Source organism: Microcoleus sp. B6-A1 (assembly GCF_036705085.1).
GTDB lineage: Bacteria > Cyanobacteriota > Cyanobacteriia > Cyanobacteriales > Microcoleaceae > Microcoleus.
Window position 1 is genome coordinate 1 of sequence record NZ_JAUBTU010000019.1, and the last position, 57,671, is coordinate 57,671.

Annotated in this window: 47 protein-coding genes (1 of these 47 running past the window's edge); 26 read left to right on the plus strand and 21 right to left on the minus strand. The window is 44.5% G+C overall.

Going from position 1 to position 57,671, the window contains the following annotated elements:
* A partial coding sequence (locus tag QUB11_RS09125; protein WP_333198985.1) for an IS1634 family transposase occupies positions 1–1,151 on the plus strand: 1,151 nt, incomplete at its 5' end.
* Positions 1,152–1,617: 466 nt separating this feature from the next.
* Here the strand turns inward: QUB11_RS09125 and QUB11_RS09130 are convergent.
* Genes QUB11_RS09130 through QUB11_RS09140 form a run of 3 tightly spaced genes read right to left on the minus strand, consistent with a single transcriptional unit; the run spans position 1,618 to position 2,345 of the window.
* The gene (locus tag QUB11_RS09130; protein ID WP_083888111.1) at positions 1,618–1,842 is read right to left on the minus strand and encodes a response regulator transcription factor; all 225 of its coding nucleotides are present in this window, start codon (positions 1,840–1,842) and stop codon (positions 1,618–1,620) included.
* A 29-nt stretch (positions 1,843–1,871) separates the two neighbouring features.
* The gene (locus QUB11_RS09135) at positions 1,872–2,132 is read right to left on the minus strand and encodes a hypothetical protein (RefSeq protein ID WP_333205636.1); all 261 of its coding nucleotides are present in this window, start codon (positions 2,130–2,132) and stop codon (positions 1,872–1,874) included.
* A gap of 3 nt (positions 2,133–2,135) precedes the next feature.
* Positions 2,136–2,345: a hypothetical protein gene (locus tag QUB11_RS09140; protein ID WP_333205635.1), complete on the minus strand. Its 210-nt coding sequence runs from the start codon at positions 2,343–2,345 to the stop codon at positions 2,136–2,138.
* Positions 2,346–2,962: 617 nt separating this feature from the next.
* Here QUB11_RS09140 and QUB11_RS09145 point away from each other — a divergent pair.
* Positions 2,963–3,682 (plus strand): hypothetical protein, encoded by a 720-nt coding sequence (locus QUB11_RS09145; RefSeq protein WP_333205634.1) that lies wholly within the window; start codon positions 2,963–2,965, stop codon positions 3,680–3,682.
* Between the two features lie 775 nt (positions 3,683–4,457).
* Here QUB11_RS09145 and QUB11_RS09150 read toward each other — a convergent pair.
* From QUB11_RS09150 to recA, 3 genes are all read right to left on the minus strand, one after another.
* A complete protein-coding gene (locus QUB11_RS09150) occupies positions 4,458–4,724 on the minus strand; it encodes a Txe/YoeB family addiction module toxin (protein ID WP_333205633.1) in 267 nt (88 codons plus the stop codon).
* Positions 4,717–4,971 (minus strand): type II toxin-antitoxin system Phd/YefM family antitoxin, encoded by a 255-nt coding sequence (locus QUB11_RS09155; RefSeq protein ID WP_242720579.1) that lies wholly within the window; start codon positions 4,969–4,971, stop codon positions 4,717–4,719. Before QUB11_RS09155 ends, QUB11_RS09150 begins: the two co-directional genes overlap by 8 nt.
* Positions 4,972–5,232: 261 nt before the next feature.
* Positions 5,233–6,375, minus strand: coding sequence for a recombinase RecA (gene recA, locus QUB11_RS09160; RefSeq protein ID WP_333205632.1), 1,143 nt, complete (start codon positions 6,373–6,375; stop codon positions 5,233–5,235).
* A gap of 245 nt (positions 6,376–6,620) precedes the next feature.
* Here recA and QUB11_RS09165 point away from each other — a divergent pair, with 245 nt between their 5' ends.
* The 5 genes from QUB11_RS09165 to QUB11_RS09185 all read left to right on the plus strand — a co-directional run bounded on the left by QUB11_RS09165 (position 6,621) and on the right by QUB11_RS09185 (position 12,049).
* Positions 6,621–7,196 carry an IS607 family transposase gene (locus QUB11_RS09165; RefSeq protein ID WP_333205631.1) on the plus strand — a complete coding sequence of 192 codons (576 nt, stop codon included), beginning with the start codon at positions 6,621–6,623 and terminating at the stop codon, positions 7,194–7,196.
* Between the two features lie 97 nt (positions 7,197–7,293).
* On the plus strand, positions 7,294–8,058 hold the full coding sequence (locus tag QUB11_RS09170; RefSeq protein WP_333205630.1) for a transposase: 765 nt from the start codon (positions 7,294–7,296) through the stop codon (positions 8,056–8,058).
* A 15-nt stretch (positions 8,059–8,073) separates the two neighbouring features.
* The gene (locus QUB11_RS09175) at positions 8,074–8,277 is read left to right on the plus strand and encodes a zinc ribbon domain-containing protein (RefSeq protein ID WP_333205637.1); all 204 of its coding nucleotides are present in this window, start codon (positions 8,074–8,076) and stop codon (positions 8,275–8,277) included.
* 153 nt (positions 8,278–8,430) lie between these two features.
* Positions 8,431–10,047 (plus strand): glycosyltransferase family 39 protein, encoded by a 1,617-nt coding sequence (locus QUB11_RS09180; RefSeq protein ID WP_333390306.1) that lies wholly within the window; start codon positions 8,431–8,433, stop codon positions 10,045–10,047.
* 460 nt (positions 10,048–10,507) lie between these two features.
* Positions 10,508–12,049 (plus strand): peptide ligase PGM1-related protein, encoded by a 1,542-nt coding sequence (locus QUB11_RS09185; protein ID WP_333390308.1) that lies wholly within the window; start codon positions 10,508–10,510, stop codon positions 12,047–12,049.
* A gap of 166 nt (positions 12,050–12,215) precedes the next feature.
* Here the strand turns inward: QUB11_RS09185 and lepB are convergent, their stop codons facing one another.
* Positions 12,216–12,824 carry a signal peptidase I gene (gene lepB / locus QUB11_RS09190; RefSeq protein WP_333143576.1) on the minus strand — a complete coding sequence of 203 codons (609 nt, stop codon included), beginning with the start codon at positions 12,822–12,824 and terminating at the stop codon, positions 12,216–12,218.
* Between the two features lie 89 nt (positions 12,825–12,913).
* Between lepB and QUB11_RS09195 the strand changes: the two genes are divergently transcribed.
* From QUB11_RS09195 to QUB11_RS09205, 3 genes are read left to right on the plus strand one after another with little or no spacing between them, the layout of a single operon-like run.
* Positions 12,914–14,236 carry a dihydroorotase gene (locus QUB11_RS09195; protein WP_333390311.1) on the plus strand — a complete coding sequence of 441 codons (1,323 nt, stop codon included), beginning with the start codon at positions 12,914–12,916 and terminating at the stop codon, positions 14,234–14,236.
* Positions 14,237–14,296: 60 nt separating this feature from the next.
* On the plus strand, positions 14,297–14,623 hold the full coding sequence (locus QUB11_RS09200; RefSeq protein ID WP_333159647.1) for a DUF433 domain-containing protein: 327 nt from the start codon (positions 14,297–14,299) through the stop codon (positions 14,621–14,623).
* Between the two features lie 3 nt (positions 14,624–14,626).
* Positions 14,627–14,965, plus strand: coding sequence for a DUF5615 family PIN-like protein (locus tag QUB11_RS09205; RefSeq protein WP_333143573.1), 339 nt, complete (start codon positions 14,627–14,629; stop codon positions 14,963–14,965).
* 80 nt (positions 14,966–15,045) lie between these two features.
* On the opposite strand, the gene tsaE is transcribed toward QUB11_RS09205, so the two are convergent.
* Together tsaE and QUB11_RS09215 are read right to left on the minus strand one after the other, a co-directional pair.
* Complete coding sequence (gene tsaE, locus QUB11_RS09210; RefSeq protein ID WP_333390371.1) at positions 15,046–15,495, minus strand: tRNA (adenosine(37)-N6)-threonylcarbamoyltransferase complex ATPase subunit type 1 TsaE; 450 nt, start codon at positions 15,493–15,495, stop codon at positions 15,046–15,048.
* Between the two features lie 115 nt (positions 15,496–15,610).
* The gene (locus QUB11_RS09215; RefSeq protein ID WP_333289040.1) at positions 15,611–17,011 is read right to left on the minus strand and encodes a gluconeogenesis factor YvcK family protein; all 1,401 of its coding nucleotides are present in this window, start codon (positions 17,009–17,011) and stop codon (positions 15,611–15,613) included.
* 164 nt (positions 17,012–17,175) lie between these two features.
* On the opposite strand from QUB11_RS09215, the gene QUB11_RS09220 reads away from it, so the two are divergent.
* The 8 genes from QUB11_RS09220 to QUB11_RS09255 all read left to right on the plus strand — a co-directional run bounded on the left by QUB11_RS09220 (position 17,176) and on the right by QUB11_RS09255 (position 33,419).
* Entirely contained in the window at positions 17,176–17,958 is a 783-nt protein-coding gene (locus QUB11_RS09220; protein ID WP_333056232.1) for an ATP-binding cassette domain-containing protein, read from the plus strand.
* 93 nt (positions 17,959–18,051) lie between these two features.
* Positions 18,052–19,542, plus strand: coding sequence for an MlaD family protein (locus tag QUB11_RS09225; RefSeq protein ID WP_333205627.1), 1,491 nt, complete (start codon positions 18,052–18,054; stop codon positions 19,540–19,542).
* Positions 19,543–19,686: 144 nt separating this feature from the next.
* The gene (locus QUB11_RS09230) at positions 19,687–20,442 is read left to right on the plus strand and encodes a Uma2 family endonuclease (protein ID WP_333205626.1); all 756 of its coding nucleotides are present in this window, start codon (positions 19,687–19,689) and stop codon (positions 20,440–20,442) included.
* Positions 20,443–20,888: 446 nt separating this feature from the next.
* The gene (locus QUB11_RS09235) at positions 20,889–21,338 is read left to right on the plus strand and encodes a tetratricopeptide repeat protein (protein WP_333256330.1); all 450 of its coding nucleotides are present in this window, start codon (positions 20,889–20,891) and stop codon (positions 21,336–21,338) included.
* A 99-nt stretch (positions 21,339–21,437) separates the two neighbouring features.
* Complete coding sequence (locus tag QUB11_RS09240) at positions 21,438–23,813, plus strand: FkbM family methyltransferase (protein WP_333205624.1); 2,376 nt, start codon at positions 21,438–21,440, stop codon at positions 23,811–23,813.
* Positions 23,814–23,921: 108 nt separating this feature from the next.
* Positions 23,922–28,601, plus strand: coding sequence for an O-linked N-acetylglucosamine transferase family protein (locus tag QUB11_RS09245; RefSeq protein WP_333205623.1), 4,680 nt, complete (start codon positions 23,922–23,924; stop codon positions 28,599–28,601).
* A 645-nt stretch (positions 28,602–29,246) separates the two neighbouring features.
* The gene (locus tag QUB11_RS09250; protein ID WP_333256327.1) at positions 29,247–30,239 is read left to right on the plus strand and encodes a hypothetical protein; all 993 of its coding nucleotides are present in this window, start codon (positions 29,247–29,249) and stop codon (positions 30,237–30,239) included.
* A gap of 39 nt (positions 30,240–30,278) precedes the next feature.
* The gene (locus tag QUB11_RS09255) at positions 30,279–33,419 is read left to right on the plus strand and encodes a tetratricopeptide repeat protein (RefSeq protein WP_333205621.1); all 3,141 of its coding nucleotides are present in this window, start codon (positions 30,279–30,281) and stop codon (positions 33,417–33,419) included.
* Between the two features lie 4 nt (positions 33,420–33,423).
* Here QUB11_RS09255 and QUB11_RS09260 read toward each other — a convergent pair whose 3' ends face one another.
* From QUB11_RS09260 to QUB11_RS09280, 5 genes are all read right to left on the minus strand, one after another.
* The gene (locus QUB11_RS09260) at positions 33,424–35,661 is read right to left on the minus strand and encodes an O-linked N-acetylglucosamine transferase family protein (RefSeq protein WP_333205620.1); all 2,238 of its coding nucleotides are present in this window, start codon (positions 35,659–35,661) and stop codon (positions 33,424–33,426) included.
* 118 nt (positions 35,662–35,779) lie between these two features.
* Positions 35,780–36,301 carry a type IV pilin-like G/H family protein gene (locus tag QUB11_RS09265; protein WP_333205619.1) on the minus strand — a complete coding sequence of 174 codons (522 nt, stop codon included), beginning with the start codon at positions 36,299–36,301 and terminating at the stop codon, positions 35,780–35,782.
* Positions 36,302–36,415: 114 nt separating this feature from the next.
* The gene (locus tag QUB11_RS09270) at positions 36,416–37,735 is read right to left on the minus strand and encodes a methyltransferase domain-containing protein (protein WP_333205618.1); all 1,320 of its coding nucleotides are present in this window, start codon (positions 37,733–37,735) and stop codon (positions 36,416–36,418) included.
* A 106-nt stretch (positions 37,736–37,841) separates the two neighbouring features.
* The gene (locus QUB11_RS09275; RefSeq protein ID WP_333256324.1) at positions 37,842–38,429 is read right to left on the minus strand and encodes a Uma2 family endonuclease; all 588 of its coding nucleotides are present in this window, start codon (positions 38,427–38,429) and stop codon (positions 37,842–37,844) included.
* A gap of 232 nt (positions 38,430–38,661) precedes the next feature.
* Positions 38,662–39,267: a Uma2 family endonuclease gene (locus QUB11_RS09280; RefSeq protein ID WP_333205616.1), complete on the minus strand. Its 606-nt coding sequence runs from the start codon at positions 39,265–39,267 to the stop codon at positions 38,662–38,664.
* 187 nt (positions 39,268–39,454) lie between these two features.
* On the opposite strand from QUB11_RS09280, the gene QUB11_RS09285 reads away from it, so the two are divergent.
* Positions 39,455–39,664 carry a hypothetical protein gene (locus QUB11_RS09285; RefSeq protein ID WP_333108208.1) on the plus strand — a complete coding sequence of 70 codons (210 nt, stop codon included), beginning with the start codon at positions 39,455–39,457 and terminating at the stop codon, positions 39,662–39,664.
* Between the two features lie 11 nt (positions 39,665–39,675).
* Here the strand turns inward: QUB11_RS09285 and QUB11_RS09290 are convergent, their stop codons facing one another.
* Positions 39,676–40,257: a Uma2 family endonuclease gene (locus tag QUB11_RS09290; protein ID WP_333256321.1), complete on the minus strand. Its 582-nt coding sequence runs from the start codon at positions 40,255–40,257 to the stop codon at positions 39,676–39,678.
* Between the two features lie 141 nt (positions 40,258–40,398).
* On the opposite strand from QUB11_RS09290, the gene QUB11_RS09295 reads away from it, so the two are divergent.
* The 3 genes from QUB11_RS09295 (at position 40,399) to QUB11_RS09305 (ending at position 42,665) form a co-directional block, all read left to right on the plus strand.
* On the plus strand, positions 40,399–40,587 hold the full coding sequence (locus QUB11_RS09295) for a hypothetical protein (RefSeq protein ID WP_332984302.1): 189 nt from the start codon (positions 40,399–40,401) through the stop codon (positions 40,585–40,587).
* A gap of 108 nt (positions 40,588–40,695) precedes the next feature.
* Positions 40,696–41,313 carry a Uma2 family endonuclease gene (locus QUB11_RS09300; RefSeq protein ID WP_333205614.1) on the plus strand — a complete coding sequence of 206 codons (618 nt, stop codon included), beginning with the start codon at positions 40,696–40,698 and terminating at the stop codon, positions 41,311–41,313.
* Positions 41,314–41,492: 179 nt separating this feature from the next.
* The gene (locus tag QUB11_RS09305; protein WP_333205613.1) at positions 41,493–42,665 is read left to right on the plus strand and encodes an AI-2E family transporter; all 1,173 of its coding nucleotides are present in this window, start codon (positions 41,493–41,495) and stop codon (positions 42,663–42,665) included.
* A 97-nt stretch (positions 42,666–42,762) separates the two neighbouring features.
* Here the strand turns inward: QUB11_RS09305 and QUB11_RS09310 are convergent, their stop codons facing one another.
* Positions 42,763–43,413 carry a Uma2 family endonuclease gene (locus QUB11_RS09310; RefSeq protein WP_333205612.1) on the minus strand — a complete coding sequence of 217 codons (651 nt, stop codon included), beginning with the start codon at positions 43,411–43,413 and terminating at the stop codon, positions 42,763–42,765.
* 307 nt (positions 43,414–43,720) lie between these two features.
* Between QUB11_RS09310 and QUB11_RS09315 the strand changes: the two genes are divergently transcribed.
* Complete coding sequence (locus QUB11_RS09315) at positions 43,721–44,896, plus strand: homocysteine biosynthesis protein (protein WP_333205611.1); 1,176 nt, start codon at positions 43,721–43,723, stop codon at positions 44,894–44,896.
* A gap of 85 nt (positions 44,897–44,981) precedes the next feature.
* Here the strand turns inward: QUB11_RS09315 and QUB11_RS09320 are convergent, their stop codons facing one another.
* Complete coding sequence (locus QUB11_RS09320) at positions 44,982–46,229, minus strand: hypothetical protein (RefSeq protein ID WP_333390314.1); 1,248 nt, start codon at positions 46,227–46,229, stop codon at positions 44,982–44,984.
* 583 nt (positions 46,230–46,812) lie between these two features.
* Here QUB11_RS09320 and QUB11_RS09325 point away from each other — a divergent pair.
* Positions 46,813–47,721, plus strand: a complete 909-nt coding sequence (locus tag QUB11_RS09325; protein ID WP_333390316.1) for a tetratricopeptide repeat protein — start codon at positions 46,813–46,815, stop codon at positions 47,719–47,721.
* A gap of 205 nt (positions 47,722–47,926) precedes the next feature.
* Here QUB11_RS09325 and QUB11_RS09330 read toward each other — a convergent pair whose 3' ends face one another.
* The 3 genes from QUB11_RS09330 to QUB11_RS09340 all read right to left on the minus strand — a co-directional run bounded on the left by QUB11_RS09330 (position 47,927) and on the right by QUB11_RS09340 (position 54,365).
* Positions 47,927–51,967 carry an AAA domain-containing protein gene (locus QUB11_RS09330; RefSeq protein WP_333390319.1) on the minus strand — a complete coding sequence of 1,347 codons (4,041 nt, stop codon included), beginning with the start codon at positions 51,965–51,967 and terminating at the stop codon, positions 47,927–47,929.
* A 226-nt stretch (positions 51,968–52,193) separates the two neighbouring features.
* Positions 52,194–53,921, minus strand: coding sequence for a succinate dehydrogenase/fumarate reductase flavoprotein subunit (locus QUB11_RS09335; RefSeq protein ID WP_333390322.1), 1,728 nt, complete (start codon positions 53,919–53,921; stop codon positions 52,194–52,196).
* Positions 53,922–54,050: 129 nt separating this feature from the next.
* A complete protein-coding gene (locus tag QUB11_RS09340) occupies positions 54,051–54,365 on the minus strand; it encodes a hypothetical protein (protein WP_333056259.1) in 315 nt (104 codons plus the stop codon).
* A 522-nt stretch (positions 54,366–54,887) separates the two neighbouring features.
* Between QUB11_RS09340 and QUB11_RS09345 the strand changes: the two genes are divergently transcribed.
* Positions 54,888–55,613: a lysophospholipid acyltransferase family protein gene (locus QUB11_RS09345; protein WP_333056260.1), complete on the plus strand. Its 726-nt coding sequence runs from the start codon at positions 54,888–54,890 to the stop codon at positions 55,611–55,613.
* A gap of 99 nt (positions 55,614–55,712) precedes the next feature.
* On the plus strand, positions 55,713–56,534 hold the full coding sequence (locus QUB11_RS09350) for an alpha/beta hydrolase (protein ID WP_333390325.1): 822 nt from the start codon (positions 55,713–55,715) through the stop codon (positions 56,532–56,534).
* A 793-nt stretch (positions 56,535–57,327) separates the two neighbouring features.
* Here the strand turns inward: QUB11_RS09350 and QUB11_RS09355 are convergent.
* Positions 57,328–57,671: the 3' portion of a hypothetical protein gene (locus QUB11_RS09355; protein WP_333245633.1), read on the minus strand. 97 nt of this gene lie beyond the right edge of the window; 344 of the gene's 441 nt are visible here — the last part of the coding sequence; the start codon falls outside the window, past its right edge — the gene reads right to left on this strand; it ends in the stop codon at positions 57,328–57,330.

A 57,671-nucleotide genomic window follows, 5' to 3' on the forward strand; every position in this document is an offset into this window, starting at 1 on the left:
ACGGCTACTCTCGCGACCATCGCCCCGACTTAAAACAGTTCATTTTAGACCTAATTTGTAGTGGAGATGGAGATGTACCACTATTTTTACGAGTAGCTTCAGGAAACGAATCAGATAATTCCATATTCGCCTCAATTTGTCAAGACTTTAAAAAACAATTAAATCTCGACAGTTTAATGGTAGCTGACAGTGCATTATATACCGCTCCCAATTTAGAAATGTTAACCAATTTAAGATGGTTAACTCGTGTACCACTCAGTCTGAAACAAGCACAGCAACTGGTATCTCAATTAAATGAATCAGAATTTCACGGCTCTTCTGTGACGGGATATAGTTGGTCGGAACACAAAAGTAATTATGGTGGAATTACACAAAGATGGTTAGTAGTAGAGAGCAGTTTGCGTCGTGATGCTGACCAACGTAAATTAGCAAAAAACCTCAAAAAAGCTGAAGTTGAATCCCAGAAGAAATTGCGAGAGTTATCAAATATTGAATTCGCTTGTTCAGCGGATGCCTATTCAGCAGCTAATCGTTTATCCAAACAACTAAAATATCATAATTTAACCCAAATTACCAGCAGAGAAGCGACAGCCAAATCAGCTACTAATTTGACTACTTCTCACGAAAAATCTAGCTCTATATTGATATTTAAAGTTCAAGCAAAACTAGAACTAGATGCTAATGTGGTAGCCCGAATAACCCAAGCTAGTGGCAGATTTATCTTAGCTACTAATGTGCTGGATGCAGAGCAATTAAGTCCTGATGAAATGATTGTAAAATATAAGGAACAGCAGTCGGCAGAGAGAGGCTTTGGATTCCTGAAAGACCCCCTATTTTTTACGGATAGCGTATTCCTCAAGTCGCCGGAAAGAATCGAGGCTTTAACTTTGATAATGGGTTTGTGTTTGTTGGTTTATACTTTAGGTCAAAGGTTACTCCGGCAAAACTTGCAACTCACTAATAAAACCGTAAAAAATCAATTGGGCAAAGGAACTAATCGACCTACTTTGCGCTGGATATTCCAAAGTTTTCAATCGATTCATGCCGTTTTTGTTCAAGGAATTCAGCAAGTTTCTAATTTGACATCTGAACGGTTGGCTATATTAAATTTGTTTCCAGTCACCTGTCGGTCTTATTATTTCTTGTTGTGAAATGAAGTTGAATATTGATTGAGAAAACTAACTCACATTTAAATAATTGTTGATTCAGCAATGATGTACAATTGTCATAATGCGGGCGATATATGCTGGGAATTAATAGTTGTTAATGATCTGATTTTTGACGTTTTATGGGTTAAGAAGATTTAATTCATGCCCTCACGTCAATTTTTAGGGATTCCTAACTGGATGATGCGATAGTTGCACAAATTTTTGGGTGTTTTTACTCATTATTATCTCCGATGATTCACTTTTACTTCCTCAATCCGCGTATGTGCCAGTTGGGGGTGCGGAATGTGGGTTAAAACTGTTTATTCCGGGCGAGATCCCTTGCAGCATCCCCCTTAAGAAAGGGGACTGTGAGTAAGTTCTTGTTCCCCCCGACCTAGGGGCGGTGCCAAGAGTGCCCGCCCTAGGCGCCGTGGGGATCGGGCTTAACTGAAGCGTATTGACTTATTGATCAGTCCCAGAGCAAATTTTCTTGGATCAGTAGTGCAATCATCGCAGTTCTGGAACAAACACCGAGTTTGATAAAAATCCGCCTCACGTAAGTAGCAACCGTCCAGTGACTGATATTTAAATTTTTGGCAATACATTTGTTGGGCAGCCCTTGGGCTACTAATTGCGCGATCGCTCTTTCCCGTGGACTCAGGCTAATTTCCGGTTTGTAACTTGTGCTTTGCATACTTTTGCAATGAGGTAACGAGTTAAAATCTAATCAATTAAGGGTAGAATTCCGAGTTCTTCTCGAACTTCAGATAAAGGAGTTTCCCAATCAGATGCAACGTCCCAATTAATTAACCGAGTGGCTAATTTTCCATGTTTTAAGCCTTTGATAATTTGTCCGATCGCGCATTGGCCGCCGATCAGTCCAACTAACACTAAAATCGCACAAGAAGGACGAAATACTTGAGCGCGAGTAAACGCTTGAAGTATAAATTCATCTTCTGTTGAAGCTGAAAGACCCGTCAGCACCGGTTAAACGTCGTGGTTTCGCTGAATCCAGTCTCCCGATGCGATCGGCTCAAAGCCTTGTTCGTCTAGAAACCGCGCCACTGAGCACCCTAATGTTCCTGCTGGCAGTTGGCGCAATTTTGCCAAGTCTATATCAAAATGTCGATCGCTCTCAATTTGAGGATTAATTGTTTGAGCAATCTTTAATATAACTTCTAATTGACCGTCAGCCATAATTTATTCTCCCTTCAACAATGATTTAAGTTTCGAGCAAATTAATTTGTGTTGGTCAAGTTCATTTTTGCGCTGAATCAAGACGACTTTTTTTACCGACTCAGCTTAGAAATCGTACTTTCTGTCAAACCAATCGGCTATCAGGAGCTTTTACATTTCTTTACAAGCATTCTTAGATTTGAAATCTGCTACCTGTAAAAATCGCCCTAGTTTTTCTAATCGCAACTTGACCCACCGGGAAGTACCCGTAAAATCCACAGTATTTAGCGGTGATTGGAACTCCCTTACTTACGTATATAAATTTATTCTGCCGCTAATTATTGGAACCTGCAATGAGTCAGAAGTTGAAGCTTGCAGGCCTCGTGATGCAGGTGCATACAAGTGAAGAGAGTTGAAGTAAGGTGAAGTAAGGTGAAGTTATGCAGAGTTGATGTTTAGGAATTACGCAGTAGTGCCAATCCCCCGTGGTTGCCCAATTTGTAGTGGCAATCATGGGGGGTTGCCCGTATGTCGTTAGAATGTCGCTCAAATGAGTGACACTCATTTGAGCGACTGGTCAAATATCTTCACCAACAGCTACAAATAAAGTAGAGATCCATATCATACAAGGTGGTGCTATGAAAAAGCTTTACATTTTGTTATCCACAGGAGTGGTGTCATTGATGTGGTGCGCTGCTGCTAGCGCTACCACTTATGTTAATCCTAACGGTAAAACTACTTTAAACTTGTCAGAAAAAGGGAACAATCGCAGAGGTTTTTACTTGACGAAAGTAGGTAATCGGGAATTTTTGGGCAATATTCAAATTACCCGTTCCGAAGGAGCCGCAGGCTCTTACTATAACAATGGGACTTTCAAAGACAGTGCCATCGGCCCTGGCCGAAAAATTGTTTGTTCTGGAGATATTGCCATTGTCAGGCGTCAAGTTGGAAGAAGCAGCCAATTGGGAGCCGAAGTTACTTGGAAGGTGAAAGCAGGAGAAAATTGTCCTTCTATTGGCCAGACATTTAAAGTAAATTTAGTCGAAGCTTTACCGCGTCCTAATGTAAGTGGCGACTATACTTCTAGCAACTCTAATACTTGGTTGACTGAAACTGCGGGTTCTGCAACTTGGCCTGCTTGGCGAGTCACGTCGCGAGATGGACAACTCAACTGCCGCAAGACGCCAAACGGAGCAATTCAACAAGTTTACCGCGCGGATAGAGATACAATTGCTGCTGAGCTGAGGGGAGTAAATGCGATTACGATGTCGAACGGTCAACCCTGGTTGCGGACAAGACAAAACTGTTATGTGCGCGCTAATTCTCAATACTTTCAGCCAGTTTCTATGCCTCAATAAGTGCTCGTAAATGGGGAGCATCTCAATGAAAGCAGCCAAGCCCAAAATTGGAGTTTTGAGGCAATAGGCAGAAGGAAGGAGCCAGAAGAAGTATTTTTACAAATATGAGATGCTCCCAGTTCTGCTGTCAGAGCCACGCGGCTTACCCAAAGACATGAATCCAGTTTACAAAGAGTATTTTGAAAACAATTCTGTTGGGATAAGCTGTTGTGGATTTAAATTGTATGTCAAAAAACAATAAAACTCTTGTGGGGAGTAGGGGTTGGGCGTTCCGCCCGCATCGAATATGCAATTTAAATAAAAAGTCCGCGTTATTTTGTGGCTTCACTACTAAACAATCGCTCACTGCATAACAATTGCCCTGCCAAGGAGTACCCTCTCATCCCTGTTTATCCTGCAAAACTTACATAGGGTGACAAAAATTCTGCTCGCCCGTTAAATAGAAACTCGCTATCGTCATTAAATTAAAATTAAACTGCTCAAAGAATCGCCGACTTTTCTGTTAAACAAAAACGCCGCACCATAGCTAATACCAATTTCATAAAGTAGCGCTAGATATTACCCCCCCAACCCCCCCTCCCGCGGGGGGGCTAAGACTTCATCCATAGCACATCTTTAGAAAAATGGTATAAGGATCGCGAATTAAATAACTTACAATTTTAATTGTTATTGTGGGATGGGCGTCCCGCCCGTCCAAAAAAGACGGGCGGGACGCCCATACCACAAACTTGTGGAAGTTATTTAATTCTCATTCCTAAGCAGGCTAAGGAGGATGTCAATCAGAATAGTGGTATCGACAAGAGATAATAGTTAGAGACTCGTCATCCACAGCATAAACTAATCGATTCGTATCATCAATTCGCCGCGACCAAAAACCAGCCAGAGTCTCCCTCAGTGGTTCTGGCTTTCCGATCCCCTCAAACGGCAATCGGATTGTTGCCTCAATTAGCTTGTTAATTCGTTTTAACGTTTTCTTGTCTTGCCCTTGCCAATATAAATAATCGCCCCAAGCCTCATCCGTCCATGCTAACTTTCTAGTCATCCAACAAATTTCGCTCTACCACTTTCCCCTGCTTAAACTGAGCAATAGAACGCTCCAAATGGGCAGCATTGGCGGGAGATTTGAGTAAATGAACTGTTTCCAGCAAACTATTAAAGAACTCTAGCGACATCACCACCGCATCCTCCGCATCCCGTCTCGTGATGATGGTATAGTCCGTATCTTCCACTACTCTGTCTAAAACAGCCTTGAGGTTATTTCTCGCTTCGCTAAAAGAAACAATATTCATGTACTTGACACTTGTACTACTTACTGTACAAGTATAGCAATCGGCAATATATTCGGCAATCCCGAACTCATATCATGTCGGGTCAATTTACTGGTTCTATGGCTGGAGCCTGGGAACTGATACCTAGAGGAAGAGCCTCGTGAGCGAAAATTAAATTCGAGGCTCTAGGTAGCTGTTGAGTGTTAGTTTCGCTCCAGCCTGGTAACGAGTAAACAACCAGTAAACAACCAGTAAAGGAGTAATAATTGAGGACTAAAAAACTTAGATTTCTTCGTCCAAACCATCTACATCATCTACATCATCTACATCATCTACATCATCTACATCATCTACATCATCATCATCTACCTCAATAGGAGCGACAGAATTAGCAGAAACCAGAGCACCAGTCTCAAGTTTCTTTTTAACTAGCTCCTCAATTTCATTTTTGAAATCGATGTTTTTTTCCATGTGCTGGATCACTTTGTCTCGTCCTTGAGCTATGTTCTCTCCGTTGTAGCTATACCAAGAACCTTTTTTCAGAATTACTCCCATTTCGTCGGCCAAGTCAGTCAGACAGCCTAAAGTAGAAATGCCTTTGCCAAATACAATGTCAAATTCGGCAATACGGAAAGGCGGAGCAACTTTATTTTTAGCAACTTTAACTTTCGTGCGGTTGCCGTATTCTTCTGTACCTTTTTTCAAGCTTTGAATGCGCCGAATGTCGAGCCGCACGCTGGCGTAGAATTTGAGTGCGTTGCCGCCGGTTGTTGTTTCCGGGTTGCCGTAAGTTATGCCGATTTTCTGCCGCAATTGGTTGAGGAAGATGACGGTACAGCCAGATTTGCCGATGTTGCCGGTGATTTTCCGTAAAGCTTGACTCATCAAGCGGGCTTGCAAACCCATGTGGGAGTCGCCCATGTCGCCTTCGATTTCGGCGCGGGGGACGAGGGCGGCTACGGAGTCAATTACTACGATATCGACGGCGACGGAACGGACGAGTTGATCGACTATTTCTAGGGCCATTTCGCCGGTATCCGGCTGGGAAACTAAGAGATTTTCAATATCGACGCCTAAAGCTGAGGCGTAGGTGGGATCGAGGGCGTGTTCGGCATCGACGAAGGCTGCGATACCGCCGGATTTTTGGACTTCGGCGATCGCGTGGAGGGCGAGAGTGGTTTTACCGGAACTTTCCGGGCCGTAAATTTCAATGACTCGGCCTTTTGGCAAACCGCCGCCCAAAGCAATGTCCAGTGTCAGGGCTCCGGTGGGAATGGTTTCTACCCTCATGCGAGTGGAGTCTCCCAATCGGACGATCGCCCCTTTGCCAAAGCTGCGCTCGATTTGGGAGAGTACGGAAGTTAGAGCTTTTTGCTTTTCTGAGTTTTCAGTGGAAGTTTTTATAGACGCTTCTTTTTTTGCCATTTGCGGTACGCGGGTAGACCCCTTGCGGAGCTTGTTGATTAACTGTACAACACGTATGTTAGCAGTTATTTTTAGGGTCTGGAGGTTCTGGGAGGATCTGGTGGAAGATTCTTGATTTTGGGGGTGGTTCAGCCTGAGCCAGCTTTTTGAACGCTCTGATATATAAAGTATTCCGCATCCGGCAGAGGGTTGATGCACCGTAAATAATTTGCTTATTTTCATTTATATATGCTACTATCTGCTACATGGCATACGTACCACTCAGAAAAGCAGTCAAATTTCTGGGTTTGCATCCACACACCTTAAGAAAATATGCAGACGAAGGGAAGATTAAAAGCATCAAAAACGAGGCAGGGCAAAGACTCTACGATGTCGAGTCCTACCAGCGCGGTGCAACTAGAACTACCATTGTTTGCTACTGCCGAGTTAGTTCAACCAAACAGCGAGACGAGCTCGCAAGACAAGTTGAATTTATGCAGCAGCAGTACCCAGACGCCGACATCATCCAAGACATCGGCTCAGGAATCAATTTCAAAAGGAAAGGACTGCAAGCCTTATTGGTCAGATTTATGCGCGGCGAACAGCTCACGGTTGTTGTTGCCTGTCGCGACAGATTGTGCCGATTCGGGTTTGAGCTATTCGAGTTCATGGCAGAACAAAACGGTGGAAAAATCGTGGTTCTTGACCGAACTGTTTACAGCCCTGAAACCGAACTCACAAGCGATCTTCTTGCCATCCTTCACGTCTTCAGTTGCAGAATGCACTCCCTGCGAAGTTACAGCAAGAAAATCAAGGAAGATCCGGCTATTCCTAAATCCTGAACAAAAAGCGCTAATCAAGCAGTGGTTTGGTGTAAGTCGTTTTGTTTACAACACGACTATCAAATACCTGCAAGAGCCAGGAACAAAAGCGAATTGGATGACAATCAAAACCGGAATACTAAACAGTTTGCCAGAATGGGCAAAGCCTGTACCTTTCCAAATCAAATCAATTGCCATCAAAGATGCTTATTTGGCAGTTAAAGCAGCTCAAAAGGGATTTAGTAAAAACGGTCAAATCCGTCAGAGCAAATTTCGGAGCAAACAAGACACTAAGCAGTCTATTTATGTGCCGAAATCGGCTATTAAAGACTGCGGTGTCTATCACTCAATTTTAGGCAAATGTCAGCTCAAAGAATCCTTGCCTGCAATTTTTAGTGATGGCCGACTGACGCTGGCTTATGGCGAATATTACCTAATATTTTCTGAAGAAGTGCAACAAGTTAAGACCGATAAACAAGGTCGGCTGGTTGCCTTAGATCCCGGTGTCCGCACGTTCATGACATTTTTCTCCGAAGATTCCTATGGTTGGCTAGGAAATGATTCTAATTTGTACATTCAGAAATTATGTTTCCGGCTGGACAAATTGGTATCAAAGATTTCGGGCGCTTCTAGTCAGCAGAAAAGAAGATTCAAGAAAGCAGCTAGTAGGCTTCGCTGCCAAATCAAGAATTTGGTCAAAGAGTTACATCATAAAACAGCTAAATTCTTAGTTGATAATTTTGATGTGATTCTGTTGCCCACATTCGAGACTTCTCAAATGGTGTCTAAGTCCCGCCGTAAATTAAGAAACAAAACGGTGAGACAAATGTTAACCCTAAGTCATTACGACTTTAAAACTTTCCTGAAGTGGAAAGCTTGGTAAAATTCAAAACTTGTAATTGATTGCAGCGAAGCGTATACGTCAAAGACTGTTTCATGGACGGGCGAAATTGTCCAAAATCTAGGTGGTGCTAAAACTATTAAGTCTCAAGCCACTGGGTTGAAAATGGATCGGGATCTAAATGGTGCTCGTGGGATTTTCCTTCGGGCATTGGTTGATACACCTTTATTAAGAGATTCTCTTAATTTATACATTTGTTAGCATTTGTTAGCAAAAAAGTATCGGTAGAATTATTGTCTGTTGAGGGATGTAGTAGGTATCGATCGCTCCTTGAGTGAGGTTTAAGATGGGCTACAGTTCCAAATTCCGTGAAGCGTAGCTATCCGGGAGGGAATCGCCACAATTAGGACAAGCATGGGATCTACAACACATCAAGACACATCTGTTAATACCAAAAATTCCCGCTGGCTGAGGAACTTATTAGCGATCGGCATTTTACTTGGTATCGGATTTCGGTTTTTTGAGATCGATCGCAAACTGTACTGGCACGACGAAGCTTACACATCAATCCGCGCCGCTGGTTTCACACGCCAAGAAATCGACGACGAACTATTTCAAAACCGGATTTTTCCCGCACCAGAATTACAAAAATATCAGCGGATTAAACCGGGAAGTACAGAAGCAGACACAATTCGTTCTTTAGCACTAGAAGACCCGCAGCATCCGCCTTTATACTTTCTCATGGCTCGTTGGTGGATGCAGCAATTTGGGAGTTCTCTAACAGCATGGCGCAGTTTGCCAGCACTATTGAGTTTGCTGTCGCTGCCTTTGATGTACGCTTTAGCTCAGGAACTTTTCGCCTCGAATTTGGTGGCGTTATTAGCAACAGCACTTTTGGCTTTATCGCCCTTTGACATATTGTTTGCTCAGACAGCAAGGCAGTATAGTTTGCTAACAGCCACAGTTATTGGCAGCAGTTGGCTGCTGCTGAGAGCAGTGCGGTTGCGGGGTTGGCAAGATTGGGTATTTTACTCGCTGGCGATCGCCCTTGGTTTCTACACTCACCCTTTCTTCAGTTTAACACTCATCGGACACGGAGTTTTTATAATTGCTTACTGGCTGTTTGTCAAAAAAACAAAATTGCGAGGTCACGTAACTAATTCCCAATTTTTCTTATCAGTCACAGCAGCTTTAATATTGTATTTTCCGTGGATTTACGTGCTGGCGACCAACCTGGGACGAGCATCAGCTACGACAGATTGGACGCGAGTATCTCCTGGTGGGCTGTATCTTGTCAAATTATGGACGCTCAGCTTTACATCATTATTTTTTGACTTCGACTTAGGCTTTGATAATATCTGGACTTATCTGCTGAGATTGCCCTTTTTACTGTTAATTGCGGCTGCCATTTACCAAATCTGCCGCCGGACTAGCAGTTCAACTTGGCTGTTTATTTTAACATCAATTTTTGTACCTTTTTTGAGCTTGGCGATACCGGATATAATCCTAGGTGGCAAACGTTCCGCCGTCAGCCGCTATCTGATTTCTTGCTTTCCGGGAGTGCAGCTAGCAGTTGCTTACTTGCTCGCCAGTAACGTGAAAACTCAGCAGCGATTTTGGCAAGTCATTTTAGCCCTGGTTTTTACAGCAAGTATAGCATCCTGTACTGTCAGCGCTTTTTCTGATACTTGGTGGAGCAAAGACTTGAGCTATTTTAATGCTGAAGTTGCGAAAATTATTAACAAAGAGGCGATAGCTAACCGATCGATTAAAGATACAATTGTAATTAGCGATCGCGGCAACGATTTTACGAACATGGGAGATTTGCTGTCTCTGAGTTATTTGCTCGACAAAGACGTGCGGCTGATGCTGATGAGCCAGTCGCCAGAAATCGAGATGCTGAACAAATATTCGGCTCCGCTGGTGTTCCGCCCCTCGGAAAAATTGATCTCGGCACTCAAGCAAAATCAACGCCGCTTAGAGCCAATTTTGCAGTATGCCAGACTTTTTCGAGCGCGGCGAGCTTCTTAGAGCAATTCTGAAAAGTAGCTGTAGGGACACTCCAAGAGCCCAAGGCGTGTCAACTTAACGTCAAACCTAGTTATAGATGGCTGTTTGACTATTAAGGCCAGATCCCCCTAGCGAGCGGGCGGGCACTCTTGGCACCGCCCCTAGGTCGGGGAGGACAGGAAGCCTCTTTAAGTCAACCCCTACTCCCCAACAACCAGGGGGATTTAGGGGGATCTGGACTCAGGTAAAAACGAGATTTATCAAGGCTTTCAAGCTTAAGTTGACACCTATGGGCATTGCCGTCTCCGGCGCCGGGATTCGGGACACGGCAAGGCCTAAGTCCCTACTGTTCGTTTTAATAATTGGTATAAGATTTAGAATTGTAGTCAGACAAAAAAACTCTGTCAGTTGTCTCAAGTATTGGGGCTGACACACCCGACATCATCAGCAATAATTATTTGAATACTTAGGATAAAAAGCAATGCAAGAGTTAAATAAATCCTCTTCCGAATCCGCGCAGAAGTTTCGCAATCTTCAGACAGAATTACGCGAGCGTTGGCGAGCGATAGAAGAATTCGACAGCGGAGATTGTGACATTATTATCATTCCTTCTGTCAGCTTAGATCAGCAAGAAATGCGGAAAATTGAGGGTGCTTACCACTACGAAGAGCGACATTTATTTTCATTGATTCGCCTGCGAAATCCCCGCACGCGGTTAATTTACATTACCTCGGAGCCCTTGCACCCGATGATTGTGGATTATTACCTGCAATTGCTGCCGGGAATTCCGTTTTCTCATGCGCGTGATCGGCTTTTGCTGTTCAGTGCTTACGATGCTTCTGCCAAATCCCTCACCCAGAAAATTTTAGAGCGCCCCCGCTTGATGGAGCGCATTCGTCAAGCTGTGCGGCCGAAAAAATCTTATATGGTTTGTTATAACTCGACGCCCTTAGAACGCGAGCTATCTGTTCAATTGGGGATTCCTTTGTGGGCCAGCGATCCCGATCTGTTATACTGGGGAACAAAAAGCGGTAGCAGGCAAATTTTCCAAGAATGTGGCGTGCCTTATCCTGACGGTTCCGAGTTGGTTTGGAATGCGGAAGATTTAGCAGAAGCTGCCGCTCAATTGTGGGAACGGCAGCCACATTTGCAGCGGATCGTAATTAAGTTAAATGAAGGTTTTTCGGGGGAAGGGAATGCAATTTTAGACCTGAAGTCCCTGGCAGGTAAAGCGCCTACAGAAAGAGCGAAGGCAATTGGCGATCACTTCCATAATTTACGCTTTCAATCCAAAGGCGAAACCTGGGACAACTTTAGCAGCCGCATTCCCGAATTAGGGGCAATTGCCGAAGCATTTATCGAAGGAGAAGAAAAGTTCTCCCCCAGCGTTCAAGGCAGAATTATTCCCAGTGGCGAAGTAGAAATCCTCTCCACTCACGACCAGATTTTAGGAGGCCCAGACGGCCAAATTTTCTTGGGTTGCCGATTTCCGGCGGACGAATCTTACCGGCTGGCGTTGCAAGAATTGGGATGGAAAGTCGGGCAAAACTTAGCTAAAAAAGGTGCTTTAGAGAGATTTGGAGTAGATTTTCTCGCTGTAAAGCAATCCGATGGGAAATGGGATCTTCAAGCAATAGAAATTAACTTACGTAAAGGAGGCACAACTCATCCGTTTATGGCTTTGAAACTGTTAACAAACGGTCGGTACGAGCGTACTACCGGATTATTTTACAGCCAGCAGGGCCGTCCGAAATATTATGTGGCTTCGGACAATTTGAAAAAGGAGCGCTATCGGGGATTATTACCGAACGATTTGATGGATATTATTGCTGACAATCAACTGCACTTTGACAGCGGTACTGAGACGGGCAGTGTGTTTCATTTAATGGGTTGTTTGTCGGAGTTTGGCAAATTGGGAGTGACGAGTATTGGCAATTCGCAGCAAGAAGCTGAGGATATGTATAACAAAGTTGTAAAAGTTCTCGATCGCGAAACGTCAGGGGATTTTAGATTTGAGATTTGAGATTTTAGATTTTATCCAGTCAGTCACCTTAGATCCCCGGCTTCTTGAAGAAGTCGGGGATCTAATATCCCTAGCGTTTTGTATAACAACTGGCAAGACGATTAGGATGTTCTTAATCACCCAAATCATTGCTATTATTGAATTGGCCTTCTTGGTTCCGTTAGAGCTAATTTTTAGCGGGATAAAGGGGCGTGGGGTCGATCGAACCTGTGCGGTTGAGCGGCCAAAAACGCACAATTGCCCTACCGATGATATTTTGCTTGGGTACAAAGCCCCAGTAATGACTGTCACAGCTTGCGTTGCGGTTGTCGCCGAGCACCAAGTAAGAATTTTGAGCTACAACTACAGGCCCGTAGGGATACTGCGGAATTTCTTCAATATATTTTTCCTGTAGCGGCTGCTTGTTAATAAAAACTTTTCCCTCTCTGACTTCCACACTGTCCCCCGGCAGTCCGATTACTCGCTTGATATAGGCATCTTTGATCGGTGGCGGCTGTCCCGTGCACAAACTAGCCTGGTCAGGAGGCATAAATACGATAATATCTCCTCGCTGGGGCTCTTGGAATCGATAGCTGACCTTATCTATAATTAATCGATCGTTAATTTGTAAGGTTGGGAGCATTGAGCCGGTGGGAATGTAGCGTGCTTCGGCAACCAGGGTGCGGATACCAAAGGCTAAAAATGCTGCTAAGCCGATCGTCTTAATTCCTTCGATCCAAGGATTTTCGGTGTCTTGCGGAGGTTTTTCGTCGGCTGACTTGTCTAGACGAGTCATAGGGTATTGTAGTGACTGAGCTGGATACGAATTATAAACTTAATAATGCTTCCATGCTAGCACGCTGTTTACTGAATTAAGGATATCTTATGACTACCCAATCAAGTTTGTTAATCCGTCGCGCTCGCATTCTTTTGCCCAATGGTGAGTTTTTGGTAGGAGATGTGCAAATCTGCGATGGCAAAATTGTCCAAGTTGCTGCGGAAATTGTCGAATCGGGCGATCGAGAAATAGATGCCAAAGGCTTAACTCTGTTACCCGGAGTAATTGACCCCCAGGTACACTTCCGGGAACCAGGTTTAGAACACAAGGAAGACTTGTTTACGGCTAGCTGTGCTTGCGCTAAAGGCGGCGTGACCTCGTTTCTGGAAATGCCGAATACGCGACCTTTGACCACAACCCAAGCTGCCTTAGATGATAAACTGCGCCGCGCTTCCGAGAAGTGTTTGGTGAATTACGGCTTTTTTATTGGTGCAACGCCAGAGAATTTGCCGGATTTGTTGACTGCGAATCCAACTCCGGGAATTAAGGTGTTTATGGGTTCGATGCACGGTCAGTTGTTGGTCGATGGAGAAGCAACTTTAGAGGCGATTTTTGCCAAAGGCGATCGACTAATTGCGGTACACGCAGAAGACCAAGCTAGAATCAACCAGCGTCGTCAAGAATTTGCTGGTATTACCGATATTGCAGTTCACTCGCAAATTCAAGACAATCAAGCAGCTTTATTGGCAACTCAACTAGCAGTAAAACTTTCTAATAAATATCAGCGCCGACTGCATATTCTGCACCTTTCAACGGGGGATGAAGCTGAGTTTTTGCGCCAGGAAAAACCGAGTTGGGTGACAGCAGAAGTTACGCCGCAGCATTTGTTGTTAAATACCAGCGCCTATCAAAAAATTGGCAGTTTAGCTCAAATGAATCCGCCTTTGCGCGAGCCCCGCGATAACGAAATACTTTGGCAAGCTTTACTCGACGGCGTAATTGATTTTATCGCCACAGACCATGCGCCACATACCTTAGCAGAAAAAGCTCAAGATTATCCGAATACGCCGTCGGGAATGCCGGGAGTCGAAACTTCTTTGCCTTTGATGCTGACCCAAGCAGTAGAGGGAAAATGTACAGTGGCGCAAGTTGCTAATTGGATGTCGGCGGCCGTTGCTAAGGCTTATAAAATTCCGAACAAAGGGGCGATTGCTCCGGGTTTTGATGCAGATTTAGTCTTAGTTGATTTGGAGAAATACCGCCCGGTGGTGGGCGCAGAGATGGCGAGCAAGTGCGGCTGGAGTTCCTTTGAAGGATGGAATTTAACTGGATGGCCAGTTGTGACTGTTGTGGGAGGAAAAGTTGTTTTTGAGAATGGTAAATTGGATACAAATGTGAGGGGAGAAGCCTTGACATTTGACGCTGAGTAAGCATGAATTTAACTCAAATGTTATAATTGGGTATTCCCGCTCGCAAAGGCGATTTTACCCATGCTTCTCCAAGAACTAGAAACACAACTCCTGGCCTTAACTCCGACTGAGAAAGCTGAAGCCATACGGCTTTTAACCCAAAGTTTAAACAATAGCTGGCCAGGAATTACCAAAACTCCCGACGTGTGTGGTGGCGATGCTTGCATTGCCAAAACTCGCATCCCAGTTTGGCTGCTTGAAAGTTTTCGCCGTGAAGGTTCAAGCGATGCTGAACTTCTACAATTTTATCCCCACCTCAGCGCGGCCGATCTAGTCAATGTTTGGACTTATGCTGATGCACATCTGGAGGAAATCGAAGAAGCAATCTGCAAGAATGAGGAAGCCTGAGTCATGCTGAATTTGTATGCAGACGAACAATTTCCTTTGCCCGTTGTGCAATTGCTGCGCGCTTTTGGTCACAATATCCTGACTGTTCAGGAAGCAGGAAAAGCAGGACTTGGGATTCCAGATCCAGAGGTGCTAGCATTTGCTATAAGCAAAGATAGAGCTGTTTTGACATTAAATCGGTTTGATTTTATCGGGCTGCACAACCGACAGCCAGACCACTCTGGTATTATTGTTTGTACCAAAAATCGGAATGTAGAAATGTTGGCAACACGCATCAATGATGCTATTGCTGGTGAAGAAAGTTTGAGAGGCAAATTGATTCGTGTCAACCGTCCGCAGTAAGTACGCGCTGAGATGTTACACCATTCTCTCTTAACAGGCTGAGTGAGAATGGTGCAACATCTAAATTCGATCGCACTCGCTCAAATTTCCAATTGCCAATCCAATAACTCGCCATTACCAATTACTTCAATTTGCCGCCCGTTATCTAGATAAGTCAAATAAATTTGCCAATAATTTTCGGGTTTGTACTGCAATCTTTCCGCCCATTCGATCGCCACAATTCCCAAATCCATTTCTAACCCGTCCCAATAACTTTCTAAGTGCAAAGCCTCCACTTCTTCGGGTTCTAGTCGATACAAATCTAGATGATACAGCGGAATTCGTCCTCCAAAATACTCGTTAATCAGTGTGAAAGTAGGACTTTCGATCGAGTCTGAGATTCCTAAACCTTCAGCTATACCTTGAACCAAGGTAGTTTTGCCAGCACCCAAGTCTCCTTGTAATAAGATTACAGTGCCGACAGGGAGCGATCGACCTAACGCAAAACCAAACTTGCGCGTAGCTTCAGCATCTGGAAGTGAAAGTATCATATTAGTCATTAGTCATTAGTCATTAGTCATTAGTTACTCGCTTGGGGCTGCTAATAACCAATAACATTAGTCTGCACCGTCAACAGTCAACAGTCAACAGTTAACAGTCAGCAGCTTAAATGTTGTGGGCGCGGCCGTACCAACGCAGCAACATCCCCGCCAACCTTTGCGAATTGTGGCGAATTAAACCCGTATTTTCATCTTCATCCATGACATTGGCGATGACAACTCGCCGCCCCAATTGCGTCACGGCTTCTCGATCGAGCACAACCGGATAAGAATCCTCCTGAGAATAGCGAATCAAAGCCTTTGCAGAAGGGACTTTTCCTTGAACTACTACAGCATCGAACAGCGGCCGGCCACAAGCGCGGTCGATCGCCCGAATGTGGTCTGCAACACTGTATCCGTCAGTTTCCCCCGGCTGAGTCATAATATTGCAAACATAAATGCGGGGAACTTCGCTGTTGGCGATCGCATCAGCAATTTCCGGCACCAACAAATTCGGAATGACACTCGTATAAAGACTCCCCGGCCCAATAATAATAAAATCCGCTTCCCGAAGTGCTTGGGCCACCTTGGGCAACGCCGGAGGATTAGCAGGAGTGCAGCCAATTTTGATGATTTGCCCGTTAGCTTTTGTAATGCTGGACTCCCCCTCAATCCTGCGGCCGTCAGCCAGTTCTGCCCACAAAGAAACGTCGCTCAGAGTAGCCGGCAGCACCTCTCCCCTCACTGCTAAAACTTTAGAACTCGCCGCGATCGCCTGTTCCAAATCTCCAGCAATATCGCTCATCGCCGTCAAAAACAAATTCCCAAAACTGTGACCCACCAAACCGTCACCAGCCCGGAAACGATATTGAAATAACTCAGTCAATAACTTTTCCTCATCTGCCAAAGCAGCCAAACAATTGCGAATGTCTCCCGGTGGCAATACCCCAATTTCCCGCCGCAGTCGCCCGGAAGACCCCCCATCATCCGCCACCGTGACAATAGCAGTGATTTTGGCGCTGTAATCCTTCAATCCCCTGAGCAAGTTAGAAAGGCCCGTACCGCCCCCTATTGCCACAATTTTTGGGCCGCGGTGCAAGCGACGGTGGTTGAGGAGTCGATCGACCAGTTCCTCGTTGCCTTCGGGCATCAGCACTTGGGTAATAGAGTTCAAACTGCGAGTTTGTCCCCACAGAATTAATAAAATCCCGCCAGCAATGATGATCGGGCCCGACACGTAATTGGGAATAACTTCCGCAATCCACGCCAAAAAATTTCTCAATAATTGCAATAAGAAGAAAATGGGAGTCATCCCAGTCCAAATCGCTAAACCCAAAGTGGCAAGTACCACGCCGCTGGCACTAATCAGCAGCCACCGTTTCACTAACAGTCCGGGGGCTAACCACTTAAACCACTGGTGAACTCGCCCGTTCCGCAAAGAAGGGGGGTAAGGATTTCTGGATTGGGCAAAAACCTGCTTGGCTTTAGCCAAGACACGGAGGGCTTTAGGAAGTGAACTAATTGACATGGTTAATTAGTCTTAAGGGTATTGGAACAGCTCGATCTGACAAATTTACAATACAAGAGAGTTTTGATTCTGGCAGTCAATTTAAGTAATTAGTGATTAGTCATGAGTCATGAGTCATTAGGTAGACTGATGACTGATGACTGATAACTTATTGATAACATCCTATGGCTGAGCCACTAATCGAACTCAAGGGGGTAAGTAAGTCCTTCGGCCAGAACCAGATCCTCGATCGAGTCGATCTGAGGATTTATCGGGGAGAGGCCCTGGCAATTATTGGCCCTTCCGGGACGGGGAAATCTACGATTCTGCGGATAATTGCGGGTTTGTTGGCCCCGGATGCCGGTGAGGTTTTTGTTCAGGGACAGCGCAGGGTGGGATGGGTGGACGACGTGGCAGATCCGATCGGAATTGGGATGGTGTTTCAGCAAGCGGCTTTGTTTGATTCGCTGACGGTGGAGGAGAATGTCGGTTTTTTACTTTACCAGCATTCTAAGCTGCCGCGCCGCCGCATTCGGGAATTGGTGGAGGAAAAGTTGGAGATGGTGGGTTTGCCGCGAATTGGCGAACGCTATCCGGCGCAGTTGTCTGGGGGAATGAGGAAGCGGGTAAGTTTTGCCCGCGCTATCATGGCGAATCCTGATAATGACAGGGATAATCCAGAGGTTTTGCTGTACGACGAACCGACGGCGGGTTTAGATCCGATCGCTTCGACGGTAATTGAAGATTTAATCCGCGACTTGCAGGCGGCCCAAGGTGTTTGCAGCACTTATGCGATCGTCACTCACCAAGACAGTACCATCCGCCGCACTGCCGATCGTATCGTGTTTCTGTATCGAGGCAAAGTGCAGTGGGAGGGAACTGTCAATGACATTGCATCGACAGATAATTTACTGATCAGACAATTTTTTAGCGGCAGTGTTACTGGGCCAATTCAAGCGCTTGGATAGTCAGCCAATTTTAGATTTTAGATTTTAGATTTTAGATTGAAATGACCGATGATGAATGACTAATAACCAATGACCAATGACTAAGGAGGTAATATGCGATCGCGAACTGTAAGAGAAGGTTCTGTCGGGTTCTTAATTTTAGTAGGAATCGGTTTATTTGGCGGCTTAGTGCTCTGGCTGCGGGGCGTGCAGCTAGGGAACCGCAGCTACAAATTCGCCGTAGAATTTGCCAGCGCCCAAGGAATGCAAATAGGCACGCCCATCAGGTATCGTGGGGTTGCAGTCGGTAAAATTACCGCCCTCCAACCGGGTTCCAACGGCGTAGACGTGACGCTGGAGATTGCCCCCGGCACTTTAGTGATTCCCAGGGATGTTACGATCGAAGCGAATAAATCGGGTTTAATTGGCGAATCGTCGATCGACATTACCCCCAACTCGATTTTGCCAGAATCATTACTTACCGCCAATCCCGTTAGTGCCAACTGTCCCCCGGAGATTATCTGCCAAAATTCGCGATTAAAAGGTCAAGCTGGAGTCACTATCGACGAACTAATTAAATCCACAGTCCGCCTAGCTAATTTCTACACTGACCCCGCCCTGTTTAACAATCTTAAATCTCTGACCGAGAATACAGCCAACACAGCTAAAGGTGCAGCTAAACTCACTCAAGATTTATCGACTTTAACTAAAACTGCCCAAGCGGAAATAAAAAATTTAAATCAATCTGTAAGGGGAGACATTGGGAGCTTAAATCAATCTGTCAAAACCGAAATAGCAAGTTTAAATCAATCCTTAAAGGGGGAAGCCAGCAGTTTAAATCAATCATTAAAGGGAGAAGCAAGCACCTTAAATCAATCGATCAAGACGGAAATATCAGCCGCCGCCGCTGATGTTTCTAAAGTAGCAGCTACGGCGGACACTTCCACAAAAGCCGTATCTGCCGCTGTAATAACTTCTGCTAATTCAGTAACTCAAGCAGCCAATCAAGTTACATTAACAGCCAACCAACTCAATTCTTTAGTAGCAACCAACCGCGCCAGTTTAGTCTCAACTCTGAATAACATCAATCAAAGCAGTCAGGAACTGCGGGTAGCTGTCAGCAGTTTGAGTCCGACAATTAATCGCATCAACCAAGGACAATTGCTGAACAATTTAGAAGTTTTATCAGCCAATGCTGCCCAAGCTTCTGGTAGTTTGCGAGATTTATCCAGCCAGGTAAACAATCCCGCCACTTTGCTATTATTGCAGCAAACTCTAGATTCTGCACGAGCTACATTTCAAAACGTGCAGAAAATTACTTCCGACGTGGATGATTTGACAGGAGATCCGGCTTTCCGCAACAACATTCGTAGGTTGTTAAACGGATTGGGAGGCTTATTGGGTTCGACAGAACAACTGCGACAGCAAGTTAAAGTGACTCAAACATTAGCTCCCCTTTCTGAGAAAGTAAATGCGAGCAAAACTGCCAGAAATCAATCAGTAGAGCCGGGATTTCCCAGCTTGCAAAAACAGCCAAAATTGCCTGTTATACCTTCTCAAACTGCAAGATCAGCAGAACCAGTGGCTCCCGAAAATACTCCTTAAAACAGGGTATCATTGAATAACCGCAATTATTGCAAGATTCGCGAGTTGCTTTAGTTACTAAGGTGCGGCTTTCGCAGCCGGCATTAAAGTTATTGTCCAAATCCTATTAAGAAAAAACTCTTTCTATCGCAACCAGGAAAACCCATGACGCAAACATTATCGAAACCGGGCGCAACCAAAACCAAGTATACTATAACTTGGGAAAAATTGCCCGACGACTTTAAATTACCCGACGAGCCTGTGGAAAACATCGACCAACCACTTTTAGCCGCGGCCCTCCGAGAAGCCTTGGATCTCGCAGGATTTATCCTAGCTTCAATGCTAATAGCTTCCAATTTTGGACTGTGTGCCAAAGTCAATGACAAAACAGTAGTAAAAGCACCAGATTGGGTGTACGTTCCCTCGGTATTGCCAGCAGAACCAGGAGAAGTTCGTCGCAGTTATACGCCTAATGCTGAGGGAGAAGTCCCCGCAGTAGTAATGGAATTTTTATCGGATACTGACGGCAGTGAATATTCAAATAAACCCACATATCCTTACGGGAAATGGCGGTTTTATGAGCGAATTTTGCAAGTACCAATTTATGTAGTTTTTGAACCGAAATCAGGAGTATTGGAAGTGTACAGACTCTCGACATCGGGAGAATATGAATTGCAAGAACCGGATGCTAATCAGCGATTCTGGATAGAATCAATGGGTTTATTTCTAGGGGTTTGGGAAGGTGAAAAATCTCAGAGAACGGGTTATTGGTTGCGCTGGTGGGATGAGAATGGCAATTTGCTGCTGTGGGGTGCCGAACGGGTGGAACAGGAACGCCAGCGCGCCGAAGAGGAACGCCAGAGGGCCGATCGACTAATGGCATACTTGAGAAGCCAAGGCATGGATCCTGATGGTATTTGAAGGTGTGAAAGGTCGATCAACCTTTCGGCCCTTAATCCAATCCCATTTTGATTGCACAATCGAGTCAGCAAGGGCGTTTGAGATTAAAAATAACCACAATTAAGGAGCGATCTGCAGGACTGCAACAACATTAGAAGAAAAATTAGATCGGCTTTCTGATGAATTAGCCTCAGCACTAGAAGCGGAACGCCAGCGTACTCCTGAACTCACATCTTTGCTACCGCGTTACCGAGCTCGGTTTGGCGAAATGCCAGAGAGTAACGGCTAAAAAGTAAGGGTGCGATCGCCCTTCATCGATCTCGATCGCCCGCGTGTTATTCTCACCTAAATGTCCTTGACAAATATGAGATTTTGTGAACGGCTATAATTGGTTCCAAATTTTAAATGGCGAAGGGCGATCGTTTTGCGATCGAACTTGGGCAATCTAGAGATAGGTGCGAGTGCGAGTGCCTGGAAAACAGCGAGGCCAAGAGTTAGCAATGGAAAGTACACAGAAAAAATCTAGCCCTCGTCCAGTTAATAAGGGCGATCGAATTAAGCAGATTTTTGCGTTAGTATCAATGGTTGGCTTTGGTGGTTCCGCAATTTTTGGTATGGTGAGTCTGTTCGGCAGCGCTTTGAGCAGCCAGCACCAACAAAAACAGGCGACTGCTGCTGTTTCTCAGGAATCTTTGCTGGCGGCGCAGGAACGGGGATATGAGACGGTTTTGCAGCGGGAACCGCAGAATCAGACGGCTCTGGAGGGATTGGCAAATGTGCGGTTGCAGATGAATAATAAGGTGGGGGCGATCGAGCCTTTGGAGAAGTTGGTGAAGCTAAATCCCAGGCGATCGGATTATAAGGTATTGTTGGGGCAGGCGAAGGGGAAGAAGTCGCGGAAAGGGGGGGAGTTCTGATGTATCTTCTCCATTGGCTTCTCTGCAATCTCCCCTACCATCGCAATATCTACCCATATCATCGTTAATTATCATTTTATTTTATCTCAAGGTTATAGCATGGCAATTTTCGTTCCGAGCCTAAAGAAAAGCGGACATTTAGATAATATTCACGTAACAGTATGCCTCGTTGGCTCTCGTAAGATCGCAGACAAAGATGACTATGGGAGTCAGGGGTGGGATATTTTTGCACCTAATCTTACTATCTATGGATTCGATGCTGATGAAGCTGCTTGTCATGAGGCTAACGCCACTATAGAAGCTCGAAAAATAAATTGGACTGAAAAACATATTCCACTAGCCCTGGGAAATTCTGTAGGAACATCCACAATTTATCTTACTAAACACCCAGGTTGCAGTTCACTATATCCTCCCAGCGATTTCTATATTGAGCGGTTTGTCGGAAATTCTCAGCTAATTGAGCTAGTTTCTACTGTGGAAGTTGAGATAACAACTTTAGATTCTTTTTGCCAATCAGAAGCAGTTAACGAGATTGATTTTATACAACTAGACGTTCAGGGGGCAGAGCTTCTGGTTTTAAAAGGAGCTTCTAGTATTTTAAAAAGTAGCACTCTAGCGATTGTAACAGAAGTAGAGTTTACAGAAATATACAAGGGTCAACCTTTGTTTGGGGATGTAGATGTGTACCTGAGAGAACAAGGATTTACACTTTTTGATTTATGTAATATACATCGTGACAGTCGCCGAATGCCTGTAGTGTCACCGGACCACTATGGAGCCTTAGTCTGGTCTGATGCTTTTTATTTTCGGGATCTGATTCGGCAAGACTTGAATACAGAATTAAAGACACCTGAGAAAATACTAAAATTAGCTTGTATCGCTGATGTTATGAACTTTCCTGACTATGCTCTGGAACTTCTAGCGTATTTGACCCTGCAATATGGCGACGATATAAGATATAACTTGGCTGACAATATTATAGAGAGCTTAGCGGAAATTCCCGATCTAGTTAAGGTGGGACTAAGTTCATTGCCTATTATTGCTAAAATTAGAAATTACAGCAGCGGTTACAGTGCCAAGTGTGTGTTAAACGATCAAAGTAATTGGCAACAAAAAGGTAATTCATGCTTGTTTTTAGGAGACTATTCTCAAGCAGCGAGTATTTATGAGCAAGCTATAGAAGCTGAACCAAACATTAAATCCCACTATTGGCATTTGGGGTTGATGCTGCTTTTGCAAGACCAAGAAGCCGAAGCTCTAACAGTCTGGTTCACAGGTATACTTGATGACAATGCCGAACAAATGGAAGAATGCACATCTGAACTAATAGGAGTTATACAAACAGAAGCACAGCGCCGAGAAAGAGTCACCGACTATGCTGTTGCTCGCCTACTCCGGCAACACATCCGGGAAATAGATCCAACCGACCTAAATAATTTGTTAAAGATTGTCGCTCTTTCTATTAATATGAAGAGTTTTACAAATCAAGACCTAATATCCTTGGGAATTGTTGAGTTGTTGCGCTCGGAGTTGTACCCCGTTAATTCCGATTTACTATTACAAGTTCTTCAAAGCATTTTAGATTGTGTACCCTACGAACAATCTACCCTGGAATTTGCAACAGCTTGTCAGCGTTATGCCTCCGATTCTCAAGCATTTGTTAAGGTATTGATGCTAGCGAACCCTAAAATCCCAGATACCCAAAATGTAGACGCTCCCACTCAGAAATATTCATATTTAGAGGAAGAAACTCTTATTGATAAATATTTAAACCAATTAAATATAGAACACAAATACTGTGTCGATATAGCTGCTAGTGATGGGATAACTATGTCAAACACTTATTTTTTATACAAGCAAGGATGGAGTGGGTTAGCAGTAGAATATGATAGCCAACTATTTACAAAATTAGCACTTAAGTATACTGAATTTGAAAAAGTAAACTTAAGTAAGTGCATGGTCACACCTGAAAACGTAGTTTCTCTTATGAAAACACATCAAGTCCCAGAAAACTTTAGTTTTCTCAATCTTGATATAGATGGTTATGATTATTTTGTATTAGACAAAATACTTAGTTCATTTAGACCTTTGTTGATTACCGTAGAAATAAATGAAAAGATCCCACCACCTCTAAAGTTTACTGTTAACTATAGCCCCAATTATGTTTGGAATAACGATCACTTTTTTGGTCAAAGTATTTCACAGTTAAATATTCTGTGCCAACAGTATAACTATGCTATCGTAGAGTTACATTATAATAATGCTTTCTTGATTCCTCAAGAAATCAGTCCAGTAACTTCACTTACACCAGAGGAAGCCTACAGAAGGGGGTATCTCGATAAACCCGACCGGAAAAATAAATTTCCGTGGAATACTGATCTAGAGCAAGTTCACAATTTATCTCCTCAAGAAGCCTTGATTTATATCACTAACTTTTTTTCTAAATATGAAGGACAATTTACCTGCTACATATAATTTTAGTAATTAGGCGTTTAATGAAAACAATTTAAAGTTTTAAGTGGTCAGATGCCTAATCTAAGGAAACGCTAATCCACCAAACAAGGTAAAGACAGGCTGTAAACAATGGAAAATAATATTTCAAACTCGGATATAAATCCCTACGCTATGTTCAAAAAAGTTACTGTTCAACCAGTCAGCTATACAGCCATTCAGTCTGCTGTTGAAGCCATTGAAGGTTTCATGGTTCCAGGGCAAGAAGAGTACCTTTTCAATAAAGTAAAGTCCCTCCCCAATGATGCTGTAATCGTTGAAATAGGATCGTACAAAGGACGTTCCACCGTTGCCATGTCCTATGCCTGCATAGGCACTAATCGAAAAATTTATTGCATAGATACATGGGACGGAAATGATACGGACTTTGCGGACAGAAACTTTTTTGATATATGGCAAGAAAATATAGAAAAAAATGGATTATCTCAATATGTAGTACCATTGCGGGGTTATTCGCATGAAATATTAAGCCAGTGGGAAGGATTAACAGGAGACAAAGCTATTGATTTTATTTTTATTGATGGTTCTCATCAATTTTTAGACGTTTTGAAAGACTATGATCAGTCACTCCCCCTTGTCAAAGATGGGGGATGGATAGCGTTTCACGACGTTGTACCTACTTGGCCTGGTTCGGAACGTGTATGGCACAATATTGCCAAACATCGCTTGCTCAATCATGAGTATTCGTCCACTCTCGCCTGCGGTCAAAAAATTTCTACTGCTTTCTCCCCTACTTCATCACCCGAATTACCGATTCACTTCTTTACTATTGTCCTTAATGGTGAACCATTCATCGAGTATCACATAGAAGTATTCAAACAACTCCCCTATAAATGGCATTGGCATATAGTCGAGGGTGTAGCGGACTTGAAGCATGATACAGCGTGGTCTTTGGGAAATGGCGGACGTATTACCGACGAAATCCACTCCCAGGGACGCAGCAATGACGGCACAGCAGAATACCTAGACGAACTGGCACAGTTATATCCAGAAAATGTCACTGTTTATCGTAAACCAGAGGGTATTTTCTGGGAAGGCAAACGTGAAATGGTTAATGCACCACTACCTAATATTCGCGAGGAGTGTTTGCTGTGGCAAGTGGATGTGGATGAATTGTGGACTGTTGAGCAATTGTGTACTGCCCGATATATGTTCATCAATAATCCTGAAAAAACCGCTGCTTTTTATTGGTGTTGGTATTTTGTCGGAGAGAATCTGGTTATTAGCACTCGCAATTGTTATGCTCAGAACCCAGCACAAGAATGGTTGCGAACTTGGAGGTTCAAGCCTGGTCACGTCTGGGTACGTCATGAACCCCCCATTTTAGCGGAACCTTTACCAGATGGTGAGTTGAGAAATGTGGCAGAGTTCAATGCTTTTCGACACGAAGAAACAGAAAACCTGGGATTAGTTTTCCAGCACTTTGCTTATGTGATACCAGAACAATTGAGATTTAAAGAACAATATTATGGCTATACCAATGCTCTCTCGCAATGGACAGCTTTGCAGCAGCAGACTAAATTTCCAGCTCTATTACGCCAGTATTTAGGCTGGGTGCAGGATGGAACAACCGTTGATACTGCCGAGTCCTGCGGTGTAGTCCCGATCGCCCAAAAAGAATCTAACGGCACCCGGTGGCGATTTGTAGAACCCGATGGATTACAAAGTAGAACTTTAACAACTCAAACACAATCTCCCAGGATTCTGATTGATGGCGTTTTTTTCCAACTTTACAGAACAGGAATAGCTCGTGTCTGGAACTCTTTGCTAGAAGAATGGTCAAAAAATTGTTTTTCTCAACATATTATCATTCTGGACAGGGCTGGAACCGCTCCCAAAATTGTGGGGATTCGATACCTTACTATCCCAGCTTATAACTACGGGACAGCCGACGCCGATCGCCAAATGCTACAGCAAGTCTGTGATGAAGAGGGCGCTGATTTATTTATATCCACCTACTATACGACTCCCCTATCAACCCCTTCCGTATTCATGGCTTATGACATGATACCAGAAGTTTTACAGGCTAATTTGAATGAGCCAATGTGGAGGGAAAAGCATCACGGTATCCGCCATGCCTCCGCCTATATTGCCATCTCGGAAAACACTGCCCAAGATTTAGTAAAAATTTTCCCTAATATAGCTTTAGGATCAGTAAGTGTAGCTCACTGTGGAGTCAAAAGCTCTTTTTCGCCAGCTAGTAAAGAAGAGATTAGTAATTTTAAAAATAAGTATGGCATTTCAAAACCATACTTCATTTCAGTCGGGGGTGGTTCGGACTATAAAAATACTGAATTGTTTTTTCAAGCCTTTGCTCAACTTAGCAGTAAGCAAGGATTTGAGGTTATTTGTACAGGAAGTAGTGTTTTATTAGAATTAGAGTTTAGAGCTTACACGGCCGGGACGGTAGTTCATAAGCTAAACCTTAATGATGAAGAACTTAGAGTGGCTTATTCTGGTGCTATGGCACTGGTTTATCCCTCACAGTATGAAGGGTTTGGATTACCAGTGCTGGAGGCGATGGCTTGCGGTTGCCCAGTCATTACCTGTCCTAATGCTTCTATCCCCGAAGTGGCTGGAGAAGCAGCTTTATATGTAAATGATAAGGATGTTGAAGGATTTGCCCAGACACTTTGCGAGGTACAAAAACCCAAGGTTCGGAACTCATTGATTAGGGGGGGGTTAGAACAAGCTAAAAAGTTTTCTTGGTCAAAGATGGCTAAAATAGTTTCTTCGGTTTTAATGAAGATAGCAATTTCCCTAAAAGATGAAAAGGGGAATAAGTCTGAAGGAGATAACCGGCAAGAATCTATCAAAAAGCTATTGGTGGCAATGCGAGACCAGCCTGCTTATCAGTTATCTTTGCCATCAAGTCTCTCCCAAATCCCTGAGCCATTCCTTAATGAATACATCAGCTTACTATTTAAAAACCCCCCTTTATTTCAGGAGGTTGGGGAAGTAGAGAAATACTACCAACATATACAGCAATGGGTAGATGAGCTACATACCAACATCTTTGCTCAACTTGATGTTGAAGTGTGGCGAGAGGTGGCTATAGCTTTCACCTATTCGGCGAACTTGGTCCTTTACTTTACAAAAGCAAACTTGAAGGAGATATATGTAAAGCGAGCAACAATTATAGAACAGACTTTAAGAAGTAAAGGGCATCAGCTCGATTATAGTTTCCCTGAAAAGCTGCAAGACACAAGTAAGATCAGGTTAGGAATTCTGGCTACTAATTTTAACCCCCAAGCAGAAATATTTGCTACATTACCAGTCTACAAATCCTTGAATAGGGATTTGTTTGAAATTATTATCTATTTTGTCAATGCTACGGGTCATCGGTTTGAACGCTATTGTCTAGGTTGTGCTGATACTGCGGTTCGACTTCCGCAAGATTTGGAGAGCCAAGTACAAACTATCCGTGACGGCGATCTAGATATTCTTTTTATTGCTACTAATGTAACAGCACAAACTAATCGAATTGCTGAGCTAGCTGTTCATAGGCTGGCACGAGTGCAAGTAGTTGGCATGAATTCCCCTGTCAGCACAGGGATGCGTCATGTAGATTACTACATTTCTAGTAAACTGACTGAAGCTGGAAGTAACCCTCAGCAGCATTACAGTGAAACCCTAGTTACTTTAGATGTTCCTGCTCAATGTTTTGACTTTGCGACTGAAGAACAGCTCTTAACAACTATAAATGTCAATAGAGAAATCTTAAATATTCCTCAGAGTGCTGTTATCTATATTTCAGGCGCTAATTTTTATAAAATTATCCCAGAAGTTGAAGAGACTTGGGCTAAAATACTAGCTAGCGTACCCAATTCTGTGCTGGTACTATATCCTTTTAATCCCAACTGGGCTCCTATCTATCCAGTAACAGCTTTTGAGCAACGTATATTGGCTACACTGGCAAGGCACGGTGTAGGGAAAGATAGGTTAATCCTTCTTGACGCAGTGCCTAACCGGGCTGATGTAAAGGAACGCTTAAAAGTTGCAGATATATATTTAGATTCGTATCCTTATGCCGGAATGACATCGCTAATCGATCCACTAGAGGTTGGTTTGCCGACAGTGGTGATGTCAGGACATTATGCGCGTTCTAATATGGGAGCATCATTGCTGCGAGAACTGGAAATGTTTGATTTAATAGTGGATAGCGAAGAAGCTTATGTCAAGTTGGCAGTTGCTCTAGGAACTAATCCAGAATTGCGGTTCCAGAAAAGTAACCTGCTCAACCAAAAAATGCAGAATACCCCTAGATTTCTGGATAGCCGTTCTTACTCTGCCAGGATAGGGTTAGTGTTTCAAGAGATTTTTGCAAAATATCAGGGAAATATTCTTAAAGAAAACTTAAGGTTGAGCGCGCTCAACCTGATTATTTTCCCTGATTGGGGTCAGCCTGAAGAATTACTCTTACAAGAATTAGTAAGTGTCATTAGAGCGATCGCCACTCACCCAGACAAAAGTAAGATGACTTTACTGGTAGACAGTAGCAATGTTTCTGATGATGATGCCAATCTTATTTTGTCGAGCGTTGCCATGAACCTTTTAATGGAAGAAGATTTAGATGTTTCCGATGGACCAGAAATTTCACTGGTTGGACCGTTGAGCAAAATTCAATGGCAAGCTTTGATGTCCCACCTTCAGGGGAAAATCGTATTGAAGCAAGAGAATACAGAGGTGAGTAGACCGACAGGGTTGGAAAAAATTCCCTCCTATCTATTAGAAAGTTTTACTAATATGTAGTCTTAAGCCAAAGGTTTAGTTAGTAAAAATTGCATACCTACTATGAACACTGATATGTTAAAAGCCCAACCCTCTCTCACACCCATTTTAGATAAACCCATATTTTTCTATTGCTGTGAAGGCGTATATTCACCTGTCAGTATATGTCTAGCGGAAGGCTTTAAAGAGCTGGGGATACCATTTTATTCAAACATCAATCATTGGAAGATTGACCCCGATACAGAAGAATATTTATTTTGTTATGACCCAACTGTGACTCATCACGATTGCTCAATAGTAATTTTGGACTTCCGATGGATGATCAACGTGAAATCTTTTCCTGACAATCTATTTCACTCAGAGCAGAAATACATTACTGTCTTGCTAGATGACATGGATGGCTTTACCCTCTGGAATCCACATTTAGAAAATTTCGCTTTCAGATTTAGAACTCACTGCAACAGCAAATCTATATATCCTTCAAACTGTTTAACGTGGGTTTTTGGACTTTCTAACCGCATCCTTAGAGAGACTCTAAAAAATGATAAAGTTGAGAACAGGAAAAGACGTTTAATTGTTAACTTTCGCAACGATCATCGGCAATTGAAATACAACAAATCTCTCCTGAAAATTCGCGAGGGTTATTTATGGATTGACAGTGGAGTCATGACAGTAGATAATCCTCTAAGGCAGATTGCTGGCGAACAATTTTTGCCGTTGATTCAACATATTTTGCCGCCGGATAATACCACTGAGGATTTTGATAAGTCTCCTTCAGACAGTTACCATTACTTACAGTGGAAGCAAACAGGTCAACGCCACTATCCAAGCTACTACAACCATTTGAAGGAATCTACGGCTTGTGCGTGCTTTGGGGGTGCTGTTACCTCTAACCATCTTACAGGAGAACCAATCGTAGAATGGTGGGACAGTTGGCGGTTTTGGGAGTCATTGGCGGCTGGGTGTGTAACGTTCCACGTAGATTTCGATAAGTATGGAGTTCAATTGCCAGTAATGCCTGAAAACTGGCGACACTATATAGGAATCGATCTAGACAATATGCAAGATACTGTCGATCGCATTGCTGATGACCCAGGAATTTTAGAGAAAATCTCTGGGGAAGGCCGCCAGTGGGCAATTGAAAATTACGCTCCCCTTCCTACAGCTTTGCGCTTTCTCGAAATGCTCGGTTGTTACACTCCCCAACTGGAGAAATGCCAGGAAAAGGAAGGCGAGTCAGAAGCCTTGTCGCTCTCGATCAAATTGAGAGAGATTAACCTAATTATTTTCCCCGATTGGTTGCACTCCGAAGAGTCTCTTTGTGTAGAATTGGAACGAGTAATGAGGGCGCTCACCACTCACCCATGCAAAGTTAACATAACTCTCGTCGTACACTACAGTAACGTTTCTGATGAAGATGCCAACCTTGCTTTATCTAGTGTTGCCATGAACCTTTTAATGGAAGAAGATTTAGATGTTTCCGAGGGGCCAGAAATTTCACTGGTTGGACAGTTGAGCGAAATTGAGTGGCAAGCTTTGATGTCGCGCCTTCAGGGGAGAATCATGTTAGAGCATGAGGATACAGAGGCGATCGCATTCTTAGAAGCAGGTAACCTCTCCTCGTATACGATAGATAATGTGAGAAGCATGAAGTATTGAATTGTTGAATCAAGAAGTTCCTGTTGAAAGGTTGAAAATATGGATTATCAAAGATTTTTCGAGCAACTCCCTAGCTTATATGAAAACTGGGAACAAGGTTTAGCATTTCCAAAATCGGCTGACCGTTTTCATAAAATTTTGGACCAAGTTACAGGTATGACAACGGCAAACGTTATGCAATTGCTCAATTTTGCTGTGGAATGCCTGGAGCCAAATGAAGTTTATTGCGAAGTTGGCTGCTTCCAAGGAGCAAGTTTAATTGCTGCACTTCTGGAACACCCAGAACAGATGGCATATGCAGTGGATAACTTCTCTGAATTTGATACTTTTGGAGATAGCCTTGAGAAATTGACCGAAAATTTATCAACCTTCAATTTATCAGAGCAAGTCTTTTTCTGTAATCAAGAATTTGAAGAATTTTTTGGTGAACTCAAAGAAATTGACTCCGAAGAAAAAATTGGTGTATATTTCTATGATGCCGCTCATGACTATAGATCGTCTTTAATGGGATTGCTACTGGTAAAACCTTTCTTGGCGGAGCAAGCACTAATTGTTGTAAGTAATAGTAACTGGGGAGCAGTTGAGCAAGCAAATTGGGATTTTATATCTACTAATTCGTCGCCTTGTCATTTATTGCTAGATATGACAACCAATAAAGACCTTTGTAAGTTGTGGAATGGTTTGCAGATATTTGTTGTTGGGAATGATGGGGCTGTAGCTCCTAAGTATGATTGGGAAAGTTTACAGGTGAGACGCCACCAATCTGTTATTAAATCCATTTACGATATTAACAACGAAGAGCGACAAAAAAATATAAATACTCTACATAATGAAGCAGTAGAGTTGCACTGTTCGGGTACAATAATACCAGATAAAAATAGTAAAGCAGAAAAACAAAAAGATGAAATTATTTATTTAGACTTATTAAATCAAAGTCTTAGCCAAGCCGAAAAGAAATATCAAGAAGTTTTGCGATGGGATGCAAACAATGCAGATGCTTGGCTCCATTTAGGTACTCTTTATTATATGAAAGAGCAATATCAAGATGCGCTCTTATTCATGTTAAAGTCTATAGAGATAGATCCGTTAAAAGCTATCAGGCATTACAATTTGGGGGTGGTATTAGAAAACATTGGCGATAGCTCCCAAGCTATTCGAGCTTATCAAGAGACTATAAAACTCGATCCCCAATATATTCAAGCTTATAATAATTTAGGCAATATATTTTTGGAACTTGGTGACGTTCAACAAGCAGAATCCGTGTATCAGCAGGTAATATTGACTAACCCAAATCATTTTGGTGGCTACCTGAATTTGGGTAACATTCTGATGTCAAGACAGCAAATTGATGAAGCGATTGCAGCGTATGAAACAGCCCTCAATCTTAAACCTCGTGACCCAGATATTCTCCATAATCTGGGAATAGCATTTGAAGCTAAAAATGACAAAGCTCAAGCTTATTCCTACTTTGGTTATACTTTTTACCGCCAGGGTAAATATGAAGAAGCAATTAGTCAGTTTCAAAAGTCTCTAGAGATTCAAGCTGGAGATGTACATTTTTATCTATCCTTGGCTGACTGTTACAAGTCTCTCAATCAATATGAAGAAGCTATAAAAGTTTACCAAAAGAGTGTTAGTCAATATCCAGGCGATCCCAATACTTACTTTAACTGGATCTCAACATTGCAAGAAGCTGGACAAACTCAGGAAGCCATTTCCCTTGCCAGCGAAGCTTCAAAAAGATTTCCCGAACACTTGTTTTTGAAACGTGAAGAGCAACTCATTCTGCCAATTATATACGATCGCCAAGAAGAAATTCACTTTTACCGACAACGCTTTACTCAAGGACTAGAAGATTTAATTAATCAAACTTCTCTCGACACTCTTGAAGCTAGAAAAAATGCTCTTATAGGTATTAGTAAACGTCCCAACTTTTACTTGCAATATCAAGGGAAAAATGACTTAGATTTACTCAAACAGTATGGACAGCTTGTTCACCGAATTATGGCTGTTAACTATCCGGATTGGGTAGTGCCTAAACCAATGCCCAACCTCAACCCAAATAGAAAAATTCGGGTTGGCTATGTTTCTGATTGTATGCGAGCCCACACTGTTGGAAAACTTTCCCTTGGCTGGCTGCGTAATTGCAATCGTCAGCAGTTTGAAGTTTATTGCTATTACATTAATGGCAAAATAGATAAATTTACTCAAAAATTCAAACTATACAGTGATGTTTTTCACCAAATTCCTGGTCATCTAGAAACTATCTCCGAACAAATTATTGCTGATGAATTGCACATTTTGATTTTCATAGACATTGGTATGCACCCTACAATAACGCAATTAGCTGGTCTGCGACTAGCACCAATTCAGTGTACAAGTTGGCTGCATCCTATTACTACAGGTCTTCCAACAATAGATTACTTCTTATCTAGCGAGCTAATGGAACCAGCTCGTGCTGAAGAACATTACTCAGAGAAATTGATTAACTTGCCTAAAATTGGTGTATCTTATGCCAAACCTACTCTCCCCGAACTGACAAAAACTCGTGCTGACTTTCACTTGCTAGATGAGGCAATAGTGTATTTATCTTGTCAATCTCTGTATAAATATCTGCCACAATACGACTATATTTTTGCTGAAATTGCTCTACAGGTTCCCCATGCTCAGTTTGCATTTTTAGGTCATGAAAGTACCCACATTACTGATAAATTTCGGGAACGTCTGCAACAGACTTTTGCTAACTACAATTTGAACAGCGAGAACTATTGTATAATTTTACCGCGTCAAGATATACTGAGTTATTGGCAGCTTAACTTAGTTTCTGACATTTTTTTAGATACATTAAGCTGGTCTGGAGGAAATACAACTTTAGAGGCAATCGCCTGTCACTTACCTATCGTCACTTGTCCTGGTGAGTTTATGCGCGGACGCCACTCTTACGGAATTCTCAAAATGCTAGGGGTAACAGAAACTATTGCGAACACCGAAGCTGAATATATAGAAATTGCCGTGAAACTAGGGCTTGAACCTAACTGGAGAAATAGTATAGTTCAACAAATGATACATCGCCATCCCTATCTCTATGATGATAAAGCTTGTGTAGAAGAACTAGAAAAATTTTACCAGCGCGCTGTGAGTGAATATCAATTCAGCAACGAGGAAATAAACAATAGTTAATTATTTAATGATTACTCTCAAGATACTTCTGCCACATTTCCTCGTAAGCTTTCTCCATCTCTCTTGTAAACCGCTTGCCATTCCACAGGGGTGCTGTTTGTCGCGACTGTCTCAGTTTCCAGGAAATTTGTTGTCGTAAAGCAGCATCTTTACCCAAGCGAATTCCCCACTCTACATATTCATCATCAGTCCAAGCAATTCCCTCGGTCACACCTGCATTCATCATCATCGTGTAACTGTTGCGACTAGAAAACTGCTGTCCTACACGGGTTACTATAGGAACACCCATCCACAGTGTTTCCATTGTTGTTGTAGCTCCGTTATAAGGGTAAGTATCCAAAACTACATCAGCAATACCCAGGTTAGCTCGGTGTTCTGCTTCTGAAGCAACCAGTGATAAAAACCGCAGGCGATCGGCATCTACACCCTCTGAGGTCGCAGTTTCGATAAAAAATTTTTGCAGTGCTTCTTGATCTGTCAAGCCTTTAACTATAAAGTAGCTATTCGGTATGGCTTTAATAATTTGCATTTGCAGTCGTACTGTATCAGGATTGTACTTATATCCTCTCTGGGCCGTAAGATATATAACAGAATCGGTAGGGATATCTAAATGCTCGCGACGCAGGGTTGGCACACCTACCTCAAAACCATCCACAGCTATGTAAGTTTGAGGCAAACGCCAGATTTTTTCTGTGTAGTATTCCTGAGCAGATTCAGGTAAAACATAAGGATCAGCAATAAAGTAATCAACTGCTGGTATTCCCGAAGCATCCCAACCCAGCCAAGTCACTTGAATAGGTGCCGATTTCATTGCCATTATTTCGCAAGTATTGTTCAGAGTTAGGCTATCGAGATCTATTAAAATATCAATTTCATCTGCGTAAATCTGCTCAGCCGTTCCTCCGCTATCTAGTCCTAATTTATAAGCTTTATCAACTTGACTAATATACCATTCTTGCAAGGGGTCGCGGGTGTATTCTGAACCCAGTAAATAAAGATTAATTTCAAAGCGATCGCGGTCATAGTATTGAAATAACCATTTGGCTAGTGAACCGACAGAATGATTGCGAAGGCAATAGGAAAGATAGCCTATCTTTAAACGCCTAGTAGGAGACTCATGTTTGAGGGCAGATTTTGGTCGCTGTCGAAATCGCCCCACTTGCTCCTTAGCATAATTTTCTACATTTAACTGACAAATCTGACCAATTTGAGCACGAATTTTGCTATTCTCTAGAGGATCGTCCTGAAAATATGGGAAGAAAAAGCCAGCACTCAACAAACGAATTGTCGCAGTTGAATCCAGATATTGTGGCTGCTCTTCTATCAAAGATGATAGCAGAGATTTATGCCTTTCAATAATTGAACAAAAATTCTGCCAATAGCCACCAGCGCTCATAAAACCGCGCATTATTAAATGATTGGCATAAACTTTATCGGCTAAATTGGTCATCATAGAATAGCACAATTTAGCCGTTTCTATTCCCTTATCATACTCATAAATATCTTGATAAAGACTAGATAAAGTCCGCAGTAACTCAGTATGATTGGGAACCAAACGCAAGCCTAATTCAGTGAAACGTGTTCCCAGAGTAAATCGCTTTGCAGAGTAGGAAATTTTATAAACAAACTCTATCAAATAATCTATAAAATGTAGAGGGTCTTGGACATAGGGCAGACAAGATGCTGTGAAATCCAAAGATGACGGGTGGAAAGGAGCCTCTTCTAAAATAATTTTCCATACTTGCATCAACAGCTCACAATCTACTGAGAGCGCGGATTCTGACTCGAGCAGGTCAATCACGCCTAAATCGCTCAGTTCATCTCCTGTATATGTCTTCAACAGATTGGAGATTCCTATCAAATGCAACAAGTTGTTAATATTGGTAGGATTAATTTCGCGTATGTGCTGCCGGATTACCAAAGCCAGCCTATAATCTGCCACTTGCAGCCGTTGTCGCTCAGCTTCAGTTTCCAGAACCTCAATCAGTTCCTCTGTCCACTCCTCAATTTCTTCAGGTTCCCCCTCAGCTATTGCTAACAGCCAAGTTGTCTGGGCCTGCTCCTCTTGTCCATTCAATAGTAATATTAATCCTAAGTGCCAGTAGTAGGATTTAATATCTGGAGATGTATAAATAGCCTGTTCGTACAGATTCACTGCCGAAGCATAATTTCCACTTAGCAAATACTCATCAGCTTGATGTTGCCAATCAGGAGCAACAGCCGATAAATCTCGATCAACCATAGGGAAAACCTCTATAAGGTGTTATCTGTAAGACTTATATAATGCAAAGCGGACAGTACACAGGGCACTACCCGCTTTTTGATTATTCTCAACAACCAAGAAGTTGTGTGCCGAGGGATTACTTGGTAACTGCTGTCATACCACTGCCGCATTCAACAGTAGTTCCATTAGCAGTACCAGCAGTAGCCGAAACGCCAGCACTCGTACTCTCACAAAGAACGGACTGTGTACCTTTTGCATCTCCTGATGGTACTAATCCTACAGTTCCGGCATATGCTTTAAGAGCACCATCTTTTGTTGGATCTGCAGAAACATTAGCTCCAGTTGTGGTAATGAGACTCAGGGTGTAGGTATAGTTATTGGTTGAACTTTTCAGACCAATTCCTAACGAAGTCATTTGGTTGGTAAAAGCGTTAGTCTCTGCGTAGTAAGCTTGTTGAGCTTTGTTAATTGAACTAGCGTACTGCTTGCCTTCTGTCTGCTTGGCTTTGTTTGCTTGGCTGAGGAAGGATGGCAAAGCAATAGCCGAAAGAATACCGATAATGATAATAACAACCAGCAGTTCAATCAGGGTGAAACCTTGATCCTGTCTTCTTTTGTTGATGTGTTGCAGGAACTTGGCTTTAAATTCAGTCTTCATAAGTCTTTTCTCCGTGAGGGGTGGGATGCTTGATTTCTAACTCTTATATGTAACTTACCCAGTTATCCGCGCTTTAATATCACCCCCAACTATTTTTTTTTTCAACTTCTGGCTCTAAGGCTCCAAAAGCACATACAGAAAGACTTCCAGCATAATCAACAGTTCCTTGACTTCCTCAAAGGCAGTCTCATCACTAACACACTCTAGGTTAACACTGATCTGCGAGCCGATTTGGAGCCACTGTTCTACTAGGGACACCACAGACTGCGGCCCATGCCAAAGAGGTAGCAAACAAGCCGCCATTTTACTCTCGATCGCCACCGGCGCTAGGGTTGGCACAATAATATAACGGCTAATCTCAAACGGCGTCTGGCTGTCAATGCAATTACTCAAGTCTTCCCTAATCTGGGAAGTCCTCAGTTGAGGGTGCAGGTGTACCCGTGCTTCCCGCCATTGAGCCTGGGTCCATTCCGCAACGGGCACAAAAGCCTGAGTTCGATCGGGATTGCCGCACCAGAAATCAAATAAACGGTGCACGGGATGTAACAAGTCAAATAAATGCAGTCGCTCTTCCAAAGAAGTTTCTGGGAGACTCATCGCCAAAAACGGAGGCAAATCATCTGGATCTTTGAACAAATCCATCAACTCCCACCGACGCCAAGCCACCATACTGATAAACTCTAAATCAGCACCTCTCAACATTGCAAACACTTCAGGAATGGTACAACCTTTATCACCCACGAATAAATAGTTAACCATAATCCATCCCTCATCCTTCACGCGATCAGAGTTCCAGGTAAATGCCTTAAGCGCTACTCCATCTTGTAATGCTTCCATTGTTTCCCGGACTATTTCCACCTCCAATTCTCCGGGACATCCATTCATTAATCCCATTGTTTTGAAAGCAGCTTGAGCGCGAAATACTCCGGCTCTACTATGTAAACTATGAAGGTTTGTGCGGATGATGCCATCTGTCGCCAGAACAGATTTCATCGCTTGCAATCCCGCAACAGGGTCGGGCAAGATATACAGAACTTCGTCAGCATTGATATAGTCAAACTGTAACCCTAAACTTGGTAATTGTTCTATCTTCAAAGCATAAAACTCTGCATTAGCAACCCCATGATACTGTAAACGTTGCTCAGCTAGTTTCACCGATTGTTCTGATAAATCGATGCCTACTATTTTCGCTCCTGGATTGGCTAGAGCTAAAACCAAGGATTTATAACCGGTGCCGCATCCCGCATCTAGGATAACTTTACCTTCTGTATTAATAACTATTCTATTTCTTAAGTAATAAGCAGTTACAAGATTATGAAGGTAGAGCAATTCACTCTGGTCTTTTGGAGATTCTTCCAGCGGGATTCTGGGATAAGGAGTATTGTTAAATTGCTGGCGAATATTTTCTATTAACTCTAAATTTTGGTGATCCATTTTCAATTACACTCAACGCTGGCCAATTACCTTAGTATCTCAGAAAATAGCCGATCGCCCGCCCCGCCGCAACACATACTTGCCATAATAGTCTGAAACCCCCGCCCTAACCAGAAATTCCCCTCCTAAACTCCCTCATCGCTTCCACACTCGAAGCCATCAGCAAGCAGCGACACAGCAAGTTAATATCTAGATCTGGCAAAACCACACTTGAATAAATTTTTTCATAACCCTCAGAACCCAAGCGATACATAGCCAATACACCATCCTCCCAAAACCAGACTTCAGCAACTCCCAATACTCGATAGCGCTGCAATTTTTTGACATTACCGCTAGTGAAGATAACTTCGATACATAAATCTGGGGGAGAATTTGGGGTTATGCGTCGGCCAATAAAGTAAGATTCATCAGCTTGTGCAGACACTACCCCTTCCTTTTCTTGGGTAAAACTTCCCGTAGGTGAAAACTCAATTTCATTTTCGGCGCAGTAGATAGACAGCAGCGTACAAATTGTCCGACTAAAAAATTCGTGTTCTGGGGAAACTGCCAATATTTCTACCTCTCCTTTGTAATAAAACAACCTCGTCCCTGGGGAGTCAGAAAACCCCTGTTCAATTAGCTTGAACTGTTCCCAGCTAATCCCGGACTGAATGAACCGTTGGTCTACTGGCTGTAAGAGTGTCTGTGTCATCATGCGAACCTCAATCAAGTTCTGGGTTTCAAACAACATTCATAAAGCATTAAATACTGTTAACGTTATTTCTGTGATAAGTTTAGATTGCCTTTTTTGCCCAAGGTGCGATCGCTCGATAAGCTGTTCTGCATTTAAATTATTATATTTCAAAAAACAATCCAACTCTTGTTGGGTGGCTTTGAGCAACGCCCGAATATACAATTTAAGTTCGCGGCGACAGCTTACCAGACTTTCAAGTCGGCATAATGTCGTCTAGTCTCAGTTGTAAATTGGGAAACAGGTGAGAAGAAATAGTATCTCCCAAGCGATATTGTTGCTGCTGGTATGCACCATTAACTAACTGGCAGACTGTAAAAGTCGGTTGCTTTGGGTTGCCGATAAATTGCCAACCACCTAAGCCCCGAAAGTCCACAATCCAATATTCTGGGATATTCAAGAAAGCGTATTCTTCCACTTTTCTGGCATAATCATCTTGCCAATTAGTGCTGACCACTTCAGCCACAAGCTTCATTGTACTACCGTTACAAATAACTGGTTCTTTTTGCCAAAGGGGTTCTTGACCGAGTTCTGATTTATCTAAAACAACTACGTCAGGACGCAGCGCTGTAGCTTCAGCATAGAGTGGTTTGATTAGACAATTTTTAGGCACCAACCAGTTGAAGTTATCCCGAAAGATTTCGACATAAATTTTACCCGCAATACTCCCGGCAACAGCTTCGTGAGGGCCAGTAGGTTCCATGTCTCTGAGTTCTCCGTCAATTAGTTCATAGCGTGTATTATCCCCATATTGGGCGATAAACTCCTCAAAGCTAAGTAATTTGGCTGTGGTGTAGGTCATAGATCGTGTTTTAACGGGATGTAATTTAATTGTAAGTTTAGTTAAAATCGGCGCCCTGGCAAAAAAACAAAGGTTTGGTACTTTGCTCTCAATCGGGCCCCTCTCCTAATCTTCTATTACTTCCGGGCTTAGCACAAACTTGCGATAATAATCTCAATGCCTAATTATACAACCCACTACCAGCTCCATGAACACCAACATCAGCCCCATCCTCAAAGTATTCACCCTTTCCGCCGCCCTTTCCCTGGCGATCAAATATGCAGGGCCTAGCTTATCCATACCCTCTACCGACCTCAACGCCCTAATCGCCGTCTTTACCCCCAGTATCATCCTAGCTGCTATCCTCGGCTGGCGATCGCGCCAACCTACTCAAATTAAGTTAAGCATAAAAAAATAGGTGCGATCGCCCTAACCAGAAATTCCCCTCCTAAACTCCCTCATCGCTTCCACACTCGAAGCCATCAGCAAGCAGCGACACAGTAAGTTAATATCTAAATCTGGCAAAACCACACTTGAATAAATTTTTTCATAACCCTCAGAACCCAAGCGATACATAGCCAATACACCATCCTCCCAGAACCAGACTTCAGAAACTCCCAATACTCGATAGCGCTGCAATTTTTTGACAGTACCGCTAGTGAATATAACCTCTACAGATAAATCGGGAGGAGTTCCAGTTGACCTACCAATAAGATATGATTCGTCAGGTTGTGCTGAAGCTTCGCCTTCTGTTTCTAGAGTAAGGCTTCCTGTAGGTTTAAATTCAATATCTTTGATGTCAAAGTAGAGAGCCAAAAGAATAGTGAGGGTGCGACTTATCGCTTCGTGGTCTTCGGAAACTGCCAAGATTTCTACCTCTCCTTTGTAATAAAACAACCTGATGCCAGGGGAGTCAGAAAACCCCTGTTCAATTAGCTTGAACTGTTGCCAGCTAATCCCGGAATGAATGAACCGTTGGTCTAGTGGCTGTAAAAGTGTCTGTGTCATCATGCGAACCTCAATCAAGTTCTGGGTTTAAAACAACATTCATCGCCTCTTTCCTGTTAAAAACTCTAAGGCGCGATCGCAGCCGCAACACAATACTTGCGATAATAATCTCAATGCCTAATTATACAACCCACTACCAGCTCCATGAACACCAACATCAGCCCCATCCTCAAAGTATTCACCCTTTCCGCCGCCCTTTCCCTGGCCATCAAATATGCAGGGCCTAGCTTATCCATACCCTCTACGGATCTCAACGCCCTAATCGCCGTCTTTACCCCCAGTATCATCCTAGCTGCTATCCTCGGCTGGCGATCGCGCCAACAGCAGCAGTAGAAACGCAATCCAAAAGTGCGATCGATCTACACTAGGTATAAAGACTATGTTTTTGCCAAAATCTTAATTCCCCGTACAGCTATCGCAACCAAAGTTGAGGCACTCACCATGATTCAAATCATACCTGAATTAGTAACATTCGATGAATTCATTGACTGGTATCCTGAAAATTCAGAACACCGCTACGAACTACACAATGGAGAAATTGTTGAGAGGCCAAAAGCAACCGGTAAACATTCTAAAGTGGCCGGTTTTACCGCACTGAAAGTCGGAATAGAGATTGAGCGTCTCAATTTGCCCTACTTCATCCCCAAAGAATGCGTCATCAAACCCATGCGCGAGGAATCTGGATATGAACCAGATATTATTGTACTTAACGAACAAACTATTGGAAACGAGCCTCGGTGGGAAAAATCATCAATTATCACAATGGGTTCATCAGTCCCCCTAATCGTCGAGGTAACTAGCACTAATTGGGGTGATGATTATGCCCTAAAGCTTGAGGCTTATGAGTCAATGGGTATTCAAGAATATTGGATTATAGACTATCTAGGATTGGGCGGCAGACGGTTTATTGGCAACCCCAAACAACCCACTTTTTCGGTTTACCAACTAATTGACGGGGAATACCAAGTCAAACTGTTCAGAGGCGGCGAGGGTATTGAGTCCCCAACTTTCCCAGAATTGAAGCTGACAGCGCAGCAGGTGTTCGCAAAAGGGAATTGAGGAGGCTGCTTATGCTAATGTCCGAGTAGGGGTATCTGATTAAAGATGCGATCGCCCGCATCTAAGGTATCTTATAGAGATGCGATTTATCGCTTCCGGGCTGCAGAGCAATTACCAAGCTGCAATTCCCAATACCCTATTCCTCAATCTAAAATCTAAAATCTAAAATCTAAAATCTAATGAAGCTAGGACAGTGGATGGGCTTATTAGCCCTCATCGCATCTTGTTACATCCTGTGGCAAATCAGGCAGGCCCTACTGCTGCTGTTTGCCGCCGTCGTCTTAGCCACAGCCTTAAACAGACTAGCACGCTACTTGCAAAAATTCGGACTCAAAAGATCGATCGCCGTACTCTTATCAGTTAGTTTCCTAGTCCTCATCTTTGTAGGATTATTCCTAATCATTGTACCACCATTTGCCCAACAGTTTCAACAACTTACCCAAAGAGCCCCTCAAGGAATAGCAAAATTAAATGAGTGGATCGATCAGATTGAATCTCGCTTTTCTGGACAAATGGGTCAGCGACTGCCGAATCTTGATATTAACGATATTATCCAACAACTGCAACCTCTATTCAATCAACTCGTCGGCGGTGCAGGAGCCTTTGTAGGTAACACATTAGGTGTTATTCTCAGCTTTTTGCTAGTCATAGTTTTGACATTGATGACATTAGCAGAACCTCTCTCTTACCGCAAAGCATTTATCCAACTTTTCCCCTCTTTTTATCGACGGCGAATCGAGGGGATATTAGATGAATGCGAAATAGCCCTCGGTCGATGGGTAATCGGTGCTTTAATTAGCATGAGCGTCATCACTTTCCTGAGTTTAATTGGTTTGTCAGTATTGCAAGTTCCCCTAGCTCTAGCCCACGGTGTTTTAGCTGGTTTGCTGAACTTAATACCCAATATCGGACCAGGTTTGAGCGTCATTCCCCCAGTGACGATCGCACTTTTAGACTCTCCCTTAAAAGCCGGTTTTGTACTCATCCTCTACTTTCTAATTCAACAATTTGAAAGCAACCTCCTCACCCCTTACGTTATGGCGCAGCAAGTATCGCTACTGCCGGCTGTTACCTTAATAGCTCAAGTATTCTTCGCCACCTTCTTTGGATTTTTAGGCTTACTTCTAGCCCTCCCCCTCACCGTTGTCGCTCAAGTTTGGATTAGGGAAGCCCTAATTAAAGATATTCTAAACCAGTGGACTGCCAGCCCTAAAACCTTAGCAGCAATCGATTCTGCTATTCATGAAGAATATGAATCTATAGAAGTCGCCGAAAGCCGATCCGAAAAGTTGCCAGAAAACAAGCCCGACATCCCAGATCATGTAGAAAAGGACGCTCCTGAAAATCAATAGTTAAGGTTTGTAACGACTTCAGTTCTTATTCATTCCCAGTTATAGGACAGAAGTATTCACTACAAACTTAGGAAATTTGTGGTACGATCACCCTCAACTAACTATCTTCAAGCCTCGCATTTTCTACCGTATCTCTGCCGGCGCTAAAAATCTGTTGAACAGTCAAATTTAAATGCCCAAATGTGGGTGACACAACCCGCTCGTTCCCTCTAAACTGACAGACTTGATACTCACCGTCAACCAAATGGTGAACAGAAAAAGTAGGTTGTTTCGGATTGCCAATATAGCGTCGCCCGCCAAGTCCCAAATAGTCCGCAATCCAGTATTCAGAAATGCCCAAAGCTTCGTAGTCAACCAATTTGTAGCCGTAATCATCCCGCCAATTGGTACTGACAACTTCGACAATTAGCCGGACTGAACTCCCCATTGTAATGATAGATTCCTTTTTCCATCTCGGTTCGCTGTCCGCCCCCTGCCTGTCCAAAACGATCGCATCCGGTTCGTAACCAGATAGCTCATTATCAGCTTTGACAACGCATTCTTTGGGAACGAAGTAGGGCAACCCTAGCCTCTCGATTTCAATCCCTAGCTTCAGGCAGAGGAAGCCGGCTACTTCTGAATGTTCTCCGGTTGCTTTAGGCATCTCAACAATAGCTCCATTGTGCAGTTCGTAACGGTTTACCGAATTTTCAGGATACCACTCAATAAATTTATCGAAGGTGACTGGTTTTAATATCGCTTGAGTCATGGCGATCGCCCTTTATTTGATTTATGATATTGTTATTGTATCCGTTATAATTTACATCTTGCATCATTATCAAGAACAGGCAAGATGCCTGTTCCACGAAGAGTGAATTTTCTTGTGAAACAGGCATCTTGCCTGTTCATAAAAGGCTTATTGAGAATGGTGCAAAATCTCAGTTATAATATATTGCTTTTATCTCAAACAACCAGCTCGATCGACATTCCATCAATCCAAAATCAATCCCAAATCAAAATCACTCCAAAATCAATCAATTCAAAATCTAAAATCCAAAATCTAAAATCTAAAATATATGAGATCGATCGACGAAATCAACGATAAAATCAGCCAGGGCAAAGCCACAGTCTGGACAATCGAAGAACTCAAAACAAGAGTTCAAGAAACCAGCATTACCCAAGCAGCCAAAGAAGTCGATGTGATTACCACCGGCACCTTCGAGCCGATGGAATCCTCCGGTGCAATCATCAACCTCGGCCATACCGACCCGCCGATAAAAATCCGCCAGTGCTGGCTAGACGGCGTTTTAGCCTACTCCGGCTTCGGGGCAGTAGACCTGTACCTGGGAGCCACCCAAGTCGCCGAAGACGGCGAAGAATCCCGCGAACGGGGCGGCGGACACGTCATCGAAGACTTAATAGCCGGCAAACCCGTGCAGTTGCGAGCCTTGGGACAAGTAACAGACTGCTACCCCCGCGCCTCATTTGAAACCACGATTACCCGCGATACAATCAACCAGTTTTATTTATTCAATCCCCGCAACGCATATCAAAACTTTATTGTTGGAGTCAATGGAGGCGATCGCCCGCTGTTCACCTACCTCGGCCCCCTGCAACCAAACCTCGGCAACGCCGTCTACTCGAGCCTTGGAGCCATGTCTCCCCTGCTAAACGACCCCGACCTCCAAATCATTGGCATCGGCACCCGCATCTTCCTAGGAGGCGCTCAGGGCTACATCACCTGGGAAGGAACCCAGCACTTCCCGCTGCAAAAACGCCAGCCCAACCGCACCCCCATCGGCCCAGCCGCCACCCTCGCACTCATCGGCGACGCCAAACAGATGAACTCCAAATGGGTGCGCGGCTGCTACTTCAAAAACTACGGCCCATCCCTGATGCTGGGAGTCGGCATCCCCTTTCCCGTCTTAAACGAAACAGTCGTCGCCCACTGTGCAGTATCCGACAAAAAAATAGTAGCGCCGGTGGTAGATTTCTCTATCCCCCGGCGCGTTCGTCCCACATTCGGTTTAGTCAGCTATGCTCAATTAAAGACTGGCCGCATTCTCATCGAGGGCAAACCTGTGCGGGCCGCCCCCCTTGCGAGTATGTTTCTCTCCCGGCAAGTAGCATTGGAATTGAAGCAGCAAATTGAAGCGGGTCAATTTACCCTCACGGCCCCAGTTGCTCCCCTACCCACCGACAGAGTATTTCTCCCCCAAGATTTGTGGGGCGCCCAAGTGAGGCTCGAATAAAGGATTTTAGATTGGCGATTTAGCGGTTGTAAATTAGTGTTGGACACACTAATCTAAAATCTAAAATCTAAAATCTAAAATTGGTTCATTCCTCGATCGGCTTAGGCTTCTTAACCGGCTTAGGAAGAGGTTCCTTCGGGACAGGCGGTGGTGCTGCGGCTGCGGACTTGATGGTAGGACGCCCTACAGGAGCACCGTCACCCTTCGGCTTAGGAGTAAACGGACGCTTCCCTCCTCCTTTGAAGCCACCGGGCGGCTTGCTGCCAGGGGGGAATTTCCGCTTTTTAATCGGCAGAGCACCAATATTATTAGCCTGCTCAATCATCAGACTCTCAGCTTTCAATTTGACGTGGAAATCCCAAAAAAACCCGATCGCTTTTGTTGCTAAATCTCCCTTGAGTTTCAGTTTAAAAAACTTCATCTTGTCGTCATTCTTGCGGGGAGCTTGCTTGATTTTGACGATGACATACTTTTCTTCGTCTTGGGATTGATAAATCACCTCACCTCTAATCGAAAAATAGCCATCTTCAACATCAGGTTCCGAGGGAGGCAAAGACGCGGTCGAGGCTTCGCCGCTAGCCTCAATCTCCGCTGCTTCCTGATTTTCCTCATCAGAGGACGGTTCGGGAGGTTTCTTGAGCGTTTCCGGCTCCCAAACCCCCATAATCTGGGCGTGCAAGTTCCCGTCTTCTTGCCTGGTGCGGGGATAGACCACCCACAAGTGTTCTTGTTCCAGCTCCAGGTGATTTTTGACTAAACTCATGACTCTACCCAGCAAAACTGCGTCGATGGCAGTTCCGTCGGCAGCTATGAGCATACCCCGGGTGAATTGCTCTTCTGAGGGCGTGTAGCGGCCCCGCACCAAACCAACAGCTCGGTACTGTCTGGGTTCGCTGGGGGGGGGAATAGGATGTTGGCGCATGACGGAGGGTATGTCCTCAGCGGCCTGACTTTCGTTAGCAGCAGGGTCGGCGTTTGCCGGCGGTGCGACTGCTAGGGCTGGAGTATCGCTGACAGGTGTCGAAGACTCTGCTGGCGCCGGGGGAGCAGGAGGATTGCTGGGCTGGTCTTGTGGCTTTGTTTTGTCCTTGTCGGGGGCAGAACTGTAGCGTGGTCGTTGCAGCCTATCCTTGGACGCTGGGGCGTCTGTTGGCGTTGCCGGTTGATTTTGGTCAACAGGCGCAGCCAACGCCGAAGGCACCGAACTTTCGTCTGGTGTCTCAGGAATGGAATCTGTATCTTTAGGCGGATTGACGGCCAGTTCGCTCGGCTGAGCCTTGCGAGTTGAAGTAGATTTGGACGATTTGGAAGACCGGTTGGGAGAGGGGTTCATAAAAACTCCTTGCAGCGGAGACACATCCCTTAAGGGAAATTAGGAATAAACTGAAGAAACTGCTTTAAAAACTACTAGCACCTGACAGGCGGGCTTGCGCCCGGAGGTCTGGTTGTGACCCGTCAACGCCAACTTTCAACGCTACGTGTGCCGATCGGTTCGCTGGCTGCTAAAATCCTTGCGAGCAAGGACTTTGGGAGTTGCTGACCGATCGATCGCCGATCGCGCTGAGTTTGGAGTTGCTGGCTAATAGCATTTAGGATATTCAGCTTGCCTATTTTACTTAATCCAATTACCTAACGGCCTGATCCGCCATATTTTTGGTAATTTTTAGCTTGACCAGACTAAATTGGACAGACACCGCAGTCCTTGGGGCTGCGGGTCCCAGTGTCCAAAATTGTTTAGCTAGCATGGAGTTGTGGGTCTGTTACCATATTAGCTGCAAGTAAAAGGCTGCTTTGTCCGTTGGGACTTTGAAGTTAAAAACATTTACGGTTGCACCGATCGAGCTAAATGGCAGATGCCCCCCGGCAATGCCTTAATTCTTAGAAAATAGTAGATTTTAAGCTGGGATAGTTGAATTATGGAAAAAGCAAACAAGCGTCGTGGGTTGATTACTGTGGTGGTGGTGCTGTCGCTCATCGCTTTTTTGGGATTTTCCCTTGTGCCAATTTTAAACAGTATTCTCCAGGCCAGCCAAGCGCAAAGTCAGTCAACTCCAACGCCTACTCAGACGGCGCAGTCTGGGGAGAAGCAATCAGAGTTGCTGCAAGCTCAGGCGAGGGGATACGAATTGGTTTTGCAGCGGGAACCTGACAACGTAACGGCTTTGCGGGGATTGTTGCAGGTGCGACTGGAGTTGATTGGACAAGGAGTGGGCGACATTAAGGATGCGATCGCTCCTTTGGAAAAGTTGGCTTCGCTGAATCCAGAGACTACTGAATACGGGATTTTGCTGGCTCAGGCTAAGGAACGCACGGGCGATCGCGAAGGGGCTGCTCAGGCTTACAGGTCAATTTTAGCGTCTAGGCCTGGGGAAATTAAGGCTTTGCAGGGGTTGGTGAATTTGCTGCTGGTGCAGCAGCGGCCGGAAGCTGCGATCGGACTGCTGCAAGATACGTTGAAAGCTGCTCCGGCTGCAAATCTGGCGAAACCGGAAAGTGTGGATGTAACTTCAGTGCAGTTGATTTTGGGACAGGTTTATGCTGTGCAGAAGCGCTACGAGGAGGCGATCGCAATTTATGACGAATCTGCTAAGGCTAATCCCAAAGATTTTCGCCCGACTTTAGGAAAGGCGATCGTGCTGAAGGAACAGGGCAAAACAGATGAGGCAAAAACGCTGTTCGATCGAGCTACTGAGTTAGCTCCTCCTAACTATAAAGACCAAATTAATCAGTTAGCTAGTGGCACTCCTTCGCCTTCTCCTGCGGCTACGACGACTCCCGAACCGGCTGCTTCTCCTAGTCCTGAAGGTGCGCTACCGAAACCTTAAGGAAAGTATTAAGTTTTGAGTTATAACTTAAAAAGTTTAAAATTCAAAACTTAATACTTATAACTCAAAACTCTTCGCCAATTACCAATTACAAGCAGCAGCGACATCTTGACGGAAAATGTTGATTCTCCTCAAGGATAAGCTGTTAGAGGACTATGCTTCAAGGCAGTTTTAGTATGATGAGTGCAAAATTTTAACTTCATCCTCACCTAGAAGAACGCAGTCGCTCAATAGCTGCAAAAACTGCTTGATCGATTCGCGCTCCCCGGCGCTTGAACCCCAGCTCTGGCAGCATTACTTTCAAAATTTCCTCATCGGTACGCAGACAACCATCTGATAAGATCCACCGAATTAGCGACATCAGTTCAGCCTGAGTATAATCGTCAATTTTGGCTCGTTTTGGAACATTGGGTCGCCTTCCCCGCAATGCTGTAGGAGACTTTATTTCTGGAGTGAGTGATGGGGATGTAAAAGGTTGGGGAGTTTGTGGAACTGGCTTGGTCGGTTTATTCTTCTGTGCATCTACCTGGTTAGCATACTTAACAGCAGCTTCGTAAGCATCCACAGCGCGTTGTATCTCCTTCTCCCGCCGCATGAACCAGTCAGTTGACCAAATGCGGTGAAAGCGCCAGCCGAGTGCTTCCAGTTGTTGCTGTCGCAGTCGATCGCGATCGCGTGCGGTTGGTAGAGAATGGTAACTCGCCCCATCACACTCAATTGCCAGCACAAATCGCCCGGGCTGCTGCGGATGTTGCGCCACCATATCAATTCGATAGCTCGAAACTCCCCACTGAGGCAGAAGCGAGATGCCCTTACCTGTTAGTGCATCATAGATATCCTTTTCAAAGGGATTGAGTTGCACGCCTGACTGTTGGGTTTCGCCAAGAATCTTGCCCTCACTCGCGGCATACTGAATGTAAAGTCGCAACAGTTCCACACCTCGCGATGACGACCGATTCGGGTCCATATCGTGGTGGTCAAATGACGAAACCAGAGTCATACGCTGCCTTGCCCGCGTAACTGCAACATTGAGACGGCGTTCCCCTCCCTGGGTCAGCAAGGGGCCAAATCGATACACCAGCCTGCCCGAACGGTCTTTGCCATAGCCTACAGACAACAGGATTGCATCCCGCTCATCCCCTTGAACCCGTTCGAGGTTTTTGACAAAAAAGCGTTCCGGACGACTCTCCTCAAAGAAACCTCCTAATTCAGGACGTTCCCCAAGTGCTGCATCGAGGGCTGCTTCAATGCGCTGTGCGTGTTTGATGCCCATTGTAATTACGCCAAGCGTTTCGTTAGGTTGTTCAGTGGCGTGTTGGAGCACTAACTCAACTACTCGCTGGACTTCCCTGGCAGCGCTTTCTTCCTGACCGTCCTGACCGGGAATACACGACACAAGAACGTGAGAGATAGATGCTAAACCACCAGGACTGGGAAATGTAATCAGGCGATCGTTGTAAATGTGGCGGTTGGAGAAGGCAATTAACGCTTCATCTCGACTTCGATAGTGCCACAAAAGCTCCCAGGTTTCCAGGAAAGAGGACATCAAATCGAGCAGACTCTCCAACCCTTCAACGGGGGATGGAGATTCGGCTTCCTCTTCCTCATCCAGACCCCCTGCAAAAAATGTTGTCGGTGGGAGTTGGTATTTATCCCCGGCGACAACTGCCCTTTCCGCCCGCAGTAATGCCGGAACTGCATCCTCTGGCAATACCTGACTGGCTTCATCGAAAATGACAACATCGAAATAGCGACGGTCAGCGTCGAGTAACTGGCTCACCGAGAGGGGACTAGCCATCCAGCAGGGACTAATGCTGGTTAAAACATCGGGAGCTTCTGCCAAAAGCTTACGCAGTGGCAGATGTCGGGCTTTTTTAGCCGCTTCGCGCCGTACCAACGCTTCTTGTTCTGGATAGGCATTCATTGCAGCGATCACCCGTTCCGCATGGGCGCGTCGGACTCGATTGGAAGAGATATTCACTCTTTCCTGGTCTAGGGCGCGAAATTCTTCAATCAACTGCTCATGAGTTTCTCTATGGAAGACTGTTAAGGCTGAATCTTGGGCACGCGCCTGGTCGAGACAGGAGGCAAACCAGGCATACTTGAATTGCTTCGACCATAGGGAGGGATCAGATTTTAGCCGTCTGAATTCCGCAATAATTGACGACGCACCACACTGTTCAATTGCGCGCTCAATTTCTTTGAGACGCGCCACCAGTAGCGGTATGTTGAGGTCTGCTGCCAGCTCATTAAAAAGTTCTTTTAAATTTTGGAGCGGTAACTGACTTAGATTACCTTGCCCCAAATCGGCTTCAATACGATTTAGGTCTGTAATGAGCGCTTTCAGGTTGTCTCGTGCTGCACTCAAAGACGTGACTTGGCACGGAACAGAAGCCGAACGCGACAGCCATCGCCAACGACTCAACTGTTCCGATGCTTTGGTTACTTCCTGAAATAATTGCCCATTTGAGGTTTCTCCAGCTTTTCGTAGTTTCTTAAGAGTAGATAAGGCATTTTTGAAGTTGCTATCAAAGAGCCATGCCAAGTTCTCTGCGATGAAACCGTTTTTTAATGGTGACAGCGCATTGACTTGCTTTTCTAGGTCTTGTTTAAAAATATCTTCCGAATAGAGAAAGAGGGTTTTTTCAACATCTTCGATAAGTGTGATTAGCTGCTCGGCTTCGTTAAGGTTAGTAGGTGGCTCTAGCTTGGTAGTAAAAATGAGCGTTTCTAGGCACTCATAAAATGCTGGTAAATGATCTCTAGCAATCTTCCGCACTACATCTGATGCCAGCAACGCAGCGTTTCCCGACAATAACTTCACTTTCATCCAAGGGGAGGGATGGTCGCCAAGAAAGAGACTGGTTAATTCTCCACTACTTATTTCTGCCAGGAGTTGCTCTACAGTGTCAGCCTTTTCTGCACTGAGTCGATTAAGTTCGACACCGCGAAAGCGGATATTGATCCGCTCCGATTCAGAAAATTGCAACAAAAGCTCAGCCTGAATCTCGTAGACACTCTTAACTGATGGTTCGCGCTTATCGTGCAGCCGTGCTACATGGTCATTGAGCCGCTTCCTTCGATCGACAAAGCGTTGGTGGAGATTGCCGGTGTCTGCTGGGGAAATATTGCGTACCAGTGTCAAGCTTTCTGCTACTTGCTGTAATACCTCTCGCCGCGAGATAGCTGCACCGTGTAGATCGAGCAATAAATGCCCCAGTCCTTTTTGCTCTAATCGAGTTTTCACCACTTCCAAAGCGGCACGCTTTTCAGCAACAAACAGGATGCGCTGTCCTGATGCGACTAAGGTGGCAATCAGATTGGCAATGGTTTGGCTTTTTCCTGTACCGGGAGGGCCTTGAATGACTCCATTTCGCCCTGCTAGAGCTGCATGAATCACCTGCTGCTGACTTGAGTCGGCATCGAAGACAAGAAATTCGTTGTCGGGTGGGATGCGATCGAGTTCTCTAAGGTCAATGTTTTGAGTCGTACCCCGGACATTTTGACGGGCTGTGATGTCCCCAGCGATCGCGGAAATCATATCATTGGCTACCATCTCACTCAAGCGATCGCGCAGGTCTCTCACCATCGCCATCTTTTGGAAAGAGAAATTACTGAGGACTGCCCGTGTTTTAATCTCAAAGCCTTTTAATTCAGAGGCAGCTTTGGTTAACTCAGAATAAACAGCTTCTAGGTCTGGACTCTCGTCTTCCCCTACGCTTTCTGCCTCCCCTAGCAGACATTCGGGCGTGACTTGGCATCCATATTCTGCCTCTAGTACGTGCAACAATACGGGGTTGACCTGGACTTCGCCGCTACGTTTTAGTTTGATTGCGCCGCGCGCATCTACATGAATTGGCACCAGAAGGACAGCAGCTTCTGGCGGACGACCTCCATCAGTTGGAGTCCAAGTTGCCATTCCCAAAGCGAGGAAAAGCGTTTCTAGCCCCTTTTCTTCTAAGTTGGCAAGTGCGCGGCGGCGGATTCCCTGTACCTGTGCTGCGGCTTTGAGTTCTTCAGCCTGCGGTAGCAGACGAATTAACGGAACAGTCTTGCCAGTCAGCAACTCTTTCAATGCCTTGGAGTTACAGTCTGAGAAATCAAGTGTCCCCCTCTTAAGTTCGCGATAATATAGCAGGTTGTTGCGCCGTGACAGATCGATTAGGCGTCGAATCCAACCCTCCCGTACTCGCTCCACAGCAGCATAGCGCTCGCGCTTCGCCCCATCCTTAACAAAGTTGCTCATACCAACACTCTTTTCCCACAGCATATCCCCTGAAGACTCTCAACGCTTGTCTAATATCTGCGAGATCGATATTAATGTTACTGCCTCTTGAGTCTGATGCAAAGCTTCTCAATCCTTATTTTTCCATACTTTAGAAGTCTTAATGCTCAGCCGCCACTCAGATTTCTTGATTAAAGAATCTAGAATCTATAGTTGACACAAATGGTGGGCAATGCCCACCTACAAATTAATACTTCCTCTCCTGCGGCTCAAACATAGTAATCGCCACCGGCATATAAGCCAAATCAATCCCCGCAGGCGAATAATACGCCATTGTATGCTTCAAGAAATTGCCGTCATCGCGCTCAGTAAAATCTTCCCGCGAATGAGCTCCTCGACTTTCCTGCCGGTTCAAAGCAGAAGTTAAAATCATTTTCCCGACAATTATCAAACTCCGCAACTCCAAAGCTTCCACAATTTCCGTATTCCACAAATTGCCTTTATCGTCTAAGTAAACTTCCTCATATTGTCGCTCTAAATCCGCCAATTTCTTTAAACCTTCCTGCATCAATTCGGCGCTACGAAATACACCACAATACTCAGTCATAGTATCTTGATACTGCTGCCGCACTTGATTGATTCGGTATTTTCCGGGACGCTCTACAAGTGCCTGAATTTGCTCTTTTGCTTCCGTAATATAACGCTGTTCGTCTACAGCAGGCAACTTGCGATTTTGTACAAATTGTGCTATGGTTGCGCCAGTAACTTTGCCATAAACGACGCATTCTAAAAGCGAGTTGCTGCCCAAACGGTTGGCGCCGTGAACCGAGACGCAAGCTGCTTCGCCGGCGGCAAAGAAACCGTCTACTAAACTGTCAGGACTGCTGCGAACTTGCCCGCTAACATTAGTAGGAATTCCCCCCATTGAATAGTGAACCGTAGGGCGCACGGGCATCGGCTGATTTACGGCATCAATTCCTAACAAACGGTGGGCTTCTTCCCAAGCAAAAGGAATTTTGCTCATAATTTTTTCGCGCCCCATGTGCCGCAAATCGAGGTAGATAAAGGGGCCGCCGGCACTACCATCAACATTAATCCCTCGGCCGGCGCGAATTTCTATGGAAATTGACCGCGAGGTGATGTCTCTGGGCGCTAATTCCATCCGCGACGGGGCATAATTGGCCATAAATCGATCGCCCTCTGAATTAATCAAATAAGCGCCTTCGCCCCGCACAGCCTCGGAAATCAACACTCCCACCGGATACAAACCAGTCGGGTGAAACTGCACGAATTCCATATCTTCCAGCGGCAATCCCGCCATAGCAGTCATCGCCAAACCGTCTCCCGTCGAGGCATAATCGTTCGACGTGGTATTGTAAACTCGGCCGTAACCGCCCGTAGCAAACATCACCGCCTTAGCGCGCACGACCTCAATTTGACCGTCTAGAAGGCGGTACATAACTACCCCCTTGGCTTGGCCTTCTTCCAAAATCAGGCGCGTGACATACCACTCCTGATAGATGTGAACTCCGCAGCGGCGCAGATTGTTGACTAATTCGTGGAGGATGGCGTGACCGGTTTTGTCGGCGGCGTAGCAGGTGCGGCGGTGGGAATGTCCGCCGAAAGCGCGCTGGGCAATTCGGCCGTCTGGGAGGCGGGAGAAGAGGACTCCCATGTGTTCTAAATCTATGACTACACCGGGTGCTTCGCGGGTGAGGATTTCTACCGCGTCTTGGTCGGCTAAATAGTCGGAACCTTTTACTGTGTCGAAGGCGTGGGCTTTCCAACTGTCTTCGGGATCGACATTTTGGAGGCTGGAGGCCATCCCACCTTGGGCTGCGACGGAGTGCGATCGAATCGGGTGAGTTTTAGCGACGACAGCTACCTTTAAACTGGGGTCAGTCCGGGCAATTTCTACTGCGGCGCGGCAACCTGCTAAACCGCCGCCTACAATGATTACGTCGTGTTCTAGCATCTTTTTGAATTATTTTGAGTGTTCTGCTCAACTTATGGTGACGCAAAAAAAAACTTCCCACCAAAAGAGCAGGAAGTTTTTTAACTTTTGATTTGAATGGGAAATCAAAAGTTAAAATTTCACATTGGACTAGCCGGCGCTTTCGACAGGCTGCTGATTGGACTGATTTCCCGTTGCAGAAGGTTGAGTTTCCGTACCGGGTTCTACAGCAAGCACTTCAATGTTATTTAGCAGAGTTGTAACGAAAGCAAACAGCAAGAAGGGCAGAGACAGCACTAAAATCAAGCCGACGGTAGCCAAGGCGAAGATTTGGCGGGCGCTACTCCACAAGGCGAGTGCCGACGCTAGACTTAGGAAGATGACTATCAGCCAAACAATGATTTGACCGTAAATGTCGCCAAAGGTGAGCGTACATTTAAGGCGATAGTTTTGGATGTTATTCATTTGATGCCTCGCGAGATTGCTATTACGACTTGTCCAAAAATACTTTGACAGTGTGTCAATGGCCACTGTAAATTTCTAAGTTTAGCTGCCGCAACCTGGTTTTAGGGCTGTTTTAAACATTTTTATAGAAGTTTGCAACAACACTTTATGAATTTTTGTTTCTGACTGGGAAATTTGGCCGAAACAAGACTTACGCACTCCGACAAAGAAACCGGGTTTTTTACTGTTTTGGCGGGCTGTAACGCGTCTTTTCGCAAAAAACCCGGTTTCTGGCAACCCCTGCGTCCAGGACTAAGCTGTTCTGAATCTAAATCGTATTTTTTGTGCGGGCTATAAGCCCAACCCCTACTCCCCACAAGAACTTTATCAAATTTTAGTTCACAGTTTAAATGTCCAACAGCTTACGAAACAAAGGCACAAGGGGAAAGTCTACTTTTTGAGGGAGCCCCGACTTGGTAAAGAAATGTTAAGCTGCGTGGAAATGGAATCAACCTTTATAGCGTCGCACCTGTCTTTTCGCCCATGTCTTCAGAGAGCAAATTGCTGATTTCGCGCTGTTTCCTGGCTGGTTTGGGAACGCAGATGTTTATGTACCGCGAAGACCGGATTCCCCAAGAGAGTCCGGTTCTGGTGGTGAGCAATCACCGCAGTTTCTTAGATCCTGTGCTGCTGACGGCGGCTTTGGGTCGATCGATCCGCTTTGCTTGTCATCATTACATGGGTCAAGTTCCGGTGATGAGGGAAGTGGTCACGACTTTCGGCGCTTTCCCCTTGGAAGCACCGGAACACCGACAGCAGCATTTTTTCTCTCAAGCAACAGCGCTACTGCAAGGCGGGGAGATGGTGGGGGTGTTTCCAGAGGGTGCAGAACCGATGGTGAAGCTGACTGGCCCGAATACTGTGGGGAAGTTTCAGCGGGGATTTGCTCATTTGGCTTTGCGGGCGCCGGTGCGGGATTTGGCAGTTTTGCCGGTGGCGATTAGTTCCTTTGAGGAACAGTCAATACGATCGGGTGTACCGCTGAAGTTGTTGAGTTTGTTCGATCCTTCGGAACCGCTGTTCGATCGATCAGGGTGGCATCCTGTGATAATTTATCAGCGAGTTAATGTTTTAATCGGCCGGCCTTATTGGATTACTGTCGAGAGACAGCAGCAATATCAAGGCAAAAAAGCCAAAGCAGTTGTTGCTGAACTCACCAACCACTGTCAGGGGGAAATTGCCGAATTACTCCAACGAGGTTGTTTGTAAGTTTGTTGACTGTTGACTGTTGACTGTTAACTATTGGCTGGTGTCAGCTTTCCAATCTAAAATCTAAAATCTAAAATCTAAAATCGATTGACTTGAATCATGGCAAATGCTAACAACAAGATTCGTTTCCTAACCCCCAAACCGCCGAAACCCGATCGCCCTTTATTTGTATTTTTGCCCGGTATGGATGGCAGCGGTTTGCTCCTGCGGCCGCAAATTTCTAAATTAGCAAATGATTTCGACATTCGCTGCTTAACAGTACCCGCTGACGACATGGCTAGTTGGGAGGTACTGGTTAGCGAAACAATTGCCTTAATTGAAGCAGAAAAGCAAGCCGGAAAGCCGAAGCGGCCGGTTTATCTGTGCGGCGAGTCATTTGGGGGCTGTTTAGCGATGAAAACTGTTTTAGAAGCTCCTCAATTGTGCGATCGATTAATTTTAGTCAATCCAGCTTCTTCGTTTCGACAGCAGCCTTGGGTGCAGTGGGGCTCGTATCTGACTCAGTGGCTGCCGGCCAACCTTTATCCGCTGTCGGTAATCGGTTTATTGCCGATATTAGCATCATTAGGAAAGATTGGGCGCGACGATCGCCGCGCTTTGCTAGAAGCGATGCAAGCGGTACCGCAAAACACGTCTGTGTGGAGATTGGCCTTAGTGCGATCGTTTAATGTTGACGAAAATCAGTTGCGCGGCATCAAACAGCCGACGCTAGTAATTGCTAGCGGTGCCGATCGGCTGCTGCCTTCTCTAGTAGAAGCGAAGCTTTTAGTCAAGGTAATTCCCAATGCTGAAATGGTGCTGCTGGCTAACAGCGGTCATGCTTGTTTGTTAGAAACAGATGTTAACCTTTACGGGATTATGCAAGCTCGCAATTTTTTGACAAAATCCGAAGAAAATCGGTCATTAGTCAGCAGTCAATAGTCAATAGTCATTGGGCATGGGGCATTGGGCATTGGGCATCTCCGAAAAACAATCTTATCGGCATCAGCAATTAGCAATTAAGTAGATGAGTGGGAAAATACATAAGTATGTCATAGCTGCATGAAACGAAGTGAAACGAAGCAATCGCAATGGTTCTGGCAGATTTACATTCCGTTACATAGCGAGGTTTCTTTGCGCCTACCTACTTAATACCTCTTGGATGTCGATGGTCAGGAACTGCAATAATAGCTTCAATTAAGTTCAGAGACTGTTGGCGAATTAAAAAAGGGTAATACCCCTCATAGGTAAAATGTAGATAGTGTAGGTTGGGTAGAGCGCGAGCGAAACCCAACTCTTTTAAAATAATGTGTTGGGTTTCGCTGACGCTCTACCCAACCTACTACATCTATGTGAGAAACACCGCGAGTGCTGGTTTTAGAGGTGAGGGGTGAAACCCTATGTGAATTCGCCAACAGTCTCTTAAGTTCATTAGCGATACACCGAGTTAGGATAGTATTTGCGATCGGGTCAGACCCGATCGCAAATACTATGATACATTTAAGTAGATGAGTGGGAAAATACATAAGTATGTCATTGTTAGTTAAACGTCGCAATTGCTTACGGTTCTAGCAGCTTTACATTCGGTTACACAGGAAGGTTTATTTGCGCCTAGCTACTTATCCTCTGACAATAAATCCACCCTGCTTTACTACTCGTGAAACATACTTAGTCTGGTCAGATTCTGACTTTTTCAAGCCTAGGCCTTTAGATGTGCGCTTCCTGACGTAATTCTTTATTCCTGCGTCGCACGTACACGAACAGATCGACTAAACTCAGGCCTATTTCTTTGCATATTTACTACCTTTACCGGATATATACCCATTCTTTTGGATATACATTGTTCTTTAGGGCTAGCCCGTAAATCTTCTATTTTTACGTCTATTCCCCCCACCCTGTCGGTGATATAAAGCAATTTTAGGTTACCCACTAAGTTATCAGTTGTCTGGAAGCAAAGCGTTATATTCCTCATATCTTTTGGCATTAAGTTCAATGTCTCTTGAGGACCGAGAGTCTTCTCTCCTAATAAAATCGTTTCTGCTAAGGCTGCACCGGCGAAACTAAAAGAGATGCCAACAG

Bases quoted from the DNA above. Each gene is read 5' to 3' on its own strand.
- QUB11_RS09215 (WP_333289040.1), bottom strand. From the start codon at position 17,011: ATGTCAATTAGTTCACTTCCTAAAGCCCTCCGTGTCTTGGCTAAAGCC.
- QUB11_RS09280 (WP_333205616.1), bottom strand. From the start codon at position 39,267: ATGACCTACACCACAGCCAAATTACTTAGCTTTGAGGAGTTTATCGCC.
- QUB11_RS09345 (WP_333056260.1), top strand. From the start codon at position 54,888: ATGTCTTCAGAGAGCAAATTGCTGATTTCGCGCTGTTTCCTGGCTGGT.
- QUB11_RS09330 (WP_333390319.1), bottom strand. From the start codon at position 51,967: ATGAGCAACTTTGTTAAGGATGGGGCGAAGCGCGAGCGCTATGCTGCT.
- lepB (WP_333143576.1), bottom strand. From the start codon at position 12,824: ATGACTCGTCTAGACAAGTCAGCCGACGAAAAACCTCCGCAAGACACC.
- QUB11_RS09255 (WP_333205621.1), top strand. From the start codon at position 30,279: ATGGATTATCAAAGATTTTTCGAGCAACTCCCTAGCTTATATGAAAAC.
- QUB11_RS09185 (WP_333390308.1), top strand. From the start codon at position 10,508: ATGCAAGAGTTAAATAAATCCTCTTCCGAATCCGCGCAGAAGTTTCGC.
- QUB11_RS09315 (WP_333205611.1), top strand. From the start codon at position 43,721: ATGAGATCGATCGACGAAATCAACGATAAAATCAGCCAGGGCAAAGCC.
- QUB11_RS09350 (WP_333390325.1), top strand. From the start codon at position 55,713: ATGGCAAATGCTAACAACAAGATTCGTTTCCTAACCCCCAAACCGCCG.
- recA (WP_333205632.1), bottom strand. From the start codon at position 6,375: ATGGCAAAAAAAGAAGCGTCTATAAAAACTTCCACTGAAAACTCAGAA.
- QUB11_RS09270 (WP_333205618.1), bottom strand. From the start codon at position 37,735: ATGGATCACCAAAATTTAGAGTTAATAGAAAATATTCGCCAGCAATTT.
- QUB11_RS09340 (WP_333056259.1), bottom strand. From the start codon at position 54,365: ATGAATAACATCCAAAACTATCGCCTTAAATGTACGCTCACCTTTGGC.
- QUB11_RS09195 (WP_333390311.1), top strand. From the start codon at position 12,914: ATGACTACCCAATCAAGTTTGTTAATCCGTCGCGCTCGCATTCTTTTG.
- QUB11_RS09150 (WP_333205633.1), bottom strand. From the start codon at position 4,724: ATGACTAGAAAGTTAGCATGGACGGATGAGGCTTGGGGCGATTATTTA.
- QUB11_RS09335 (WP_333390322.1), bottom strand. From the start codon at position 53,921: ATGCTAGAACACGACGTAATCATTGTAGGCGGCGGTTTAGCAGGTTGC.
- QUB11_RS09305 (WP_333205613.1), top strand. From the start codon at position 41,493: ATGAAGCTAGGACAGTGGATGGGCTTATTAGCCCTCATCGCATCTTGT.
- QUB11_RS09320 (WP_333390314.1), bottom strand. From the start codon at position 46,229: ATGAACCCCTCTCCCAACCGGTCTTCCAAATCGTCCAAATCTACTTCA.
- QUB11_RS09165 (WP_333205631.1), top strand. From the start codon at position 6,621: ATGGCATACGTACCACTCAGAAAAGCAGTCAAATTTCTGGGTTTGCAT.
- QUB11_RS09295 (WP_332984302.1), top strand. From the start codon at position 40,399: ATGAACACCAACATCAGCCCCATCCTCAAAGTATTCACCCTTTCCGCC.
- QUB11_RS09155 (WP_242720579.1), bottom strand. From the start codon at position 4,971: ATGAATATTGTTTCTTTTAGCGAAGCGAGAAATAACCTCAAGGCTGTT.
- QUB11_RS09180 (WP_333390306.1), top strand. From the start codon at position 8,431: ATGGGATCTACAACACATCAAGACACATCTGTTAATACCAAAAATTCC.
- QUB11_RS09300 (WP_333205614.1), top strand. From the start codon at position 40,696: ATGATTCAAATCATACCTGAATTAGTAACATTCGATGAATTCATTGAC.
- QUB11_RS09240 (WP_333205624.1), top strand. From the start codon at position 21,438: ATGGCAATTTTCGTTCCGAGCCTAAAGAAAAGCGGACATTTAGATAAT.
- QUB11_RS09290 (WP_333256321.1), bottom strand. From the start codon at position 40,257: ATGATGACACAGACACTTTTACAGCCACTAGACCAACGGTTCATTCAT.
- QUB11_RS09275 (WP_333256324.1), bottom strand. From the start codon at position 38,429: ATGATGACACAGACACTCTTACAGCCAGTAGACCAACGGTTCATTCAG.
- QUB11_RS09225 (WP_333205627.1), top strand. From the start codon at position 18,052: ATGCGATCGCGAACTGTAAGAGAAGGTTCTGTCGGGTTCTTAATTTTA.
- QUB11_RS09265 (WP_333205619.1), bottom strand. From the start codon at position 36,301: ATGAAGACTGAATTTAAAGCCAAGTTCCTGCAACACATCAACAAAAGA.
- QUB11_RS09145 (WP_333205634.1), top strand. From the start codon at position 2,963: ATGAAAAAGCTTTACATTTTGTTATCCACAGGAGTGGTGTCATTGATG.
- QUB11_RS09250 (WP_333256327.1), top strand. From the start codon at position 29,247: ATGACAGTAGATAATCCTCTAAGGCAGATTGCTGGCGAACAATTTTTG.
- QUB11_RS09245 (WP_333205623.1), top strand. From the start codon at position 23,922: ATGGAAAATAATATTTCAAACTCGGATATAAATCCCTACGCTATGTTC.
- QUB11_RS09310 (WP_333205612.1), bottom strand. From the start codon at position 43,413: ATGACTCAAGCGATATTAAAACCAGTCACCTTCGATAAATTTATTGAG.
- QUB11_RS09140 (WP_333205635.1), bottom strand. From the start codon at position 2,345: ATGGCTGACGGTCAATTAGAAGTTATATTAAAGATTGCTCAAACAATT.
- QUB11_RS09230 (WP_333205626.1), top strand. From the start codon at position 19,687: ATGACGCAAACATTATCGAAACCGGGCGCAACCAAAACCAAGTATACT.
- QUB11_RS09260 (WP_333205620.1), bottom strand. From the start codon at position 35,661: ATGGTTGATCGAGATTTATCGGCTGTTGCTCCTGATTGGCAACATCAA.
- tsaE (WP_333390371.1), bottom strand. From the start codon at position 15,495: ATGATACTTTCACTTCCAGATGCTGAAGCTACGCGCAAGTTTGGTTTT.
- QUB11_RS09285 (WP_333108208.1), top strand. From the start codon at position 39,455: ATGAACACCAACATCAGCCCCATCCTCAAAGTATTCACCCTTTCCGCC.
- QUB11_RS09130 (WP_083888111.1), bottom strand. From the start codon at position 1,842: ATGCAAAGCACAAGTTACAAACCGGAAATTAGCCTGAGTCCACGGGAA.
- QUB11_RS09220 (WP_333056232.1), top strand. From the start codon at position 17,176: ATGGCTGAGCCACTAATCGAACTCAAGGGGGTAAGTAAGTCCTTCGGC.
- QUB11_RS09325 (WP_333390316.1), top strand. From the start codon at position 46,813: ATGGAAAAAGCAAACAAGCGTCGTGGGTTGATTACTGTGGTGGTGGTG.
- QUB11_RS09200 (WP_333159647.1), top strand. From the start codon at position 14,297: ATGCTTCTCCAAGAACTAGAAACACAACTCCTGGCCTTAACTCCGACT.
- QUB11_RS09170 (WP_333205630.1), top strand. From the start codon at position 7,294: ATGACAATCAAAACCGGAATACTAAACAGTTTGCCAGAATGGGCAAAG.
- QUB11_RS09205 (WP_333143573.1), top strand. From the start codon at position 14,627: ATGCTGAATTTGTATGCAGACGAACAATTTCCTTTGCCCGTTGTGCAA.